General features: G+C 70.3%; 58 protein-coding genes, 2 tRNA genes and 1 other RNA gene (2 of these 61 only partly in view). 31 read left to right on the top strand and 30 right to left on the bottom strand.

The features are described 5' to 3' along the window. Window positions 1-632: the 5' portion of an ornithine cyclodeaminase family protein gene (locus ACQUQF_RS19955; RefSeq protein WP_435180892.1), read on the bottom strand. It extends 478 nt beyond the left edge of the window; 632 of the gene's 1,110 nt are visible here — the first part of the coding sequence; its start codon is at window positions 630-632; its stop codon lies off the left edge, out of view. Window positions 633-893: 261 nt separating this feature from the next. Next, entirely contained in the window at window positions 894-1,631 is a 738-nt protein-coding gene (locus ACQUQF_RS19950) for a creatininase family protein (protein ID WP_435180951.1), read from the bottom strand. A gap of 81 nt (window positions 1,632-1,712) precedes the next feature. On the opposite strand from ACQUQF_RS19950, the gene ACQUQF_RS19945 reads away from it, so the two are divergent. Continuing rightward, entirely contained in the window at window positions 1,713-2,030 is a 318-nt protein-coding gene (locus tag ACQUQF_RS19945) for a DUF5789 family protein (RefSeq protein ID WP_435180891.1), read from the top strand. Window positions 2,031-2,039: 9 nt separating this feature from the next. Here ACQUQF_RS19945 and ACQUQF_RS19940 read toward each other — a convergent pair whose 3' ends face one another. Next, complete coding sequence (locus ACQUQF_RS19940; protein WP_435180890.1) at window positions 2,040-2,543, bottom strand: DUF5790 family protein; 504 nt, start codon at window positions 2,541-2,543, stop codon at window positions 2,040-2,042. A gap of 180 nt (window positions 2,544-2,723) precedes the next feature. Here ACQUQF_RS19940 and ACQUQF_RS19935 point away from each other — a divergent pair, with 180 nt between their 5' ends. Then, on the top strand, window positions 2,724-3,128 hold the full coding sequence (locus ACQUQF_RS19935) for a CBS domain-containing protein (RefSeq protein ID WP_435180889.1): 405 nt from the start codon (window positions 2,724-2,726) through the stop codon (window positions 3,126-3,128). Window positions 3,129-3,199: 71 nt separating this feature from the next. Here the strand turns inward: ACQUQF_RS19935 and ACQUQF_RS19930 are convergent, their stop codons facing one another. Then, window positions 3,200-3,700: a dihydroneopterin aldolase family protein gene (locus ACQUQF_RS19930; RefSeq protein WP_435180888.1), complete on the bottom strand. Its 501-nt coding sequence runs from the start codon at window positions 3,698-3,700 to the stop codon at window positions 3,200-3,202. Window positions 3,701-3,793: 93 nt separating this feature from the next. On the opposite strand from ACQUQF_RS19930, the gene ACQUQF_RS19925 reads away from it, so the two are divergent. Both ACQUQF_RS19925 and ACQUQF_RS19920 read left to right on the top strand, forming a co-directional pair. Further along, window positions 3,794-4,402: a translation initiation factor IF-2 subunit beta gene (locus tag ACQUQF_RS19925; RefSeq protein WP_435180887.1), complete on the top strand. Its 609-nt coding sequence runs from the start codon at window positions 3,794-3,796 to the stop codon at window positions 4,400-4,402. A 181-nt stretch (window positions 4,403-4,583) separates the two neighbouring features. Then, window positions 4,584-4,724 (top strand): hypothetical protein, encoded by a 141-nt coding sequence (locus tag ACQUQF_RS19920; RefSeq protein WP_435180886.1) that lies wholly within the window; start codon window positions 4,584-4,586, stop codon window positions 4,722-4,724. A gap of 194 nt (window positions 4,725-4,918) precedes the next feature. Here the strand turns inward: ACQUQF_RS19920 and ACQUQF_RS19915 are convergent, their stop codons facing one another. After that, complete coding sequence (locus ACQUQF_RS19915; protein WP_435180885.1) at window positions 4,919-5,146, bottom strand: hypothetical protein; 228 nt, start codon at window positions 5,144-5,146, stop codon at window positions 4,919-4,921. A gap of 80 nt (window positions 5,147-5,226) precedes the next feature. Between ACQUQF_RS19915 and ACQUQF_RS19910 the strand changes: the two genes are divergently transcribed. The 3 genes from ACQUQF_RS19910 to ACQUQF_RS19900 all read left to right on the top strand — a co-directional run bounded on the left by ACQUQF_RS19910 (window position 5,227) and on the right by ACQUQF_RS19900 (window position 7,051). Then, a complete protein-coding gene (locus ACQUQF_RS19910; RefSeq protein ID WP_435180884.1) occupies window positions 5,227-5,463 on the top strand; it encodes a hypothetical protein in 237 nt (78 codons plus the stop codon). A 50-nt stretch (window positions 5,464-5,513) separates the two neighbouring features. Further along, the gene (gene azf, locus ACQUQF_RS19905; protein WP_435180883.1) at window positions 5,514-6,284 is read left to right on the top strand and encodes an NAD-dependent glucose-6-phosphate dehydrogenase Azf; all 771 of its coding nucleotides are present in this window, start codon (window positions 5,514-5,516) and stop codon (window positions 6,282-6,284) included. Between the two features lie 410 nt (window positions 6,285-6,694). Further along, a complete protein-coding gene (locus ACQUQF_RS19900; protein ID WP_435180882.1) occupies window positions 6,695-7,051 on the top strand; it encodes a DUF7344 domain-containing protein in 357 nt (118 codons plus the stop codon). Between the two features lie 19 nt (window positions 7,052-7,070). Here ACQUQF_RS19900 and ACQUQF_RS19895 read toward each other — a convergent pair whose 3' ends face one another. Further along, window positions 7,071-7,688, bottom strand: a complete 618-nt coding sequence (locus tag ACQUQF_RS19895) for a DUF309 domain-containing protein (RefSeq protein ID WP_435180881.1) — start codon at window positions 7,686-7,688, stop codon at window positions 7,071-7,073. Between the two features lie 427 nt (window positions 7,689-8,115). Next, a tRNA-Arg gene (locus ACQUQF_RS19890) sits at window positions 8,116-8,188 on the bottom strand. Between the two features lie 129 nt (window positions 8,189-8,317). Here ACQUQF_RS19890 and ACQUQF_RS19885 point away from each other — a divergent pair. Beyond that, window positions 8,318-8,839 carry a hypothetical protein gene (locus ACQUQF_RS19885; protein ID WP_435180880.1) on the top strand — a complete coding sequence of 174 codons (522 nt, stop codon included), beginning with the start codon at window positions 8,318-8,320 and terminating at the stop codon, window positions 8,837-8,839. A 115-nt stretch (window positions 8,840-8,954) separates the two neighbouring features. Next, window positions 8,955-9,110 (top strand): hypothetical protein, encoded by a 156-nt coding sequence (locus ACQUQF_RS19880; RefSeq protein ID WP_435180879.1) that lies wholly within the window; start codon window positions 8,955-8,957, stop codon window positions 9,108-9,110. 64 nt (window positions 9,111-9,174) lie between these two features. Here ACQUQF_RS19880 and ACQUQF_RS19875 read toward each other — a convergent pair whose 3' ends face one another. Then, a complete protein-coding gene (locus ACQUQF_RS19875; protein WP_435180878.1) occupies window positions 9,175-9,480 on the bottom strand; it encodes a HalOD1 output domain-containing protein in 306 nt (101 codons plus the stop codon). A 16-nt stretch (window positions 9,481-9,496) separates the two neighbouring features. Next, window positions 9,497-10,309: a TrmB family transcriptional regulator gene (locus tag ACQUQF_RS19870; protein ID WP_435180877.1), complete on the bottom strand. Its 813-nt coding sequence runs from the start codon at window positions 10,307-10,309 to the stop codon at window positions 9,497-9,499. 509 nt (window positions 10,310-10,818) lie between these two features. Here ACQUQF_RS19870 and ACQUQF_RS19865 point away from each other — a divergent pair. From ACQUQF_RS19865 to ACQUQF_RS19845, 5 genes are all read left to right on the top strand, one after another. Further along, complete coding sequence (locus tag ACQUQF_RS19865; RefSeq protein WP_435180876.1) at window positions 10,819-11,181, top strand: DUF7344 domain-containing protein; 363 nt, start codon at window positions 10,819-10,821, stop codon at window positions 11,179-11,181. Then, window positions 11,169-11,375 carry a hypothetical protein gene (locus ACQUQF_RS19860; RefSeq protein WP_435180875.1) on the top strand — a complete coding sequence of 69 codons (207 nt, stop codon included), beginning with the start codon at window positions 11,169-11,171 and terminating at the stop codon, window positions 11,373-11,375. The genes ACQUQF_RS19865 and ACQUQF_RS19860 overlap by 13 nt, the downstream gene beginning before the upstream one ends. Before the next feature lie 138 nt (window positions 11,376-11,513). After that, window positions 11,514-12,965: a single-stranded DNA binding protein gene (locus tag ACQUQF_RS19855; protein WP_435180874.1), complete on the top strand. Its 1,452-nt coding sequence runs from the start codon at window positions 11,514-11,516 to the stop codon at window positions 12,963-12,965. A gap of 190 nt (window positions 12,966-13,155) precedes the next feature. After that, window positions 13,156-13,587, top strand: a complete 432-nt coding sequence (locus tag ACQUQF_RS19850) for a histone family protein (RefSeq protein WP_435180873.1) — start codon at window positions 13,156-13,158, stop codon at window positions 13,585-13,587. 169 nt (window positions 13,588-13,756) lie between these two features. Continuing rightward, window positions 13,757-14,776, top strand: coding sequence for a histone deacetylase family protein (locus tag ACQUQF_RS19845; RefSeq protein WP_435180872.1), 1,020 nt, complete (start codon window positions 13,757-13,759; stop codon window positions 14,774-14,776). Window positions 14,777-14,780: 4 nt separating this feature from the next. Here the strand turns inward: ACQUQF_RS19845 and ACQUQF_RS19840 are convergent, their stop codons facing one another. The 3 genes from ACQUQF_RS19840 to rnpB form a co-directional block, all read right to left on the bottom strand. Continuing rightward, window positions 14,781-15,158, bottom strand: coding sequence for a hypothetical protein (locus ACQUQF_RS19840; protein WP_435180871.1), 378 nt, complete (start codon window positions 15,156-15,158; stop codon window positions 14,781-14,783). A gap of 48 nt (window positions 15,159-15,206) precedes the next feature. Continuing rightward, window positions 15,207-17,738, bottom strand: coding sequence for a heavy metal translocating P-type ATPase (locus tag ACQUQF_RS19835; RefSeq protein ID WP_435180870.1), 2,532 nt, complete (start codon window positions 17,736-17,738; stop codon window positions 15,207-15,209). A gap of 417 nt (window positions 17,739-18,155) precedes the next feature. After that, an RNA gene (gene rnpB / locus ACQUQF_RS19830) (RNase P RNA component) lies at window positions 18,156-18,568 on the bottom strand. A gap of 218 nt (window positions 18,569-18,786) precedes the next feature. Between rnpB and ACQUQF_RS19825 the strand changes: the two genes are divergently transcribed. After that, window positions 18,787-19,389: a TIGR00296 family protein gene (locus tag ACQUQF_RS19825; protein ID WP_115798671.1), complete on the top strand. Its 603-nt coding sequence runs from the start codon at window positions 18,787-18,789 to the stop codon at window positions 19,387-19,389. Window positions 19,390-19,435: 46 nt separating this feature from the next. Here ACQUQF_RS19825 and ACQUQF_RS19820 read toward each other — a convergent pair whose 3' ends face one another. Further along, window positions 19,436-20,587: a nicotinate phosphoribosyltransferase gene (locus ACQUQF_RS19820; RefSeq protein WP_435180869.1), complete on the bottom strand. Its 1,152-nt coding sequence runs from the start codon at window positions 20,585-20,587 to the stop codon at window positions 19,436-19,438. A 116-nt stretch (window positions 20,588-20,703) separates the two neighbouring features. Next, entirely contained in the window at window positions 20,704-22,170 is a 1,467-nt protein-coding gene (locus ACQUQF_RS19815) for an Hvo_1808 family surface protein (RefSeq protein WP_435180868.1), read from the bottom strand. A 153-nt stretch (window positions 22,171-22,323) separates the two neighbouring features. Here ACQUQF_RS19815 and ACQUQF_RS19810 point away from each other — a divergent pair, with 153 nt between their 5' ends. Together ACQUQF_RS19810 and ACQUQF_RS19805 are read left to right on the top strand one after the other, a co-directional pair. Next, window positions 22,324-22,896 carry a cysteine hydrolase family protein gene (locus ACQUQF_RS19810; RefSeq protein ID WP_435180867.1) on the top strand — a complete coding sequence of 191 codons (573 nt, stop codon included), beginning with the start codon at window positions 22,324-22,326 and terminating at the stop codon, window positions 22,894-22,896. 90 nt (window positions 22,897-22,986) lie between these two features. Beyond that, window positions 22,987-24,264 (top strand): MFS transporter, encoded by a 1,278-nt coding sequence (locus tag ACQUQF_RS19805; protein WP_435180866.1) that lies wholly within the window; start codon window positions 22,987-22,989, stop codon window positions 24,262-24,264. Between the two features lie 3 nt (window positions 24,265-24,267). Here the strand turns inward: ACQUQF_RS19805 and ACQUQF_RS19800 are convergent, their stop codons facing one another. Next, window positions 24,268-25,143 carry a hypothetical protein gene (locus tag ACQUQF_RS19800; RefSeq protein WP_435180865.1) on the bottom strand — a complete coding sequence of 292 codons (876 nt, stop codon included), beginning with the start codon at window positions 25,141-25,143 and terminating at the stop codon, window positions 24,268-24,270. Between the two features lie 55 nt (window positions 25,144-25,198). Between ACQUQF_RS19800 and ACQUQF_RS19795 the strand changes: the two genes are divergently transcribed. Together ACQUQF_RS19795 and ACQUQF_RS19790 are read left to right on the top strand one after the other, a co-directional pair. Beyond that, window positions 25,199-25,903, top strand: a complete 705-nt coding sequence (locus tag ACQUQF_RS19795; RefSeq protein WP_435180864.1) for a lipoate--protein ligase family protein — start codon at window positions 25,199-25,201, stop codon at window positions 25,901-25,903. 446 nt (window positions 25,904-26,349) lie between these two features. Next, window positions 26,350-27,657, top strand: a complete 1,308-nt coding sequence (locus tag ACQUQF_RS19790) for a dihydroorotase (protein ID WP_435180863.1) — start codon at window positions 26,350-26,352, stop codon at window positions 27,655-27,657. A gap of 429 nt (window positions 27,658-28,086) precedes the next feature. Here ACQUQF_RS19790 and ACQUQF_RS19785 read toward each other — a convergent pair whose 3' ends face one another. The 7 genes from ACQUQF_RS19785 to ACQUQF_RS19755 all read right to left on the bottom strand — a co-directional run bounded on the left by ACQUQF_RS19785 (window position 28,087) and on the right by ACQUQF_RS19755 (window position 37,118). Beyond that, window positions 28,087-28,245 (bottom strand): hypothetical protein, encoded by a 159-nt coding sequence (locus ACQUQF_RS19785; protein WP_435180862.1) that lies wholly within the window; start codon window positions 28,243-28,245, stop codon window positions 28,087-28,089. Window positions 28,246-28,345: 100 nt separating this feature from the next. Continuing rightward, window positions 28,346-28,723: a DUF7268 family protein gene (locus ACQUQF_RS19780; protein WP_435180861.1), complete on the bottom strand. Its 378-nt coding sequence runs from the start codon at window positions 28,721-28,723 to the stop codon at window positions 28,346-28,348. Between the two features lie 3 nt (window positions 28,724-28,726). Then, window positions 28,727-29,692: an ABC transporter permease gene (locus tag ACQUQF_RS19775; RefSeq protein ID WP_435180860.1), complete on the bottom strand. Its 966-nt coding sequence runs from the start codon at window positions 29,690-29,692 to the stop codon at window positions 28,727-28,729. A gap of 46 nt (window positions 29,693-29,738) precedes the next feature. Next, window positions 29,739-30,752, bottom strand: a complete 1,014-nt coding sequence (locus ACQUQF_RS19770) for an ABC transporter permease (RefSeq protein ID WP_435180859.1) — start codon at window positions 30,750-30,752, stop codon at window positions 29,739-29,741. A 65-nt stretch (window positions 30,753-30,817) separates the two neighbouring features. Next, a complete protein-coding gene (locus ACQUQF_RS19765; RefSeq protein WP_435180858.1) occupies window positions 30,818-32,533 on the bottom strand; it encodes an ABC transporter substrate-binding protein in 1,716 nt (571 codons plus the stop codon). Between the two features lie 115 nt (window positions 32,534-32,648). Next, complete coding sequence (locus ACQUQF_RS19760) at window positions 32,649-34,439, bottom strand: ABC transporter substrate-binding protein (RefSeq protein WP_435180857.1); 1,791 nt, start codon at window positions 34,437-34,439, stop codon at window positions 32,649-32,651. A gap of 174 nt (window positions 34,440-34,613) precedes the next feature. Further along, on the bottom strand, window positions 34,614-37,118 hold the full coding sequence (locus ACQUQF_RS19755; protein ID WP_435180856.1) for an ABC transporter ATP-binding protein: 2,505 nt from the start codon (window positions 37,116-37,118) through the stop codon (window positions 34,614-34,616). A 258-nt stretch (window positions 37,119-37,376) separates the two neighbouring features. Here ACQUQF_RS19755 and ACQUQF_RS19750 point away from each other — a divergent pair, with 258 nt between their 5' ends. The 3 genes from ACQUQF_RS19750 (at window position 37,377) to ACQUQF_RS19740 (ending at window position 39,933) form a co-directional block, all read left to right on the top strand. Next, window positions 37,377-37,808 (top strand): universal stress protein, encoded by a 432-nt coding sequence (locus ACQUQF_RS19750; protein ID WP_435180855.1) that lies wholly within the window; start codon window positions 37,377-37,379, stop codon window positions 37,806-37,808. Between the two features lie 140 nt (window positions 37,809-37,948). Then, window positions 37,949-39,121 carry a DHH family phosphoesterase gene (locus ACQUQF_RS19745; RefSeq protein WP_435180854.1) on the top strand — a complete coding sequence of 391 codons (1,173 nt, stop codon included), beginning with the start codon at window positions 37,949-37,951 and terminating at the stop codon, window positions 39,119-39,121. Further along, window positions 39,118-39,933, top strand: a complete 816-nt coding sequence (locus ACQUQF_RS19740) for a BtpA/SgcQ family protein (RefSeq protein WP_435180853.1) — start codon at window positions 39,118-39,120, stop codon at window positions 39,931-39,933. Before ACQUQF_RS19745 ends, ACQUQF_RS19740 begins: the two co-directional genes overlap by 4 nt. Before the next feature lie 5 nt (window positions 39,934-39,938). Here the strand turns inward: ACQUQF_RS19740 and ACQUQF_RS19735 are convergent, their stop codons facing one another. The 3 genes from ACQUQF_RS19735 to ACQUQF_RS19725 form a co-directional block, all read right to left on the bottom strand. After that, the gene (locus tag ACQUQF_RS19735; RefSeq protein WP_435180852.1) at window positions 39,939-40,958 is read right to left on the bottom strand and encodes a carbohydrate kinase family protein; all 1,020 of its coding nucleotides are present in this window, start codon (window positions 40,956-40,958) and stop codon (window positions 39,939-39,941) included. 78 nt (window positions 40,959-41,036) lie between these two features. After that, a complete protein-coding gene (locus ACQUQF_RS19730; RefSeq protein WP_435180851.1) occupies window positions 41,037-41,318 on the bottom strand; it encodes a hypothetical protein in 282 nt (93 codons plus the stop codon). Window positions 41,319-41,660: 342 nt separating this feature from the next. Next, entirely contained in the window at window positions 41,661-42,080 is a 420-nt protein-coding gene (locus ACQUQF_RS19725; protein ID WP_435180850.1) for a DUF5807 family protein, read from the bottom strand. Between the two features lie 538 nt (window positions 42,081-42,618). Here ACQUQF_RS19725 and ACQUQF_RS19720 point away from each other — a divergent pair. Continuing rightward, window positions 42,619-43,194: a DUF1684 domain-containing protein gene (locus tag ACQUQF_RS19720; protein ID WP_435180849.1), complete on the top strand. Its 576-nt coding sequence runs from the start codon at window positions 42,619-42,621 to the stop codon at window positions 43,192-43,194. Window positions 43,195-43,237: 43 nt separating this feature from the next. Here ACQUQF_RS19720 and ACQUQF_RS19715 read toward each other — a convergent pair whose 3' ends face one another. Together ACQUQF_RS19715 and ACQUQF_RS19710 are read right to left on the bottom strand one after the other, a co-directional pair. Continuing rightward, a complete protein-coding gene (locus ACQUQF_RS19715; RefSeq protein ID WP_435180848.1) occupies window positions 43,238-44,398 on the bottom strand; it encodes an ATP-binding protein in 1,161 nt (386 codons plus the stop codon). A 97-nt stretch (window positions 44,399-44,495) separates the two neighbouring features. Beyond that, complete coding sequence (locus ACQUQF_RS19710; protein ID WP_435180847.1) at window positions 44,496-45,176, bottom strand: class I SAM-dependent methyltransferase; 681 nt, start codon at window positions 45,174-45,176, stop codon at window positions 44,496-44,498. Between the two features lie 205 nt (window positions 45,177-45,381). Here ACQUQF_RS19710 and ACQUQF_RS19705 point away from each other — a divergent pair, with 205 nt between their 5' ends. Continuing rightward, window positions 45,382-45,822, top strand: coding sequence for a DUF2391 family protein (locus ACQUQF_RS19705; RefSeq protein WP_435180846.1), 441 nt, complete (start codon window positions 45,382-45,384; stop codon window positions 45,820-45,822). 131 nt (window positions 45,823-45,953) lie between these two features. Next, complete coding sequence (locus ACQUQF_RS19700; RefSeq protein ID WP_435180845.1) at window positions 45,954-46,541, top strand: DUF7090 family protein; 588 nt, start codon at window positions 45,954-45,956, stop codon at window positions 46,539-46,541. Window positions 46,542-46,851: 310 nt separating this feature from the next. On the opposite strand, the gene ACQUQF_RS19695 is transcribed toward ACQUQF_RS19700, so the two are convergent. Continuing rightward, window positions 46,852-46,925, bottom strand: a tRNA-Lys gene (locus ACQUQF_RS19695). Window positions 46,926-47,060: 135 nt separating this feature from the next. Between ACQUQF_RS19695 and ACQUQF_RS19690 the strand changes: the two genes are divergently transcribed. Together ACQUQF_RS19690 and ACQUQF_RS19685 are read left to right on the top strand one after the other, a co-directional pair. Next, window positions 47,061-48,380 (top strand): M20/M25/M40 family metallo-hydrolase, encoded by a 1,320-nt coding sequence (locus tag ACQUQF_RS19690; RefSeq protein WP_435180844.1) that lies wholly within the window; start codon window positions 47,061-47,063, stop codon window positions 48,378-48,380. Window positions 48,381-48,539: 159 nt separating this feature from the next. After that, a complete protein-coding gene (locus tag ACQUQF_RS19685; RefSeq protein ID WP_435180843.1) occupies window positions 48,540-48,662 on the top strand; it encodes a hypothetical protein in 123 nt (40 codons plus the stop codon). A 37-nt stretch (window positions 48,663-48,699) separates the two neighbouring features. Here the strand turns inward: ACQUQF_RS19685 and ACQUQF_RS19680 are convergent, their stop codons facing one another. After that, window positions 48,700-49,368, bottom strand: a complete 669-nt coding sequence (locus ACQUQF_RS19680; RefSeq protein WP_435180842.1) for a DUF7119 family protein — start codon at window positions 49,366-49,368, stop codon at window positions 48,700-48,702. Window positions 49,369-49,504: 136 nt separating this feature from the next. On the opposite strand from ACQUQF_RS19680, the gene ACQUQF_RS19675 reads away from it, so the two are divergent. Together ACQUQF_RS19675 and ACQUQF_RS19670 are read left to right on the top strand one after the other, a co-directional pair. Beyond that, window positions 49,505-49,654: a hypothetical protein gene (locus tag ACQUQF_RS19675; RefSeq protein ID WP_435180841.1), complete on the top strand. Its 150-nt coding sequence runs from the start codon at window positions 49,505-49,507 to the stop codon at window positions 49,652-49,654. 114 nt (window positions 49,655-49,768) lie between these two features. Beyond that, on the top strand, window positions 49,769-50,746 hold the full coding sequence (locus ACQUQF_RS19670) for an oxidoreductase (RefSeq protein ID WP_435180840.1): 978 nt from the start codon (window positions 49,769-49,771) through the stop codon (window positions 50,744-50,746). Window positions 50,747-50,800: 54 nt separating this feature from the next. Here ACQUQF_RS19670 and ACQUQF_RS19665 read toward each other — a convergent pair whose 3' ends face one another. Next, on the bottom strand, window positions 50,801-51,040 hold the full coding sequence (locus ACQUQF_RS19665) for a hypothetical protein (protein ID WP_435180839.1): 240 nt from the start codon (window positions 51,038-51,040) through the stop codon (window positions 50,801-50,803). Between the two features lie 150 nt (window positions 51,041-51,190). Here ACQUQF_RS19665 and ACQUQF_RS19660 point away from each other — a divergent pair, with 150 nt between their 5' ends. Both ACQUQF_RS19660 and ACQUQF_RS19655 read left to right on the top strand, forming a co-directional pair. After that, entirely contained in the window at window positions 51,191-52,492 is a 1,302-nt protein-coding gene (locus tag ACQUQF_RS19660) for a 5'-deoxyadenosine deaminase (protein ID WP_435180838.1), read from the top strand. Between the two features lie 312 nt (window positions 52,493-52,804). Next, window positions 52,805-53,037, top strand: partial view of a hypothetical protein gene (locus tag ACQUQF_RS19655; protein ID WP_435180837.1) — the beginning only. 1,051 nt of this gene lie beyond the right edge of the window; only the first 233 of its 1,284 coding nucleotides appear in the window; the start codon lies at window positions 52,805-52,807; its stop codon lies off the right edge, out of view.

Below are 53,037 nucleotides of genomic sequence, written 5' to 3'. Positions count from 1 at the left end.
GAGTCGCTGGGCGAGTAGATCCGGACCGACGCGAGATCGGTCGCGGCCGCGATGGCGCGGGCCTGCCAGCGGGCCTGCGTTCCCGCCCCGAGGAGTGCGAGCGTGAGGCCGGCGTTGTCGTCCGCGCCGGCACTGGGGACGGCGAGTTCGGCCGCCGCCAGGCCGCCGACGCACCCGGTCCGGGCGTTGGTGATTCTGGTGCCGGCGAGGTAGGCGGCTGGGAGGCCGGTGGCGGCCTCGGTGAGCGCGATCTGTGCGTTGACCGTGGGCAGGCCGCGCTCGGCGTTGCCCTCGTGGACCCCGACCAGTTTCGTCGCGTAGTGCTCGGCGCCGTGGACGTACGCGGGCATCACGAGACCGGTGCCGCAGGGTTCGTCGGGGGTGGCGGTGTCCGTGGCGTCGGGGGTGTGGTTCGAATCGGCCGCGGTGTCGGTGGAGTCAGCGGTGTCGGTATCGTGGTCGGAACCGCCGGAGTCGCTGCAATCGAGTCCCGTACCGACCGGGAAGTGGGGCCGGTCGGGGCGCTCGACCTCGCCGCGGCCCTGCTTGCCGAACGCCTCGCGGACGACCCCCAGGAGGTCGTCGAGGTCGAGGCAGTCGGCCACCGCGGCGTCGGAGAGGATACGGACCATGCTCGGGGGTTCGTCGGCCTGTGAGTTATGCGTTCTCGTGGACCATCAGGAGGTCAGCCTTCGCAAAGGACCCGGCGAACGCATCGGAGCTAGCTACTGCCGTCACATCTGTCCCGCAACCGCAACCGCGACCCACACACCTCCCCAGCCGCTTGCGGTCCTCGGCCTACGGCCTGCGGTCCTCAGCCCTCGCGCATGTCGGCGCGACCACTGACGGGTCGCGCCAGCGCACGCCGACCGCACCGTCGTCGGGAAGCCGAGCTACTTGTGCGGCGGCAGTTCCACGTCCCGCGATTCGACGGCCTCCAGCAGTCGGACCAGCGCCTCGGCGGCCAGATCGAGCAGTTCCGCGCCGCGCTCGGCCGAGCCGTCCGCGGGGTCGCCGACCACGCCGTTCTCCGTGAACTCGGCCGAGTCGACCGCGAGGTTGGCGTAGCTGACCCACTCGCCCCAGCCGTCGCTGGCGCCCTCCCGCGCCTCCTCGATCCGGTCCTCCGCCACCAGGTCCGGGGCGACGTGGCGCAACATCGCGGTTTCGAGCGGGCCGCCGTGGCCCATCTCGTCGGCGTGGTCGCCGACCGCCTCGAACCACGTGAACGGGACGGCGTAGGCGTCGTCCTCGCGCACGATGGTCGAGGCGACCTCCCGGAGCGCGCCGACGTTGCCCCCGTGGCCGTTGACGAGGACGACCCGGTCCCAGCCGTGGTGGGCGAGGCTCGCGACCGTCTCCCGGACGTAGTCCCGGAACGTGTCCTCGGAGACCCACAGCGTCCCGGTGAACTGGCGGTGCTCGGCGGCCACGCCGACCGGGATCGCGGGCGCGACGGCGACCTCGCCGTCGTGGGCGTCCGCGCCGGCCTCGGCGACCGCCTCGGCGGTGAGCACGTCGGTGCCCAGCGGCGCGTGGGGCCCGTGCTGTTCGGTGCTGCCGACCGGCAGGAGCGCGAGGTCGGTGTCGACCGCGTCGGCGTCGGTCCACGTCGAGTCGGAGAGGTCCATGTCCGGGTAGAGGGCGAGCGCGGACTTGTAGCCGGGGGTTCGGGCCACACGCCTTATTCGGGTTCGCGGCGTAGCGCCTGTATGAGCGAATCCGGCGACGACGACCGCACGCTCGGGCTCGACTTCGGCGAGGTCGAGGACGACCTCGAGAACGAGGACTACCCGGTCTCGGCGGACGAACTGCTCGAGAAGTACGGCGATCGGGAGATCGGCACGTCCGACGGGTCGGAGTCGTTCAGGGAGGTGCTGGTGACCGGCGGCGACGAGGAGTTCGAGTCGGCCGACGAGGTCAAGCAGACGGTGCTGAACCGGGTCGGCGGCGAGGCCGTGGGTCGGAAGGGGTACACCGACCGCGGCGCGGGCAGCGCCGAGGGCGAGCAGAGCGACGAGTCGTTCTGAGGCGGTCCGTCACTCGGCGGCTTCGACTTCTTCTGCGTCGGCCTCGTCTTCGGGGTCGGCCTCCTCACTTTCCTCTGCGTCGGCCGCGTCCGCTTCGTCTTCGGCGTCCTCGTCTTCGTCCTCGGCGCCGAGTTCCTCCAGCGCGTTCTTGAGGCTCGGGATCGTGCTGGTGAGGTCGCCGACCTGCTCGCGGGCCTCCTCGATGTCCTCGATGGCCTCCCCGACGCGCTGGATCTCGGCCTCGAGGTCCTCGGCGTCGTCGAAGGCGTCGGCGCGCTCGCCCATCGTGTACCACTTCTTGGCGTCCCGCAGGGCGTCCTCGGCGTCGCCCGTGTCGAGCGCCGACCGGAGCGCGTTGAGCGCCCCGAGGGTGTTGTCGGCGTCGACGTTCCAGATGTCGTCGGCGTCGGGCAGCGCCGCGGTGGCCTCGTCGAGGCTGGCCTCCACGTCCTGGCGGACCTCGCTGGCCGCCTCGCCGAACAGCTCGTCCTCGTCGAGTGTCGATTGGCTCATACGTTACCGTTCGGCGCGGTGCCTTTTAAACCCACGCCCGAAACTGAAAGTGAAATCCGGCCACGCGGCCGCCGAGCCCCGGATCGAACCGAAAGGAACGACCCGGATCGGGAACTCCGTCGCCGGCGTCGGAGTATCCCGAAGCGAATACTTTTCAGCGATGGCGCGGAAGGGACCCACATGGAAGACATCTTCGTCGGACGCCTCATGTCCTCGCCCGTCGAGACGGTCGCACCGGACACGGCGGCCCACGTCGCCGCCGAGACGATGATCGACGAGGGCATCGGATCGGTGGTCGTGACGGACGACGACGGCCGGTTGCTGGGCATCCTGACCGCCACGGACTTCGTCCAGATCGCGGCCGAGCAGCGGTGGGCCACCGACGCCACGGTCGAGACCTACATGTCGACCGACGTGACGACCACCACCGTCAACGCGGAGGTCCGGGACGTCGCCGACCTGATGATAGAGGAGGGGTTCCACCACGTGCCCGTGGTCGACGAGGAGGAGGGCGTCGTCGGCATCATCACGACGACCGACATCACGGCCTACATGTCCACGGTCCAGACGCCGAGCCCGGCCTGATCGGACGCGGCGGACGTTTCGGTGCGGGGCGTAGTGCGGACCGGTGAGGACGGTGCGGCGATCGGCGCGGGCTACCGCTCGGTCACGGACTCGACCGTCATCAGCGGGTAGCCGTCCTCCATCTCCATCCGCGTGACGACCTCGACGCCCTCGCGCGCGACGACGATCTCGACCTCCATGAACCGGCCGGTGAGTTCGGTGTAGCCACCGGAGGACGCTTCCTCGCCGTCGGCGAGACTGCCTCCTCCGAGCTCCCCCTCGCTGTCGCTCGCGGGAACGCGGTCGATTTCGGCTTCGAGCTCCTCGGTCAGGATGTCCACCGTCACGGCCTCGCAGAACGGCTGGTTCTCGATGGACTCCTCGATGGCGGTCGCGAGACTGGGCGCGCTCGCCGGGCTGACGGGCGTGCCGGCGAACTGGTGGTAGAGCGCGCCGAACTTGATGCCCGCCTCGAAGCAGGCCGCCTCGCCGTCGGTCGGGGCCGCGTCGGGGTCGGTCGGTCCCGAATCGGGGTCGGTCGAGTCGGCGCCGGAGTCGACCGGATCGCCGGCGTCGGGGTCGCGTTCGTCCATGGCGGACGTGTCGCGGGCGGGAGAGAAAAGCCGCCCGGTCCGTGGGTCGATTCATCACGGAATACCTATCCGTGTCCGACACCTTCCGTCCCCATGGACTACGCATCGAATCTCGACAGAGCGATGGACGCGACCCCCGACTTCGAGGGCCAGGACGAGCGGTTCAGCTACCCCGACGCCGCGACGCAGAAGGACGGGGCGTTCACGCGACTCACCAACCTCAGCGACATCGCCGACGCGCTCGGGCGCGACCCCGAGCACATCCACAGCGCGCTCCAGCGCGAACTCGGCACCAACGGGAAGCTCGAGGACGGCCGGGCGCGCTACAACGGCACCTTCTCCGGGTCGGACTTCGACGCCGCCCTGGAGAGCTACGTCCAGGAGTTCGTGCTCTGTTCGGAGTGCGGCCTGCCCGACACCCGGCTGGTCCGGGAGAACCGCAACCTCATGCTGCGCTGCGACGCGTGCGGGGCGTTCCGCCCGGTCACCAAGCGCTCGACCCAGAGCCAGCAGCAGAACCGCGAGGCGGTCGAGGAGGGCGCCACCTACGAGGTCAAGATCACCGGCACCGGCCGGAAGGGCGACGGCGTCGCCGAGAAGGGCAAGTACACCATCTTCGTCCCCGGCGCCCAGGAGGGCGACGTGGTGCAGATCTACATCAAGAACATCAGCGGCAACCTGGCGTTCGCGCGGCTCGCCTGAGCGTCTCCTTTCTCTCCAGCAGACAGCGGCACAGCCTCCTTATTCGGAAGTACTTGCGAAGCTCACAGCCGGCACAGAGTGTGCCTTTCACGGAGAGTGATCCTCCCGGAAGTAGTTTCGCTCCCGTCGCGACAGACACCGACACCGAAGAGAATTTATAGCCGTATTGACTATTTTCGGTATGGACGATAGCGGCGGTATGGGCGGCGGCCCACCTCCGGTGCCTCAGAACCCGTCGAGCGGCGACGGGAACGCGCTCTGGCTCCTGCTCCCGATTGTCGTCTGTTTTGTCCTGCTCGTCGCGGCGTTCTACGTGTGGTAACCCCCGGGAGCGATTGGAACACCCCGAGCCGTTCTGCCGGGAGCGAGCGGAACTCTGATTCCGGGTCGTCAAACCCCGAGCCGACCGATCCGTTTACACCTCGTACGTGTCGGATCGGCGTTCGGAACTTCGAGACGCCGACTGGAGAGGAGCCATGCGGCCAGCCACTCTTCGCGCTCGATTCTCGCCGCTTCTCACTCGGTCAGCGGCAGGACGATGCCGAAGACGAGGGGGACGAGCAGCGCGCCGAGCGTGCCGACGATCTCCAGGTCGGTGAACAGCGCGTCCTCCCACGCCGGCAGCGAGAGGTGCATCGCCGCGGCGAAGAACTCGCCGCCGGCCCCGACGGCGAAGAGTCCGATGCTCGCGAGGAAGCCGAGTTTCGTGACGCGCGGGTAGTCGATGTCGCCGTATCTGCCCATGTCCGCGAGTCCGCAGTCGGCGGACAAAAGGATTCTCCAATCGCAAAAGCCCTTTACATACCGAGTTCGTCCGTCGTGGCATGTACGATCTCCTGACGGAACTCGGGTCCGAGGCGCTCGGCCTCGTCGCGTACGCGGTCGGCACGCTCGCGCTGTCGGCCGTCGGCCTGGTCGCGGAGTACAACAGCCTCCGGCGGCTGGCCGGCGGCGACGCGCTGCTCGCCGCCTGGTTCGGGCTCATGGGCCTCGTCGCGCTCGCGTTCGCCGCGAACCTCGGCCGCGACGAACTGATTCCGCGGCTCGCGGCCGACGAGTAGTCCGAGCGAATCGCACCTTACTTATCACCCGCTTCCCTCCCTACAGTTGAATGGACGACCCAGTCCTGCTTACGGGCGCGGAGGGCCGCGTCGGGCAGGCCATCCTCTCGGAGCTGTCGGGGGAGTACGAGTGGCGGCTGCTCGACCGGGACCCGCCGACCCGCGACACCGACCACGAGTTCGTCGTCGCCGACATCACCGACGAGGAGGCGGTCCGAGACGCGGTGGCGGGCGTCGGCGCGGTCGTGCACCTCGCGGGCGACCCCCGGCCGGAGGCCCCCTGGAACAGCGTCCTGACCAACAACATCGACGGCACGCGGAACGTGTTCGAGGCGGCGGTCGAGGAGGGCGTCGAGAAGGTCGCGTTCGCCTCGTCGAACCACGCGGTCGGCGCGTACGAGACCGACGAGCGCACGCCGGACATGTACCGGCCAGGCGACGACTTCCGGCTCGACGGCGACGAGTTCCCGCGGCCGGGCAACCTCTACGGCGTCAGCAAGGCGACCGGCGAGCTGCTGGGCCGGTACTACCACGACGAGCACGGCCTCAGTGTCGTCTGCGTCCGCATCGGCAACCTCACTAAGAGCCACCCGCCGCGGGACTACGAGCGGGGCCAGGCGATGTGGCTCTCCCACCGCGACTGCGCCCACCTCTTCGACCGATGCATCCGGGCCGACTACGGCTTCGAGATCGTCTACGGCATCTCCGACAACGACCGGAAGTACTACTCCATCGAGCGCGCCCGCGAGGTGCTGGGCTACGACCCGCAGGACAACTCCGCGGAGTACGCCGACGCCGAGCGCGTCGAGAGCGGCGGCTGACCGAGTCGACCGGAACAGAAAGCATATATCGCGGAGGTGACGAGTTCCCGGCGGCGGCGGTTCGCGCTCCGCTTCCCCTGTTGCGCCCTCTGCCGTCCGTCACCCGCTTTCGATTCTTTCGCAGGAGACGTCGCCTCGATACTCGACCGGGAGCACACTGGCGACCGGTCGATCAGAGGCGCGCCGCGGTTCCGCGACGGACTCGACGTCGACGGTGGTCCCCCGTTCCGGTCCGCTCGGCGGTCACACACTGCTCTCTAAAAATAAATCCCGGACGTTCCCTTATATAACGGGGTCGTGTCGCTCGTTGCATACAGAAGTATTCGAAACATATCGCCATACTTAGGTAGCGGCGTCGTATTATATTACGTAGAGTTGTCTGACGCTTAGTAATCTCGAGGAGAGAAATAATGAAAGGGGGTGACCGAATCCGAGAGGACGGAGGCGTTTCGCGACTCGACCGCTACCTTCGGACGCTGGGCGACGAGCGCCGCCGACACCTGCTGTACTACCTCAGCGACAACCCGTCGGCGACCGTCGACGAGCTCGCCAGGGAAGTGGCCGCGCGCGACACCGACCGCGCGACGTCGGCGGTGTCGGAGGAGGAGTGCGACCGGATGCGGGCGAAGCTCCACCACGAGCACCTGCCGCGGCTGCGCGACTACGGCATCGTCGACTACGACGAGCGGAACCGGGACGTCCGGCTCGTCGACCGCTCGCAGGTGCTGCTGATGCTGCTGCAGGTCTGCCGATTCATCGAGGAGTGACCCCGGAGTCGGGCGGGAGTCAGTCGAACAGGCCGGCCACGTCGTCCTCCTCGTGGTCGCGCTTGCCGACCGCGTCCCGGAGCCGCCGGAACACCAGGTCGCGGTTCGCCCCGTCGCGCGCGAAGTCCATCACGAAGGTGACGAACGGGCTGGTGGCCCGGTCGGCGTCGAGGTCGTCGCGGGCGTACCCGACCGCCCTCTCGACGATCTCCTCGTCGTAGCCGTACTCCTCGGCCATCACCTCGGCCGCGATGGCGGCCGCCTCGAAGCGCAGGTCCTCGGGCCGGAGCGCGACGCCCTCGTGGGTCAGGTCGGGCGGCGCGACCCGCTCGACGTGCTCGGGGTCGGCCGCGACGGCCCGGAGGTAGGTCCGGACCTCGCCGACGTTCACCGCCCGGTAGTCGGCCGGGAGGTCGGCGAGGTACGCCGCACCGCTCTCGGCCAGGCCACGGGCGCCCGGCCAGTTCGCGCCGTGGGCGTGGTGGACCGCGGCGGTGAACTGGATGAGCCCGTGGAGGAACCGCTCGTCGTCGGTGCCCGATTCGAGGTCGAGCCAGCGGTCCTCCCACGCGTCGTGGGCCGCGTGGAACTCGCCGTCGTTGTAGATGGCGATACCGGCCCGGAGGTGGTCGTCCATCAGCGGGCAGTACGGGGTTCGCGGACAAGGGCGTTCGGGAGTCGAGGCGTCGCGATAGGCGGCGAAGTCCGCCGAGTCGCGTACCGCACGGACGACGCCCCGCTCGACGTCGATGCGCTGCGCGAGAACGTCCTGGCGGAGTCCCCGTTCGCGGATTCGCGTCGCGACAGCAACGTCCTGGCCGAGATTTGAACTCGCCGAGACGGACCGGGATGCTCACTACGTTGCGCTTCCGGACTGCGACTCGTCTGCTCGAATCTCCGCGGACGGAGTACGCGCAGCACGGACGACTCGCTCCGCTCGTAGTCGTTGTGCTGCGCGAAAACGTCCTGGCGGAGGTTCACGCGAGCGGAGCGAGCGTGAACCACGCCAGGACGTGAATGACGACGCGACCGCTGAGCGAAGCGAAGCGGTCGCAAGGAATGAACGTCCTGGCGGAGATTTGAACTCCGGTCCCTGGCTCCGCAAGCCAAGAGGATAGTCCACTACCCTACCAGGACTCGACTCTACGTTGGCCGGTTCTACTAATAGGGGTTACGGTATGGCGGCGGGGTGGCACTGGTGCGCAGACTCAAACGGGAATTTTTCCATCCGTGGGTACTTTGAAATAGGAGTCCGTGCGTCGTCACATGGAACGACGCGAACTGCTCGCCCGGTTCGGCGCGGTCCTCGGCGCCCTCGCGGTCGGCGGCTGTCTCGGCGACGGGAACCGGCCCGGCGGGGGCGGCGAGACGACCGCGGACGAGACGACCCACGACGGGACGACGACCGGCGAGACCACGAGCGGAGGAGGGACGGCGCTGACCGACTCCGGACTGGAAGTCACCGACGCGGGCTGCGAGACGCCGAGCAACGACGCAAGTATCGAGTTCGCGTCGGACCGCGGCTCGGTCGTCGTCACCGGAACCGTCCGCGCGCCGGACCCGTGCCACATCGCGGAGCTCGCCGACGCGAGCTACGACCCCGAGACCGGGACGCTCGACGTGACCGTGGCCGCGGTTCGGGCCGACGGGACCGAGGCCTGCGCCGAGTGCGTCGCCGCGGTGTCGTACGAGGCCACGTTCGCGTTCGCGGGCGGACTGCCCGCGACCGTGACGGTCGTCCACGACTCGATGGGCGAGTCGACGACGGTCGCGACCGCGGAGTCCTGACGTAGACGGCGTCGCGACCGGATCGCCGGCGGTCGCCGCGGCGTCCTCGGAGACGGTTCTGTCGTCACCCGGATATGAGTTAAACCTATTAGCACGCGAGGAGATGGTCAGAAACATGGCAGAGCGCCGGGACCGGGAGACGGCGATACGGGAACTCAAGGCCGCGCTGGACACCGACGAGCGCGACGAGAAGAACTTCCACATCCGCCAGGCCCTCCAGTACCTCGAACTCGACGGCGAGGGCGATTCCGGGTCGAGTGTCGAGAGCTGAGACGGAGCGCACTCGCGGCGGCGCCCGCGGTGTCGGTCTGGCGGACGCCCGCCGAGCGTCCGCGTCAGTCTTCGGCCCGGACGAGGAGGCGCCGGTCGCTGAACACGGTCACGGCGTAGCCCTCGTACGAGAACGAGACTCGCCCCGCTCGCCGCGCGGTCCCGGCTCCCCGTCGCCGGAACAGCCCGTCCAGCGCCTCGGGGTCTATCGCCGCGTGGAGGGGGTCGAGCGCCCCCGGTTCCGCGCCCGTGAGCTCTCGTATCGCCGCCGGAACCGCCTCGCTCGGGGGCGTCTCCGGGTCGTAGGCGACGCGGTAGCTGTCCGTCTCGGGATCGCGATCGACGATCTCGATGTCGGCGTCCGAGTTCATCGTGCCGGGGCCGTCGTTACTGACTGGGATCGCGGAACGGGAGCAGTCCGGTCGCCATCAGCCGGCGCGTGATGACGACGAGGCCGTTCTGGAAGCCGCGGCCGAAGATGGCCTTCTCCTCGCCCGAGGTCGTGTCGACGGAACTCAGCAGTATCGTGTCCTCGTCGACCAGCAGCATCCGGCCGATGGCCACCTCGTCCTCGCCGTCGGCGTGGAGCCACTCCAGTTCCGACACGAACACCTCCGCGCCGGGGATTCGCTCACGGAATTCGTCGTGTAGTCCCGCGGTGACAGTGCCGATGATGACGTCGGCGCGGTCGGCGCACTCGGTCAGCGCCTCGACCAGTTCGTCGGTCACCAGCGACTCGTCGCTGATGACGAACACGACTTCGGTCTCGGTGTCGTCGAGCAGCTGGAGCGTCCGACTCGTGATCCCGTCCCGGCCCGAGAGCGACCACACCTCGTGGGTCACCGGTTCGTCGGCGGTGTCGGCCGGTTCGATGGCGTCGAGCGTCTCCTGGAGCTCGTCGATGCGCGACTCGTACTGGCGCCGGAGCGTCTGGGCGGCCTCCTCGAGCGGGACGCCCCGGTACTGGCGGGGGTTGCTGTGCTGGATCTCGACCAGCCCCTGCGCCTCCAGCACGCGGATCGCGTCGTACACCCGCGTCCGGGGGACGTCAGCGATCTCGCTGATCTCTTTGGCCGTCGCCGTCTCCACCTGCGTCAGCGCGACGAAACACTTCGCCTCGTACTCTTTGAGGCCGAGTTGCTGGAGCAGTCCAGCGGCCTCTTTTTTTTTTGTCGGTCTCAGCCATAGTGTCCCAACCACCGGGGCTGACCCGGAGATACCGGAGGTAGTGACTCGCGGCGTTTAGTCGTTGTCTTACTACGGCCCGGGAGACCCGCCGAACGCGAACGCTAGGCAGTCGCTTCGCCGTCGAACGCCTGCAACGTCGGTGGGCGACGATGCACCGGACCGTTAACCCAGTTAATCACACAAACTACATAGGTCGGGCTCTCGAAATCGAGACCGGCGCGCGGCAGGACGTGTCCCAACCACCAATCGCCGCGCGCCCGACCCGCCTCAGGCGGGTTTCAGGCGTCCGAGGAACGGACGTCCGCCGGAACGACGCGCCGTCCGTTCGGCGCGGACGCGCAGTTACGGACAGCCTGCTGTCGCGGTCTTCTCTATTTACATGTGAGTAATCGAGTGAACAGCTCGTACCGAGGGTAGGGAGCCTGTACCCCACAGATCGAATACCGGTGCGTCGGTCGTCATCAATAGTCGCGGTGCGGGATAACGGCAGACAAATGGGAAACGGAGCCTGTACTTACAACGTGCGAAGAACGATGGAGGGCGAGGCCGACCGGCTGGACCGGGACCTGGAGGCGCTCGCCAGTCGGAAGCGCCGGAAGGTGCTCGAACACTTCCTGACCGCCGACACGGAGGTGACGACGCTGGAAGTGTTGAGCTGCAAGCTCGCCCGGCTGAACGTCGGCGACGGCGGCGACGGTCCGCCGCCGACCGAGCGCGCCAGGACGGAGCTCCACCACGTCCACCTCCCGAGGCTGGCGGACCGCGGGCTGGTGGAGTACGACGCCGAGTCGGGGACGGTCCGGTACCGGTCCGACGAGCGCGTGGAGGTGCTCGTGCGGACCCTGGCAGAGTGGGAGACTTGTGACGATACATGCGAGCGGTAAGTACGGTTCAGGCACGGGAGGCCGAGTCCGGTTCGTATCACTTCGCGCCCGACGGCGAGGACCGGAGCCCGTGCGGCGCCGTGAACGCGGAGAGTCCGTTCGCGGCCGACGCACACCGCGTCCTCGGGGCCGAGGTGGCGGAGCGGCTGGGCCACGAGGTCTGCCGGCGGTGCGAGTCCATCGCGGACCCGTAGGGGCCGTCACCGAGAACCGGCGTGACGGCCGATCGCCCGTCGCGAGCGTTTATATCCGAGGGGCGGACCAGAACCGCTCACTGTGGCGTACCGACACAGACATACACCAGCAACCACAACCAGTCTTCGAGAAACACCATGGGCGCGATAGAGGACGTTTACGCCGACCTCGACGCCGACGTCTCGCTGGAGGAGTTCCGCGAGGCGGTCGAGGAGAAGGTCGAGCAGATGGGCGGGCTGGCCGACGAGGAGACGGCCGCGATGCTCATCGCCCACGAGCTGGACGAGGAGGGCGGCGAGGTCGAGAGCGTCGCGGACATCGAGCCGGGCATGGAGGAGGTCAAGTTCGTGGCCAAGGTCGTCGGCGTCGGCGACGTGCGCACGTTCGAGCGCGACGACGAGGACCGGGAGGACGGCCGCGTGCTCAACGTCGAGGTCGCCGACGAGACCGGCTCGGTCCGGATCACGTTCTGGGACAAGCAGGCCGACGCCGGCGAGGACGAACTCGAGGTCGGCGACGTGCTCCGCATCGCGGGCCGCCCCAAGGAGGGGTACAACGGCGTGGAGGTCAACGTCGACCAGGCCGAGCCCGACGACGAGACCGACATCGACGTCCAGGTTCAGGACACCTACCGGGTCGAGGACCTCTCGCTCGGTCTCTCGGACGTGAACCTCCGCGGGAAGGTGCTCGACACCGACTCCGTCCGGACGTTCTCCCGCGACGACGGCTCGGAGGGGAAGGTCGCCAACCTCAAGCTGGGCGACCCCACCGGCCGCATCCGGGTCACGCTCTGGGACGAGCGCACCGAGGCCGCCGAGCGGCTCGACCCCGGCGTCTCGGTCGAGGTGGTCGACGGCTACGTCCGGGAGCGCGACGGCGACCTGGAGCTCCACGTCGGCAACCGCGGCGCGGTCGAGGAGATCGAGGAGGACGTCGAGTACGTGCCCGAGACCGCCGACATCGCCGGCCTCGAGATCGGCGACGTGGTCGACGTCGGCGGCGTGGTGCGCTCCGCGGACCCCAAGCGCACCTTCGACCGCGACGACGGCTCGGAGGGCCAGGTCCGCAACATCCGGGTCCAGGACGAGACCGGCGACCTCCGGGTCGCGCTCTGGGGCGAGAAGGCGGACAAGGAGATCGCGCCCGGCGACGAGGTCCAGCTGGCCGACATCGAGATCCAGGACGGCTGGGAGGACGACATCGAGGGGTCGGCCGGCTGGCAGTCGACCGTGACCGTCCTCGGCGAGGCCGGCCCCGGCGCGGCCGGCGGCGACGCCGGCGACGGGAGCGCGGGCGGGGGCGGCGAGACCGGACTCGACGCCTTCGGCGGCGACGGGGACGCCGACGGCGGCACCGGCGACTCGACCGCCTCGACCTCCGGGTCGGCCGGCGCAGACGGCGACGCCGAAAGCGACGGCGAGTACGTCGAGTTCACGGGGACCGTCGTCCAGGCCGGCGACCCCATCATCCTCGACGACGGCGAGCAGACCGTCAGCGTCGAGTCGAGCGCCGACGTGACCCTGGGCCAGAAGGTGACCGCCCGGGGCGAGCTCAGCGACGGCACCCTCGACGCCGAGGACGTGTTCTAGTTCTCGAAGGGCGCTGTAGCGCGTCTCGTCCGCGTTCTCCCGTTCGCCGGCCGTGGACTCGCGGGGCGGACCGGCGCCGAGGCGGACCCGTCCTCGCGGGCCGGTCGTGAGCGCCGGCAGCGAGACGGCCGCACATCCCTCGAAACGCTCTTTGGAAAGAACTAAGGGAGCGAGATTCCCGGAATCAGGTATGAGCGTCGAGCTGCCGTTCGCTCCGGTCGACACGATCATCAGACGGAACGCGGGGGACCTCCGGGTCAGCGCGGACGCCGCCGAGGAGCTGGCCCGGCGCATCCAGCGGCACGGCGCCGAGCTCGCGGTCGACGCGGCCGAGCGCGCCACGCACGACGGCCGGAAGACGCTGATGAGCCAGGACTTCGGCGTCGAGCAGGTCGTCGACAAGGACGAGCTCGAACTCCCGGTCGCGCCGGTCGACCGCATCGCGCGGCTCGACATCGACGACAGCTACCGGGTCGCGATGGACGCCCGGATCGCGCTGGCCGACATCCTCGAGGACTACGCCGACAACGTCGCCAGGGCGGCCGCCGTGCTCGCGCGCCACGCCGACCGCCGGACGGTCAAGGCCGAGGACATCGAGACGTACTTCGAGCTGTTCGAGTGAGGTCGACCGCGCCGGTCGCGCGAGGGCGCCACCCCAATCACCGAGGGGGCGCGTCCGGGTCGGACGCGGACGGAACGGTCGGAAGGAGCGAAGCGGTTAAATTCCGCTGCGTTCGATTGGAACACGTGCTACCAACTACCGAGTGGTCGGGGACGGCCGACGCCTAACTATGAACTTCGGCTACAGCGAGGACTGTCTCTCACACGACACGGGCGAGCGCCACCCCGAGAACCCCGACCGGCTCCGGGCCATCAGGGAGGGGCTGGCGCGCAAGCACGGCGTCGAGTACGTGAGCGCCGACCCGGCCGACCGGGCCAGCGTGGAGGCGGTCCACGACGCCGACTACGTCGCGGAGTTCCGAGAGTTCTGCGAGTCGGGCGGCGGCAACTGGGACCCCGACACCGTCGCGGTCCGGGCCACCTGGGAGGCCGCGCTCCGGTCGGCCGGGCTGGCCCGGTGGGCTGCCCGGGCCGCGCTCGGCGGCGACGACGGCCGGGACACCCCGTTCGCCATCGGGCGACCGCCGGGCCACCACGCGGTCGAGGACGACGCGATGGGCTTCTGCTTCTTCAACAACGCCGCGGTCGCGGCCCGCCACGTCATCGAGGCCGACGACGTCGACGCCGAGCGCGTCGCCATCTTCGACTGGGACGTCCACCACGGCAACGGGACCCAGGACATCTTCTACGACGCCGGCGACGTCTTCTACGCCTCGTTCCACGAGGACGGCCTCTACCCCGGCACCGGCGAGACCGACGAGACCGGCGACGGCGACGGGGAGGGCACGACCCTCAACGTCCCGCTGCCGGCGGGCGCGGGCGACCCCGAGTACCGCGACGCCTTCGACGACTTGGTCGCCCCGGCGTTGCGCGCGTTCGACCCCGACCTGCTGCTGGTGAGCGCGGGGTTCGACGCCCACCGCCACGACCCCATCTCCCGGATGCGGGTCTCGACCGACGGGTACGGCATGCTGACCGACCGGGTCCGGTCGCTCGCCGACGGGACCGGCGCGGCGCTCTCGTTCGTCCTGGAGGGCGGCTACGGCCTCGATACGCTGGCCGAGAGCGTGGCCGAGGTCCACGAGACGTTCGACGGGAAGCGACCCCTGACGCCCGACGGGGACGCCGACGAGGACGTCCGGGAGCTCATCGAGGAGATCCGGCAGTCCCACCCGGCGGTAGAGGGGTGAGGACTCAGTCGAAGCGGTCGCGTATCGCGTAGAGGTAGCCGACGAACAGTATCGAGAGCGCGAACGGGACGTCTTTCTCGGCGAGAGTCGCCACTCCGACTGCGACCTGGACCACGGAGAGCAGAGCCGAGACGACGTGAAGGACGACGAGAGTCGCCCACGCCCAGCGCTTCAGTCGCCAGAGGTGGTACACGACGTAGAGCGCGACGACGGGGACGGGAACGAGGAGCCACACGAGCAGCCCGAGTCCGAGGGCCGGGAGGAGGACCAACACGAGAGTCCACGCGACCGCGTAGAGCCCGACGTAGAGCGTGAGACCCAGGGGACGGTCCTCCTCGGCGGACTCCGTCCCACGCCGCTGAACGGGGGCCGACTCGTCCACGAGTGCGGACACGACAGCACCCGGGAAAACTCTTGTTCCCTCTCCGACCTATTCTTCGGGCTCGACGCGCGCCAGCCGCATCGCGTTGCTCGTCACGCCGAGGCTCATCCCCATGTCGCCGACGACGATGGCCACCGCGACCGACACCAGGCCGAGGGGCGCGCCCACTGCCAGCACCGCCTTGACCGCGAGGCTGGCCCAGATGTTCTGGCGGATGACCGCGTTGGCCTTCCGCGAGAGCCGGTAGAGGTACGGCACCTTCGAGAGGTCGTCGCCCAGCAGCGCGATGTCGGCGGTCTCGATGGCGGTGTCGGTGCCGGCCGCGCCCATCGCCACGCCGACCGTGGCGGCCGCCAGCGCGGGCGCGTCGTTGACGCCGTCGCCGACCATCGCGACCGAGCCGTGGCGGTCGGCCAGTTCCTCGACCGCCGCGACCTTGTCCTCGGGGAGGAGCTCGGCCCGGAACTCGTCGACGCCGACCTCCTCGGCGACCGCGCGGGCGGTGCCCTCGTTGTCGCCCGTGAGCATCACCGTCTCCAGCCCGAACTCCCGCAGGCGGGCGACCGTCCGCTTCGCGTCGGGCCGGACCTCGTCGGCGATGGCGATGACGCCCTCGAGTTCGTCCTCGGTGCCGACCAGCACCACCGTCTTGCCCTCGCGCTGGAACCGCGGCACCACGTCGGCGAGCAGGTCGAGGCAGTCCTCGCGTCCCTCGCACCGGCTGTCGGCGGCGTCGGCCAGGGTCGCGCCACCACCGTCCGTCACCCGCTCGCCCCCGTCGGTCGAGAGGTGGACGTGGTCCAGATCGAAGCCCAGCTCCTCGAACAGCGCGGGCTTGCCGGCGTAGTGAGTCACGCCGTCGAGGTCCGCCCGGACCCCCTTGCCGGTCAGGCTCTCGAAGTTCTCGATGGGCCGGTCGTCGTGGTCGCTGTCGTCGTCGTGGGCCGCGCCCGTCTCGTGGGCGTGCTCGACGATGGCCTCCGCGATGGGGTGCTCGCTCCGGCGTTCGAGGTCGTGGGCGCACCGCAGCAGGTCGGCCTCGTCGGTCCCGTTGAGCGGGACCGCGTCGGTCACCGCGAGCTCGCCCGCGGTCAGCGTCCCGGTCTTGTCGAACGCCACGGCCGCGACCCCGCCCATCGACTCGAGGTGCGGGCCGCCCTTCACGAGCACGCCGTTGCGGGCCGCGCTCGTCACGCCCGAGACCACCGAGACGGGCGTCGAGATGACGAACGCGCAGGGGCAGGCCACCACCAGCAGCGTCAGCCCGCGGACGAACCACTCGCGGAACGGCGCGTCGAGCAGCAGGGGCGGCCCGAAGGCGGTCAGCAGCGCCCCGACCACGATGACCGGGGTGTAGTACGACGCGAACGTCTCGATGAACTGCTCGCTGTCGGTCCGGTCGCGCTGGGCGTCGCCGACGAGTTCGACCACCTGCGAGAGGGTGGTCTCGTCGGCCTCTGCGGTCGCCTCAACCTCCAGATACCCCTCCTCGTTGACGGTGCCGGCGTACACCTCGTCGCCGGCCGACTTGTCGACGGGGACGCTCTCGCCGGTGATGGGCGCCTGGTTCACCGCGCTGGTCCCCGTCAGCACCTCGCCGTCGACCGGGATCTTCTCGCCGGGACGGACCGCGACCGTCTCGCCGACCGCGACCGCCTCGACCGGGACGGTCTCCTCGTCGCCCCCGCGCTTGACCGTCGCGGTGTCGGGCGAGAGGTCCATCAGCTCCCGGACCGAGTCGCGGGCCCGGTCCATCGAGAACCGCTCGAGCAGCTCCGCGACGCTGTACAGCACCGCGAGGGTCGCGGCCTCGAAGTAGAGGCCGACCGCCACCGCGGCGACGACCCCCGCGCCCATCAGCAGGTCGATGTCGAGGCTCAGGTTCTTCGCCGAGTAGTAGCCGTTCCGGATGATCTCCTGGCCGGCGACCCCTGCCGCCAGCAGGAGCAGCACCGACGAGGCGTGGAACGCCCGGCCCAGCGCCGAGAACAGCAGGGGGTCGGCGCTCGGCAGCAGGAACTCAAGCACCAGTCCGACGACCATGAGCGCGCCGCCGGTCCAAGTCTTGAGTGCACGCGGGCTCGTCCAGACCTCGCTCGACTCGGCCACGCCCGGTCCGCCGTCGTCGGTCGCGTCGCCGCCGGCGTCCGCGACCTCGTAGCCCGCGCCCTCGACGGCCGCCGCGACGCGCTCACCGTCGGCGTCGCCGGTCACCACCACCTCCCCGGTCGCGGGCCGGGTCTCGATCGACTCGACGCCCTCGACGCCGTCGAGCGCCTTCTCGACCTTCCCCGCGCACGACGGGCAGTCCATCTCGGGCACCGAGAGCCGGCGCTCGGCGCCGCCGCTCGCGCCGTCTTCGACCGCGTAGCCGGCGGCCTCCACGCGCTCGCGGACGGCCGCGTCGTCGGCCGCTCGCTCGTCGTAGGTGACGGTGAGCGTGCCGGTTGTCGGTGCCGGGTCGACGTCGCGAACGCCGTCGAGCCGCTCGACGCTCGCGGTCACCTTCCCGGCGCAGGAGGGACAGTCCATCTCGGGTACCGAGAGGCGGACGGTCCGCTCGCGCTCCTCGCTCGTCATTGGTCGTCAGTAGTCGCCGAGGAGTTATTAATCGCACTGTCAAAGGGCCGGGCCGGAGTAGGATTCCTTAACAACTCGAACGAACGCGGTTAACAACGATCGTGGTAATCTCCCGTTCAGTTCCGTTTAAGCGCACATTTACGCCAGCACGGAACAGTTCACGAGCGTTCATTGCGTTACGGACCGGTCGCAAGCGCGAACAATGACGAACTGTGTGTCCGACTTATTGTGAAAGACCCCCAAGTAGCAGTCGATGAGCGCCATCGAAATGGGGACGGGGATGAGCACCCTGAAGATCGGGGCCGCGGTCACGGTCCTCGCCGCGGAAGTGCTCGCCGCACTCGCGCTGCTGGTCGTCGCGTTGGGGTAGCGCACGGAGAACCAGAAGCGACACGCGCCGCTGATCGAGCTGAGAGCGGCTGAGGGGAGTAAGCCCCCTTCTGTTCGTCCGAGTATTCGGCTGAGCGTCCGCGCCGTCGTCCGGGCTACCTTGACGGCCCGGAGCGCCACCGCGGCGCCCCGGACCGCGGCGCGGACTTGCACCGGCGAGGTTTCGCCGTTCCATCCGTTCTCTCCCGTCGAGTCGCGTCCCAGCGGGGCTGGAACGCATCCCTCGGTGGGTTAGCTCCCCGTTCCTTTGCTCGGCGTGAGCCTTCTTGGGTCCGGGTTCGCGCACCTCATCGGTCGGGGAGAGGGGTCTCGTTTCTGTTCCAGAGCCAGCGGTCTCCCGCTCCGGACTTGCGTCCGGTCGCCCGCCCGGACGGTGGGGGGACTTTCCTCACGCGGACGCCGGCGAGCGGCGTCCCCGCGGGAACTCGGCTCCCTCTGCCGCTCGGAGGTAGTGGCCGCCGCGGTTTAAGGAGTTCGGTGACGCGAGCCCCAGCACCCGCGGAAAGGCGGCGTTACCGCGGTTCGAGGCCGGGATTACCCCGACTGAAGGACGACGTTACCCCGTGGCAAGCCGGCCCACATGAAACGTAGCGGGACGTTTCTACGTTTAGTATTGAAGGGAAGACTTGAAGGTGCTACCCGCCCAAGGGGTTGCTGTATGGCACAGGCTCAGGCAGTAACTCTCTCCTACGAGGACGGCACGCGGGCCGTCGAGCTCGCACGCGAGTCCGTCGAATCCTACGTCATCAACGGGCAGCGCGAACAGCCCGGCAGCATGCGCGAGGCGTTCTACAACCGGACCGGCGTGTTCGTCCGGCTCTCGTCGACGCGCGGCCGCGGCCGCCTCCGGGGATGTGACGGTGCCTACGAGGGCACCGACCAGCTCGGTCACCTCATCGTCGACTCGGCGATCACCGCCGCCAGCGACACCTCCTGCGGCTCCGAGGTCGAGGAGGCCGAGCTCCCGAACCTGAAGATCTCGGTCTGCGTCGTGCGAGACACCCAGTTCTCGGAGGACCCCGTGGAGGACATCGAGCTGGGGACCCACGGCGTCGCCATCGAGGGCCGGGGCTCGCACGCGTGGATGTACCCGACACTCCCCATCGAGAACGAGTGGAGCGTCTTCGAGTACCTCGACCGGACCTGCCGGAAGGCCGGCCTCCCGAAGGGCGCCTGGGAGGACGACGACGTGATGGTGACGCTGTTCGACGGCCAGGTCTTCTGCGAGCGCGAACCCGAGGGCACCGTCGAGGAGCTCTAGAGCGGGTACTTCTCCGCAGTTTCGACCCGGTACGTCGTTCCGCCGGCTATCCGTCTTCTCTGAACCCGACCAGCACTGCGTCTTCGAGCGCGCGCTCGGCGGCGTCGTCGACGTCGAACTCCCGGACGATCTCCCCGTCCCGGAGCAGCGGCTCCAGCAGCGGCTCGCCGTCCTCGGGGGCCGCGCGGTCCGCGAGCCCGACGTGGTGGCCGCCGTCGGGCGTCCGGAACGCCTGCTTGACCCCCGAGAGCTTGCCGCGCTTGGCGACCAGATCGCCGTCCAGCTCCACGATGTCGAGCGCGAAGTCCAGCGGGTCGGCGTTGCTGACGTGGCCGCCGACGCCGAAGCCGTCGGCGACGTCCCGCAGCTCCCGGAGGTCGTCGGGGCCGAGCCCGCCGGAGACGAAGATGTCGACGTCCTCGTACCCGCGGGCGTCGAGCTCCCACCGGACCTCCCGGACGATGTGGCGGAAGTCGCCGCGGCGCGAGCTGGTGGTGTCGAGCCGGACCCCGTCGAGGGCGTCGCCCAGCGCCTCGGCGGCCCGGATGCTCTCGTCCTTCTCGTCGGAGTAGGTGTCGCAGATGGCGATGCGCGGGACGTCGGGGTCGACCGCGTCGTCGAACGCCTCCCACGCGGTCTCCTGGTCGCCGAACGCGATGACCAGCGCGTGGGGCATCGTGCCGCTGGCCTCCCGGCCCAGCACCTCGCCCGCCGCGACGTGCGAGAAGCCGTCGAGGCCCGCGACCAGCGCGCCGCGCTCGACGACGGGCGCGATGGCGGGGTGGACGTGGCGCGCGCCGAAGCTGAGGACCGAGGAATCGGGGGCGGCCCGCCGGGCCTCCAGCGCCGCGGTGGCGATGCCGCTCTGGTGGGAGAGGAACCCGAGCAGCGAGGTCTCGTACCGCGCGAAGTCGAGGTAGTCGCCCTCGATGCGCATCACGGGCCCGCCGTCGAACAGCCGGCCCTCGCGCATCGCGTCGACGTCGACCGGCAGCCCCTCCAGCAGGCGGGCGGCGTCCTTCACGCCCGCCAGCAGGTCGAACTCGCCGGTCGGGAACTGGTCGCGGGTCACCTCGGCCACGACGCGGGGGTTGCGGTCGGCGGCCTCCAGCGTCTCCTCGGTCCGCAGGAAGTAGGCGTCGGTCGCGGTGCCGTCGCGGACGGCCTCCTCGGACACCACGTCGAACCGGTCGCTCACCGCCACCACCTCTGGACGTTCATGGCCGGACGTTCCGTCGCGCGGGCGAAAAAGGTCCCGCTTGGCGGTCATCCGCGGCGGCCGCCCCTGCGGCGGCCGCTCGCAGCCGCGCCGGGTCAGTTGGTGGGCGCCGCGCCCGCCCGGACGTTCGAGAGCGCCGCGACCGTCGGCGCGTTCACGACGACGACCGTGTCGCCGCGCTGCTGGACGTAGAAGGCGTCTGCGAACCCGTTGCCCCGGATGCGCCAGGTGTTCGCGCGGCCGTCGACCTCGGTCGCGTTGTTGTACCGGAGCAGCTGGCGGTAGCCGCCGGCGAACTCCCGGGCGTCCTTCCGCGAGTCCCAGACGGTCTTCCAGACGTAGCCGGTCTCGTTGGCGCCGGCCGACTCGCTGGCGTAGACCGCGAGCTTGTCACCGTCCCACCCGGCCGAGTAGGTGCTGTTGTAGTTCAGCGGGTCGAAGCTCCGCAGCTGGTTCGACCCCTGCTTCCGGTTGAAGAACCGCTCGGCCGGGATTATCTGGGTCCGGCCCTGGCTGTCGTAGTAGGGGTACATGAACATCGCGAAGATGCCGGCCTCGCCGACGCTGCCGTAGTTCGGGCGGCCCTCCGGCTTCAGCCGGCTCCAGCCCTCACTGGTCCGGTCGCGGACGCGGAACTCGGCGGGCGCGTCCTCGCCGTACTTCTCGGGGTGGATGACCTGCTCGGTGCTGGCCGGCGGGTTCGCGTACACGTCGTTGACGCCGGCCCAGCCGCTCCGGTTGCGAACGCTCCGGACGAACGGCGGCCCGTCGCTGTAGGGCTGGTACTTGATGAGGTACGGGCCGATGTTGGCCAGCCCGCCGCCGGCTCCGGAGCCGCCTCCGGGGGTCTGGCACGTCCCGTTCCAGGCGGCCCGGCACCGCTTCGAGTAGCGGTGCTGGACGTAGTTGGCGTCGCCCTCGATGAGACCGTCCTTCGCGTTGTGGAGTTCGCGGGTCGACTGGTTGAGGTCGCCGAGCCCGAACCGCTGGTCCTGGACGGCGTGGACGAGCTCGTGGGCCAGCGTCAGCTCGTCGAGTCGCGGCGCGCTGGCGTTGCCGGCGTCCGCGACGACCACGATGGAGTCCTTCCCCGGGCTGTAGAAGCCGCCGATCGAGGAGCCCGAGTTGCTGCTCTGGACGCCGACGGAGTCGGTCGACTCGTCGATCATGAACAGCGCCTCGTACTTCGCGTTGTCGAACGTCCGGCGGGTCTGGGTCATCGACCGGCTGCTCCGGTTGCGCCGGAACTCCTCGCGGGTCACGATCTCGACCGGGACCCGGGTCTCGAACTCGAGCCTCCGGATCCGCTCGACGCGGGCCATCGACCGCGAGACGGTCGCGTTGAGCTCGGTCGCGTTCAGGCCGTCGTCGGGGGTCACCGCGACGGTCTCGTTGTACCAGTAGCCCGCCTCCCAGCCGAGGCGGTCGGACGGGGGATCGGGGGGCTCGACGACCGATCCGCCGGCGTCCGCCGTACCGGTCGTCGTTCCCGTGCCGGGGGCCTGCGAGCAGCCCGCGACGACGAGCATCAGCACGACCGCGATAGCGATAGTCGTACGCATTTACTGTGACCCGTACGTGGGACCACAGGGCCAAAAACTTCCTGATGAGCCGGTGAAAACATCCCGGAGTCGGAGGCGCGGCGGCGCCCGCGGGACCCCACCGGCCCCGCGGACCCGGAAAACGTTTTCGGCCGCGAGCCCGTAGGTCCGGACATGAGCTTCGACCCGGAATCGACGGCGGTCGTGGTCGTGGACATGCAGAACGGCTTCTGCCACCCCGACGGCAGCCTCTACGCCCCCGCGAGCGAGGAGGCCATCGACGACGTGACCGACGTCGTCGCGACGGCCCGCGAGGCGGGCGCGTCGGTCGTCTACACCCGCGACGTCCACCCGCCCGAACAGTTCGAGGACGCCCACTACTACGACGAGTTCGAGCGCTGGGGCGAGCACGTCCTCGAGGGCTCGTGGGACGCCGAACTGGTCGACGACCTCGACGTGCGCGACGAGGACCACGTGGTCGTGAAGCACACCTACGACGCCTTCTACCGGACCGACCTGGAGGGGCACCTCGACACCCACGGCATCGACGACCTGCTGCTCTGCGGGACCCTGGCCAACGTCTGCGTCCTCCACACCGCGGGGAGCGCGGGCCTCCGGGACTACCGGCCGGTCGTGGTGGAGGACGCGCTGGGCTACATCGAGGAGGACCACCGCGACTACGCGGTCGAGCACTCGGATTTCCTGTTCGGCGAACTCACGACGAAGGACGAGATCGCGTTCGAGTGAGCGGAGCGCCGTCCCGTTTCTCGCCGCGAGTCGCGGCGTGCAGTCGACCGGTACTGCCTACTTGCCGGCCGTGCTCGGTTCCGGCGGCCCATGTTCGGCGGCCTCCGGCGGCGAGCGGCCCGACGCGTCCCCCACTACGGGTGGGTGGTCGTCGCGGCCTGCTTCGCGATCACCCTCGTCGTCTTCGGCCTCTCGTACTCGTTCGGCGTCTTCTTCGAGCGCATCCTCGCGACCTTCGGGGCGTCGCGCGCGAGCACGTCGGCGGTCTTCGCGGTCCAGACGTTCGTCGTCTACGTCGGGGCCGCGGCGGTCGGCGGCGTCGTCGACCGGGTCGGGCCGCGGGTCCCGACCGCGATCGGCGCCGGCCTCCTCACCGTCGGCCTGCTCGCCACGGCGCGGGCCGACTCGCTGCTCGGGGTCGTCCTGGCCTACGGCGTGGTCGCGGGGCTCGGCCTGAGCGCGCTCTACGTGGTGGCCTACGCCACGGTCCCGCGGTGGTTCGACCGGCGGCGCGGGCTCGCGGTCGGGGTCACCACCTCGGGGCTCGGTATCGGCATGCTGGTCGTCGCGCCGCTGGCGGCCGCGTCCATCCGGCGGGTCGGCTGGCGGGCGACCTACCTCGCGCTGGTGGCCGGGTTCGTCGCCCTGCTCGCGGTCGCCGCCGCCTTCGTCGCCCGCGACCCGACCGACGCCGGGATCGAGACGGACGCCGGCGGGGAGGTCCGGGCGGAGGTCGCTGACGGCGGCCCGGGTCCGGACTCCGACCCGGGCCCGTGGCGCGAGCAGGCCGGCGCGGTCGCCGACGTCGCCCGGACCCCGGCGTTCGGCCTGCTGTTCGCCGGCTGGGTCTGCACCTACGCCGCGCTCTACGTCCTGTTGACGCACGGCGTCGCGTTCCTCGGCGCCAGCGGCTTTCCGCGCTGGGTCGGCGCGTGGACCATCGGCACGGTCGGCGGAGTGACGAGCCTCGCGCGCCTCGGCGTCGGCTACCTCTCGGACCGCCTCGGCCGGGCCCGGGTGTTCGTCGCCTGCTCGGCGACGATGGGCGTCGCCACGCTCGGGCTGACGGTCGCACCCACGCCGGCGCTCGTCCTCGGGTCGGCGGCGCTCTTCGGCGTCGGCTACGGCGGCAACGGCGCGCTGCTCTCGCCGCTGACCGCCGACCTGTTCGGCACAGAGAATCTCAACGCTGTGTTCGGCCTGATGTCGGCGGCGTTCGCTGTCGCGGGGCTGGTCGCGCCCACCGCCGCGGGCTACGTCGCCGACACGCAGGGCACCTACGCGCCGGCGTTCGTCGCGAGTGGGCTACTGGCGCTCGTCGGCGCGGGGCTGGTGGCGGGGGCGGCCCGGGTGGCGCCGGAGGTGTGAGTCCTATCGCTCGGACTCCACGGCGACTTCCACGCGCTCGCCCACCTCGAACGCCGCGTCCGGACAGACCAGCTTCGCGCCCAGCGCCTCGCGCGCGAAGAACAGTGAGAGGCCGGTGATCGGCGTCCCGTTCGCCCGTACGGTCACGTCGCCCCACGTCACGGTCCGACCGTCGGCGGCGCCGACCCGCCGACCAACGAGCGAGACCGCGGTCGTTCCCTCAGCTCCACCGAAGAGGCCACCGCCGTCGTAGTGAGGCACGCCGCCGTCCAGAATCCCGGCGCCACTGTCCGCAGCGATGCCGGCGAAGCGATCGCCCGGCGCGGGGTGGTCGGGCGCGTCGAGGACGGCGTAGGTGTCGCCGGTCGCGACGACCGTCCCCCGACCGTCCCACGCGACGCCGGCGAGGTCGAGCGCCGGGTCGAGTTCGACGGGGAGCGACCCCGAGGCCCGGTAGGGGTCGGCGTCGCGCGACCGGAAGCCCAGGTGGATGTGGTTGTCGACCCACGGCGCGAAGAAGCCCGAGCGCACCAGCTCGCCGAGCGAGTCGCCGACCGCCACCTCGTCGCCGGGGTCGACCGCGGGGTCGACGTGGAGGATCCGCGCGAGATGGTCGCCGGTGTCGACGACGACGAGGTGGTCGTGCTCGACGGCGTAGTCCTTCGGCGGCGCCGAGACGGTCCGGGTGGCGACGACCTCACCGGCGACGGGGCTCGGCGCGGCGGTCTCGCGGTCCTCGTCGCCGTCGCCGGATTTGCGCCAGTCTCCCCGATGCGGATACAGGTCGATCGCACACCCCTCGTCGTGGGCGGCGTACGGCGAGTTGTACAGCGAGAACCGGGGGAAGCGTTCCAGCAGCGCCGGGCCGACGGTGACCATCGTCCGCGTCTCGGAGACGCGAGGGTTTAGGTACTCCGGATGCGAAGGCCCCGCCATGCGCGTACTCCGGGGCCGGGCGGCGAGTCGGGCGGCCGACCGCGACGTCGTCGCCGGGATGCTCGAGCGGGCGGCCGACGACGGCGAGGCGGCGGTCCGGGCGTGGCGGCCCCACCGCCAGCTCGCGTTCGGGCGGCGGGACTCGCGGGCCGACGACTTCGACGTGGCGAAGAAGGTCGCCGCCGCCTGCGACTTCCCGCCGGTCGAGCGGTCGGTCGGCGGCCGGGCGGTCGCCTACACCGGCAACACGGTCGCGTTCGCGAAGGTGGTTCCCCTGGACGACATGCGGGTCGGGATGGACGAGCGCTACGAGTCGGTGACCCGGGCGGTCCAGCGCGCCCTCTGGCGGCTGGGCGTGCCGGCCTCCCGGGGCGAGCCCGAGGCGAGCTTCTGCCCGGGCGACTACTCGCTGCGCCACGGGGGCAAGCTGGTCGGGGTCGCCCAGCGCGTCCGGAAGAACGCGGCGCTGGTCTCGGGCGTGGTCGTCGTGCGCGACCACGAGGAGATCGCGGACGTCCTCGACCCGGTGTACACCGCGCTCGAACTCCCCTTCGACCCGGCGTCGGTCGGGAGCCTCGCCGCGGCCGGCGGCGAGACCGACCCCGAGGCGGTCGCCCGCGGGATCGAGGCGCTGCTCGTCGGCGACGCCGACCCGGAGGTCGTCTCGGTACCGGACCTCGCCGACGCCGAAGCGGCCGACTGACGGACTCTCGGCGGCGGCTGCCGGCTGCGGTCCAGGTCATCTCGCTCGATGACGTAATCCACAGATAGCGCCCGGTGACACAGACCACCGGAACGCGCCAGGCCCCGCAGCCACCGTCGGGCGGGACTGAAAGGGGCCGGTCGCTCGACTGGCCCCCGGCGACGCAAGCACCGGAGCGAGGGAGCGAAGCGACCGAGCGAGGAGCGCAGCGAGTGCTCCGCGAACGGAGTGAGCGGAACTCGGCGAGACGAGCGCAGCGAGTCCCGCCAGACGCGGGTCGTCGAGCGACCGGGGGCTTTCGAGGAAGGGTCAGCCGTTGCTGTCCCGTACCCAGAGCACCGGTTGCCCACGACCGCACTCGTCCCGAGACCACCACAGACTACAGAATCCCCTAGTCGGCGAATCGGGACCCTTAGGACGCCCACCCCCGAACCCTCCGACCACGAATGCTCACCATCCAGAACGCGACGCTGGCCGACGGCCGCGAGGTCGACGTGCGCGTCGACACCGACGCGGGCCGCATCTCGGGGGTCGGGTCGACGCTGACCCGCTCGGGCGACACCATCGACGCCGACGGCAAGCTGCTGCTGCCGGGGATGATCGACGCCCACGTCCACTTCCGCCAGCCCGGCTTCGACCACAAGGAGACCTGGGAGACCGGCAGCCGGTCGGCCGCGGCGGGCGGCGTGACGACGGTCGTCGACCAGCCCAACACCGAGCCGCCGACCGTCGACGGCGAGGCGTTCGACCGGAAGGCCGAGCTGGCGGCCGACTCCTACGTCGACTACGGCATCAACGGCGGCGTGACCGCGGACTGGGACCCCGACGGGCTGTTCGACCGGCCCGTGCTGGCGCTCGGCGAGGTGTTCCTCGCGGACTCGACCGGCGACATGGGCATCGAGGAGGCGCTGTTCCGCGAGGCGGTCGAGCGCGCGACCGACGCCTACCGGGTCGTGACCGTCCACGCCGAGGACGCCGACCTGTTCTCCGAGGAGGCCCGCGAGCGACCGGGCGACGATTACGACGCCTGGAGCGCCTACCGCACCCCCGAGGCGGAGGTCGCCGCGGTCGAGCGCGCGGTCGAGATCGGCGAGGCGGCGGGCGCCCGACTCCACGTCGCCCACACCAGCACGCCCGAGGGTGTCGACGCGGCCAAAGACGGCGGCGCGACCTGCGAGGTGACGCCCCACCACATCTTCCTCTCGCGGGAGGACTACGACGACCTGGGCACCTTCGGTCGGATGAACCCGCCGCTCCGGAGCGAGGAGCGCCGGGCGGCGCTCTTCGAGCGCGTCGCCGACGGGACCGTCGACCTGGTCGCGACCGACCACGCGCCCCACACCCGCGAGGAGAAGGACGCGGGCATCTGGGACGCCCCGAGCGGCGTGCCGGGCGTCGAGACGGCCCTCCCGCTGCTGCTCGAGGAGGCCCGGAAGGGCGACCTGAGCTACGAGCGCGTCCGGGACCTGACCGCGGCCAACCCCGCCGACGTCTTCGGCCTGACCCGGCGCGGCCGGGTCGAGGAGGGGCTGATGGCCGACCTCGTGCTCGTCGACCCCGACGACTCCCGGGAGATCCGCGGCGAGGAGCTCCACTCGAAGTGCGGGTGGACCCCGTTCGAGGGGATGCGGGGCGTCTTCCCCGAGCTGACGATGGTGCGTGGCAACGTGGTCTGGGAACGGGGCGGCTCGGACGACGGCGACGTCGCGGACGCCGAGTTCGGCGACCCGGTCGGGACGAACGTCCGGGAGTGAGGACGACCGAGGGCGCGCGGCGGAAGCCGACGAACGACAACCGCCGGGCGATAGCCGGCGCAATAATTCGAAGTATCTCCACATCCCGCGGCCATCGAACGACGTTCGTCTTGTTTTGCGACCGGGAATGGAAATAGTTGCCCCGAAGGGTGTCGTTATGTGTACAACCACCGTAGCAAGTCGTGTCGGCGAACCCCCGCCGACTGACGCACCGCCACTCGAACGACTACCAACCAGAAGGGTACTCGTCCGCCAACGGAACCTTCGACGGGGACGCTTGCTCGGCCTCTCCCGTCGTCACTTTTGACCGCCGACCTGCGGGACCGCACCGGCGCGAGACGGAATGCGTCCGGCGAGCGCGCAGTCGTTCGCGGTGAAGTACACGCCGCTGACCGACGGCGCGACCACCGGAGTCGATACGCCGGAGGATCAGGCGACGCCGTCGCGGATCACCGGCGCGAACGCGTACCAGAGCGCGCTGACCGCCAGCAGCGCCGCGAACACCCGACCGGTCTCCTGGAGCGTCTGCCAGACGATGATCGCCGCGCCGATCGCGAGGGCGACGGCCTGGCGCGTGAACTCGTTCATAGCTGACAGTACGGCGACCGACAGTTAAATCCAACCGAATCGCCCGGCCGGGCGCGGCGTCGAGCGGCCCGGCGATACCGGGTCCGCGCCGGCGCTCGGGTCACGCCACGCTGCCGACGACCACCGTCGCCAGGCTCGCGCCGGCCATCCCGCCGACGCCGACGCCGCCCAGGACCGCCATCGCCTGCCGGGAGTCGGCCGCCGACCAGTCCGACCGGCCGCCGAGGTGGCGTTGAAAGCTCTCGATGCCGCGGCCGGCGAACACGGTCCCCGACCACCCCAGCAGCGAGAAGCCGAAGACCAGCGCCCCGACCGCGAACACCGTCTCGCTGGCGAGGTCGACCGGTTCGCCGGCGGCGACGAGCGCCACCAGGCCCAGGGCGCCGAGGCCGGCGCCCAGCAGCGTCGCGCGACCGACCTCGCGGGCGCGCTGGCGGAGGACCGAGCCGTCGCCGGCCGTCGAGTCGGACGGGGCCATCGGTCAGTCGACGGTCTCGCGCATCCGGGGGTCGAGCGCGTCGCGCATCCCGTCGCCGAGCAGGTTGAACCCCAGGACCGTGATGGCCAGGAACAGGCCGGGGAAGAACGACCACCACCAGTCGCCGGTGAGCAGCCCCTGCTTCACGCCGTTCGACAGCATCAGCCCCCAGGACGGCGTCCCGGCCTCGGCGCCGAAGCCGAGGAAGGAGAGGGCCGCCAGGTCGATGATGGCCAGCCCGAAGTTGAGCGTCGACTGGACCGTGATGGGCGCCAGGCAGTTCGGCAGGATGTGCCGGACGATGACCCGGGGGTCCTTGGCGCCCAGCGCCTCGGTGGCCTCGATGTACTCGTCCTCGAGCACCTTCAGCGCGGCGCCCCGGACGACGCGGGCGAACCGCGGGGTGTACACCAGCGTCAGCGCGATGACAGCCTTCCAGAGCCCGGCGCCGAAGATGGCGACCAGCGCCAGCGCCAGCAGCAGGCTGGGGAACGCCAGCAGCACGTCCATCGTGCGCATGATGACGTTGTCGGTGAGGTCGCCGTAGTACGCCGCGAGGATGCCCAGTCCCACGCCCAGCACCGTCGAGGCGGCGACCGTGATGGTGCCGTACTTCAGCGCGAGCCAGGCGCCGTACAGCACCCGGCTGAAGATGTCCCGCGACTGGATGTCGGTGCCGAACGGGTAGGCCCACGCGCCGTAGTCGGTGATCATCTGGGTCGGCTTCGTGCCGAGCCAGCTCGGCGGCGCGAGGTTGGGGTTGGTGCCGATCTGGCTCTGGCTGACCGACGCGAGGTCGATGAACAGTCTGGCGTAGAGGGCGATCGCCACCATCCCGAAGATGATGGCCAGGCCCGCGACGGCGAGGCGGTTCGACAGCAGTTCGGAGAGGAACGGGGACGCGCGGAGCCGCTCGACGACGCCGCGCTGGCCCACGTCCTCGGTTTCGACGTCTGTCTGGGTACTCATGCGGATCGCTCCCGGGAGGTCGTGGTCGGGTGTGGTTGGCGTGCGCTCATTGTTCGATCCTCGGGTCGAGGTACGAGTAGGTCACGTCGACGAGCAGGTTCACGAACGTGAACAGGAACGCGAACGTCAGCACGGTGCCCTGAACGACGGGGTAGTCGCCGACCCGGATGGCCTTCACGAGCAGGGTGCCGATGCCGCCGATGCCGAACACCGTCTCGGTCAGCACCGCACCGCCGAGCAGGCTGCCGAACTGGATGCCGATGACCGTCACCACCGGGATGAGCGCGTTCCGGAGGCCGTGTTTCAGCACCGTGATCTTCGAGCCCTGGCCCTTCGCGCGGGCGGTCCGCATGTAGTCCTGGCGGATGGTCTCGAGCATCGAGGACCGCATCATCCGAGAGATGAGCGCCATCGAGTAGATGCCGATGACGAGCGACGGCAGGAACAGGTGCATCACCGCCGACTGGAACGCCGCGAAGTTGCCGTGCAGCAGCGTGTCGATGGTCAGCACGCCCGTGATCGACTCGACGCTGTACCGGGTCCCGATCCGGCCGCTCGCGGGGAAGACGTTCAGCACCTGGGCGAACAGCAGGATGAGCAGCGGCCCGCTCCAGTAGATGGGGACGCTGATGCCCGACAGCGCGCCGATCCGGGTGAGGTGGTCGCTGACGGAGTCCTGCCGGATGGCGCCCAGCAGACCGACCGGGATGCCGAACAGGATGCCCAGCAGCTGGCCGTAGATGGCCATCTCCAGCGTGACCGGGAGCCGGGCGGCCAGCACCTGCTTGATCGGGGTGCCCCGCTGGATCTGGTAGGACTCGCCGAAGTCCAGCCGGACGGCCTCGAGCAGGAACCGGCCGTACTGCACCCAGATGGGGTCGTTCAGCCCGAGCTCGGCCCGGACCTGCCTGACGAACTCCTCGGACGCCCGCTGGCCGGCGATGACCCGTGCGGGGTCGCCCGGCGCCAGGTGGAGGATGGCGAACACGAACGTCGCCACCCCGAACAGCACCGGGACCAGCAGCAGGAGTCGTTTGATAACGAACCGCTTGGAGATCATTCACCCGGAGAGAAAACCGCGGACGTGAAAAAAGACTCGTTACCGCCGCCGCCGGACGGCGCCGGTCACTCGACCGAGACCAGGTTGAGGAACGGGCCGCTGATGGGCGCGACCGTGTAGTTCTTGACCCGGTTGTGGACGCCGCGCAGCACCTCGGTGTGGGTCATGAACACCCAGGGCGCCTCGTCGTGGGTGAGCTTGCTGGCCTTCTTGTAGACCTCCTTGCGCCGGGCCTTGTCGTAGGTCGACTGGCCCTCGTTGACCAGCTTCATGAACTCGGTGTTGGCCCACCGGGCGCGGTTGCCGGTGTTGAAGTTCTCGCTGACGTCCGCGCTGACCCAGTCCTGGCCCTCCGGGACCTTCTCGACCGGGATGCCCGGGTGGAGCAGCGGCGAGAAGAAGTTGTCCGGGTCGGCGTTGTCCGAGATCCAGCCCAGGAAGCAGGCGTCGTGCTTGCCGTCGGCGGTGTACGTGAGGTAGGAGTTCCACGACTGCTTGTTGATCGAGACCTCGATGCCGACCTCCGAGAGGTTCGACTTGACCGTCTGGGCCGTCTGGACCGGGGAGGCGAAGTACGGCCGGGGGTTCGTCATGGTGGCGAGCTCGAACGAGAACCCGTCGCCGTAGCCGGCCTCCTCGAGCAGCTGTTTGGCCTTCTTGGGGTCGTGCTCGTAGGGGCTGACCTGTTCGTTGTGGCCCATCACGTTCGGCGGGAGCGGCTGGGTCGCGTTGACCGCCTGACCGCGGTAGATGTTCTCGACGATGGCCTTCGTGTTGATGGCGTGGCTGATGGCCCGCCGGACCTTCCGGTTGCGGAACGCCTCGACCCGGGCCATGTTGAACGCCATGTACCCGATGGTCATGCCGGGCTTCTTCTTGAGCTTGGCCGAGCTCGACCCCTTGACGACGCTGGCGGCCTGCGCGCCGATGCCGTCGATGATGTCGACCTCGCCGGTGTCGAGCGACTGGGCCCGAGTGGTGTTCTGGCCGATGGCGGTGAACACGACCTCGTCGACGTGGGGGCCCTCGCCCCAGTACTCGCCGTTGGCCTTCAGCCGGATGGTCTGGTTGCCGTTGTTCCAGTTGTCGAACGAGAACGGCCCGGTGCCGACCGGGTTCTTCGAGAGGTCCCGGTCGCCCTCGATGGCCGACTTCGGCATGACCGCGAGCGCGAACACCGCGAGGTTCGCGATGAACGGCGCGTACTTCTTCGAGAGCGTGAACTTCAGCTCGTAGTCGCCGGTCGCCTCGACGTTCTCGACGTTGCCGAGGAGGTACGGGCCGTAGATCGACTGGTTCGAGTCGCCGACGAAGTGCTCGTACTCCGAGTCGACGAACCGCCGGTACGTCGCGATGAAGTCGTCGGCGGTGAACTCCTCGCCGTTGTGGAACGTGGCGCCCTGCCGGAGCGTGAGCGTCGCGGTCTTGCCGCTCTGGTTCCACTCCTTCGCGAGGCCCGCGACCAGCGAGGAGCCGCCGGGCTTGAAGCCGACCAGCCGGTCGTACACCTGGTTGAGGACCTTCGCGTCCTCGCCGGTGGTGGTCGCCTGGGGGTCGAGCGTCGTCGACCCCGAACCCCGGCCGTACGTGAGCAGGGTGTTCTGGCCGTCGTCGCTCGACTCGGTCGTCGTGTCGGTGCTGCCGCCGTCCGAGCTATCGTCGGACGTGGTCGTCGACTGACCTTCGCCACCGCCGGTGCACCCGGCCAGCGTGGCCGCGGCCGTCGCACCGCCGGCCGCCTTCAGGAAACTGCGCCGCTTCAGACTGTCATCTGACGCCATAGCGCATCATGTTTCCAGACTGCACATAAGTATACCGGAGTTGAAACGGGAACGTTTATCACACTTATCGCGTATAACGATCGCCTACGACCACCGCAAAAAAAGAGCCGGCCGACTACTGCTGGAGTTTGACCCGGTTCAGCAGCGGCCCGCTGATCGGTGCGATCTGGAAGTCCTGGACCCGGTTGGCGACGCCCCGGAGCTCCTTGGCGTGGTCGATGAACACCCACGGCGCCTCGTCGTGGGCGATCTGGCCGGCCTGCTTGTACAGTTCGGCGCGCTTGCTCCGCTGCAGCGTCGACTGGGCCTGCTCGGTGAGCTTCATGAACTCCCGGTTGGCCCACGCCGCCACGTCGAGCGTGTTGAAGCCCTCGGTGTCCCAGCTGACCCAGTCCTGGCCCTGCGTGAGCTTGTCCTCCGAGACCTGCGGGTGCAGCAGCGCGTAGTAGAAGTTGTCCGGGTCGGCGTTGTCGGTCATCCAGCCCAGGAAGCAGGCGTCGTGCTTGCCCTGCTCGGTGTAGGTGAGGAAGGGGTTGAACGGCATCTGGTTGATGTTGACCGTGATGCCGACCTCGCTGAGATTCGACTTGACGGTCTGGGCCGCCTGGATGGGCGAGGGGTTGTACGTCCGCGGGTTCTGGAAGGTCGCCAGCTCGAACTCGAACCCGTTGCCGTAGCCGGCCTCGTCGAGCAGCTGTTTGGCCTTCTCGGGGTCGTGGGGGTACGGGTCGATGTTCTCGTTGTAGCCGAGCACCTTCTCCGGGATCGGCTGGCTCGCCTGGGTGGCGATGCCCTGGAAGATGGTGTTGACGATGGCCTCGGTGTTCACCGCGTAGCTGATGGCCCGGCGCACCCGCCGGTCGCGGAACGGCTCGAACGTCGCCATGTTCATCGCCAGGTAGCCGATGTTGATGCCCTGGGTCTCGACCAGTTCGGCGGCGCTCGCGTTCCGGACGATCTGGGACGACTGCGCGCCGATGCCGTCGATGATGTCGGCGCCGCCCGAGATGAGCGTCTGGGCGCGGGTGTTGTTCGACCCGATGGCGGTGAACACCACCTCGTCGACGTACGGGCCCTCGCCCCAGTAGTCGGGGTTGCGGCTCAGCCGGATGCGCTGGTTGCCGGTGTCCCAGTTCTCGAACCGGAACGCCCCGGTCCCCACCGGGTTCGTGCTGAGCGAGAAGTTGTCGTCCTGGACGTGTCGTCGGATGGCGGTCCGGGACAGCACGCTCGACGCGAACATCGCCAGGTTCCGGAGGAACGGCGCGTACGTCTCCTTGAGTTCGATGGTGAGGGTGTAGCTCCCCTGGCCGCCACCGCCGCCCTGCGCGGTCGCGGTGCCCTGACCGCCCTCGGCCGTCGCGGTGCCCTGGCCGCCGTCCGTGGTGGTCTGGTCCTGCATCGCGGCGGACCCGCCGCCGGTGCTGACGCTCTCGACCCAGTTACCCAGCGTAAAGGGACCGTACGCCGAGACGTACGAGTCGCCCGGATAGTACTGGTAGTCGGGGTCGGTGAACCGCCGGTAGGTCGCCACGAAGTCCTCGGCGGTGAACTCCTCGCCGTTGTGGAACGTCACGCCCTCCCGGAGCGTGAGGTTCACCGTGGTCCCGTCCATCGAGTACTGGGTCGCCAGTCCCTCCCGGAGGCTTGTCTGGTTGGGCTTGAACTCGATGAGCGTGTCGTAGAGCTGGTTGGTGACCTTCACGTCCTCGCCGCTGGTCGTGTTCTGCGGGTCGAGCGTGCCCGAGTCGTTCCCCCGGGCGTAGGTGACCGACCCGCCCCCCTGCTGTCGGGTCGCGTCCGCGCTCCCGGTGTCGACGTATCCCGCGACCGAGGCCGAGGCCGCCGCTCCGCCGGCCGCTTTCAGTACGCTCCGCCTCGAGACCGATGTGTCGTTTGAGGACATACACCGATACCAATCAATCATTCACGATATAAGGATACGGGAGCGCATTGAACCCCGGTCTCGTTGGTTCAATTTCCGAACGGGTGCAACATTCGGCCGGTCGGCTGACAGGTCGCGGTCGGGTCGGTGGGCCGGGGAGAATCGGAGGTCGGCGCGGGAATCGAGCGGCGAGAACTACTCGGGCCGGTCGTAGAGGTGGCAGGCCGCGGGGTGGGCCTCGTCCTGGAGCACCGGGTTCGACCGCTCGCAGACGCTCTCGAAGTGCTCGCCCAGTAGCGACGCCGCGGCGTCCCAGTCGCCGTCGGCGAGGTGGTCGAACGACTCCTCGACGATCTCGCGGGGGCGGCCGGTCGGTTCCGCGTCGAACAGCTGCTCCCAGAGGACGGACTTGAACGCCGACGCGGACGCGGCGGTCGCGGCGTCCGGCCGGCCCCCGTCGGCAGCCGTGGCGGTCTCGGCCTCCGCGCTCGCGCCGCCGGCCTCCTCCCACGCGGCGTCGAGGTCGATGGTCCGGTCCTCGACGCGCTCGCGGTAGTCCATCACCTCGCGGTAGGCCGCCTGCTCGATGTCGAGGTCCTCGGGCGGGATGACCTGCGGACACCGGGTCCGGAAGTGGCACCCCGACGGCGGGTCGATCGGCGAGGGGACGTCGCCCTCGAGGATGACGCGGTCGTCGGTGTCGGCCCGCGGGTCGGGCTCGGGGATGGCCGACAGCAGCGCCTGCGTGTAGGGGTGCTTGGGGTCGGCGAACAGCTCGTCGGTGTCGGCCACCTCGACGATCTCGCCGAGGTACATCACCGCGATGCGGTCGGAGATGTGCCGGACGACGCTGAGGTCGTGGGCGATGAACAGGTAGGTCAGTCCGAACTCGTCCTGGAGGTCCTCCAGCAGGTTCAGGATCTGGGCCTGGACCGAGACGTCCAGCGCCGACACCGGCTCGTCGGCCACGATGAAGTCGGGGTCGACCGCCAGCGCCCGGGCGATGCCGACCCGCTGGCGCTGGCCGCCGGAGATCTCGTGGGGGTAGCGGTCGAACTGGCCGGGTTCGAGCCCGACCGCCTCCATCAGCTCGACGACCCGGTTGCGGCGCTGCTGCTTGCGGGAGGTGCCATCCGGCGGGGCCTCCTCGGGCAGGTCGTGGATCTTCAGGGGTTCGGCGATGATCTGGCCCACCGTCATCCGGGGGTCGAGGCTCGACAGCGGGTCCTGGAAGATCATCTGCATGTCCTTGCGCTTCTCGCGGAGCTCCTCGCGGTCGAGCTCCGAGAGGTCGGTGCCCTGGAACACGATCCGGCCCTCGGTCGGCTCCTCGAGGCGGAGCAGCGTCCGGCCCGCGGTCGACTTGCCGCAGCCCGACTCGCCGACCAGCCCGACCGTCTCGCCCTCGTAGATGTCGAAGCTCACGCCGTCGACCGCCTTGACGCTCTCTATCTCGTCGGCGAGCAGTTCGTCGAGGAGGCCGTCGGCCCGCGAGAAGTGCTTCTTCATCCCGTCGACCGACAGGAGCCGGTCGCCGACCTCGTGGTCGCGGGCGGTGATGCCCTCGCGGTCCTCCCCGTACTGGCCCTCGTCGAACTCCTCGAGGACGCACTTGGCGCGGTGGTCGACGTCGGCCGGGCCGTGCTGGAGGTTCGGGATCTCGCCGCCGGTGCACTCGGGCTGGGCCCAGGGACAGCGCGACGCGAAGTGACACCCCTCGGGCATGTCGATGAGGTCGGGGACGTTGCCCTCGATGGGGGTGAGCCGCTCCTTGTCCTCGCGGGGGATGGACTCGAGCAGCGCGTAGGTGTAGGGGTGGCTCGGGTTGTGGAAGATCTCGTCGACCGGGCCGACCTCCACGATGTCGCCGGCGTACATCACCGCGACGCGGTCGCAGGTCTCGGCGACCACGCCGAGGTCGTGGGTGATGAACAGGACCGACATGCCGAGTTCGTCCTGGAGGTCGTTGACGAGGTCGAGGATCTGGGCCTGGATGGTGACGTCGAGCGCGGTGGTCGGCTCGTCGGCCACGAGCAGCTTCGGCTGGCAGGCTAGCGCGATGGCGATGAGCACGCGCTGGCGCATCCCGCCCGAGAACTCGTGGGGGTACTCCTCGACCCGCTCGGTGGGCTCGGGGATGCCGACCTCCTCGAGCATGTCGACGGTGTCCTCCAGCACCGCCTCGTCGATGTCCTTCCCGCCGAGGCTGGGCGCGATCTCCCGGACCGCGTTCCACCACGAGTCCTTCTTGCGGCCGCCGTACTGGTGGAGCCGGAGGCTCTCGGCGACCTGCTCGCCCACGGTCAGCGCGGGGTTGAGCGAGGTCATGGGGTCCTGGAAGATCATGCTGACCTCGCCGCCCCGGATCTCGCGCATCGCGTTCTCGGGCGCCGCGAGCAGGTCGACGTACCCCTCGTCGGGGAAGACGAAGTCGCCGACGCCGCCGGGGTAGCGCTCGGCGAACTCGGCGGTCAGCTCCTCGTGGCGGAACGCCGCCTCGCCGTCGACGATCTCGCCGGGGTCGTCGACGAGCTGGAGCAGCGAGAGGGCGCTGACGCTCTTGCCGGAGCCGGACTCGCCCACGAGCCCGACCGTCTCGCCCTCCCGGATCGTCAGGTCGAAGTCGTCGACCGCCTCGACGACACCGCGCTCGGTGTTGAACTGCGTCCGCAGATCCGAGATTGACAGTAAGTCACTCACAATTAGTCGGAAGTGGAATGTCCGCGGTCAAATACCCTTCGACTTTTCCACCGAAATCGGGGCCCGTGAGACGCCACGTCGCCGTTCTCGCTGCCGAAAGAAACCCGACGGGACGGGCCCGCGGTCGGGACGACCGCTCGCAGGTATTACCGGATTCCGTACAGCAAACTGGACTCGCAGGGGGTCGGCTCGCCCGCACCGGGCGGCCGCCCGGTCGACCCACGGAAGTTTAAGAGGCGTCCACCGGTAGACCAACACATGATAGATACGGTCGTCATCGCCACGGACGGGTCCGAGAGCGTCTCCCGCGCCGTCCGGGTCGCGCTCGACCTCGCCGCGCGGTTCGACGCCGCGGTCCACGCCCTCTACGTCGTGGACACCGGCGAGGTCGAGTCCTCGCCCGCGGAGCTCCGCGGGCAGCTCCGCGACGCGCTGGAGTCCCAGGGCGAGGAGGCGCTCGACGCCGTGCGCGATCGCGCCGACCGCGAGGTGGTGACCGCGGTCCGGGAGGGCCGACCCGAGTCCGAGATCCCCGAGTACGCCCGCGACTGCGGCGCCGACGTGGTGGCGACCGGGACCCGGGGCCGCCACGGCGAGAACCGGTTCCTCATCGGCAGCGTGGCCGAGCGCGTCGTCCGGTCGTGTCCCGTGCCGGTGCTGACCGTCCGCCAGCTCGCCAGCGACGAGTGACGTGGGGCCGCGGTCGGCCTGCGAGGCGGCCGTCCGAGAGCTAACACGCCGTCCGGCAATCAGGTGAACGCCGTGCGCCAACCAGGTGACCACCGTGCGCCAACCGGGTGATTCTTTCGTGTCCGCCCGAAACGGGGCGTATGAAGGACTGGGTCATCGACGACGACAACCTCTCGCTCGAACGGAAGTCCATCCTGCCCGGCGAGGGCTTCTTCGTCCCGGACTCGATCGAGGAGGCCCGAGAGGAGGCCGAGGCCGAGGAGACGCTGACCGGCGCGGACGTGGCGGTCGTGGCCGACCCCGACGCCGACGGCCTCGCCTGCACCGCGCTCGTCCGGGAGGCCTACGGGGAAGGCGCGCTCATCGACGCCGGTCCCCACGACCTCGAGGACGCCCTCGAACGCGTCGCCGACTACAGCGAGCCCGGCGCGCGGATCTTCGTCTGCGACCTCTGTCCCGACAGCTACGACGAGGTGGGCGAGGCACTGGAGGCGCTGGTCGAGCAGGCGGGGTCGGTCCGGTGGTTCGACCACCACCAGTGGACCGACGAGGTGGCCGCGGCGGTCCGGGAGGCCGGCGTCGACCTGGTGGTCGGCGACAGCGAGGAGGAGTGCACCGCCGACGTGGCGGTCCGGGCCGTCGACCACGACTTCCCGGACTACCTCGTCGAGCTCGCGGCGGTCACCCGCGACCACGACCTCTGGATCCGCGACGACCCCCGGAGCGACGACCTCGCGGACTTCTCCTACTGGGCCGAGCCCGAGGAGTACATCGAGGCGGTCGCCGAGCACGGCGCCGACCTCCCCGAGGACGTCCTGGAGTTCCTGGCCGAGATGCGGGTCGAGAAGGACGCGCTCATCGAGAAGGCGGTCGCCCGGGCCGAGGTCGAGGAGATCGGCCCGTGGTCGGTCGGCGTGACCTACGGCCGGTGCTCGCAGAACGAGGTCGCCGAGGAGCTCCGCCAGCAGGGGACCGACGCCGCCGTGATCGTCAAGCCCTCGGGCAGCGCCTCGATCCGCGGCAGCGATACCTTCGAGCGCGCCCACGAGGTCGCCCGCCAGGTCAACGGCGGCGGCCACCCCAAGGCCGCGGGGTGCAAGCCCCGCATCTACGACGACATGCTCGACTACGCCCACCACTGGACGACCCGCGGCGCCGTGGCCAAGCAGGTCATCGTCGAGGCGTTCTGGCACGTCGCCCGGGACGTGGAGGCCGAGACCGCGGCCGCCGAGGGCGAACCGGGCGAGGGCGACGGGTCCGGGCGGGACGAGAGCGACGACGGGGTCGAAGTCGCCGGGGACGCCGACGAATGACCTCGGTCCCCGCGATCGACGCCGAGAGGCCCGTCGTCGGGATGGTCCACCTCGGGCCGCTGCCGGGCGCGCCCAAGTACGACGGCGACTTCGCGGCGGTCCGGGAGGCCGCGCTCCGGGACGCCAGGCGACTCGCGGCCGGCGGCGTCGACGCGATACTCGTCGAGAACTTCGGCGACGCGCCGTTCTACCCCGACGACGTGCCCGACCACGTGGTCGCGTCGATGACCCGGGTCGCCGCCGACCTCCGGGACGAGGTCGACCTCCCGATGGGGATCAACGTCCTCCGGAACGACGCCGCGGCCGCGCTGTCGATCGCGGCCGCGGTCGACGCCGCCTTCGTGCGCGTGAACGTCCACGTGGGGGCTCGCGTGACCGACCAGGGCGTCGTGGAGGGCCGGGCCCACGAGACGGTCCGCCTCCGGGAGCGACTCGGCGCCGACGTCAGCATCTTCGCGGACCTCGACGTGAAACACTCCGCCGCGCTCGCCGAACGCCCCCTCGACGCCGAGGCGGTCGCCGAACCGGTCGAGCGCGGGCTGGCCGAGGGGATCGTCGTCTCTGGCGCCGGCACCGGCCACGAAGTCGCGGCCGACCACCTCGGAGCCGCGGCGGCGGCCCGCGACGAGGCCGGTCTGGACGCGCCGATTCTCGTCGGAAGCGGTACCACGACCGAGAACGTCGCCGACCTGCTCGACGCGGCCGACGGCGTCATCGTCGGCACCGCGCTCAAGGAGGGCGGCGAGACGACGAATCCCGTTTCGGCGGAGCGCGTCGAGCGACTGGTCGCGGCCGCCGACGAGGCGCGCTGAGCGGGCTACCGTTCGTCGAGGAACTTCCGTACTTCTCCGTCGGTCGGCAGCCCGCCCCGCGCGTTCGCCGCGGTGCAGTTGAGCGCCGCGGTCGCGGCCGCGAACCGGCCGGCAGTCTCGGGCGACTCCCCGCCGAGCAGCCACGTGTGGATCAGCCCGGCGGTGAACGCGTCGCCCGCGCCGGTGGTGTCGACGGTCTCGACCTCGAACGCCGGAATTTCGACGACGTCCCCGTTCTCGGCGAGCAGGAGCGCGCCGTCGGTCCCGCGAGTGACCGCGGCCCGCCGGACGCCCCGGTCGCGGAGGGTTTCGACGGCCGTCCGGGGGTTTGTGCCGAGATACGACCGGGCCGACACCTCGTTGGCGACGAAGCAGTCGCAGACCGGCAGGAGCGCGTCGAGCGTCTCCGGGCGGGTCGCCCGGTCTTCGAGTTCCGACAGCGGACCGGCGAGGTCGAAGACCAGCGGGGGGAAGTCCCCGTCGCTGTCATCCGCTTCCTCGCCGTCGCCGGCGGCCGCCGCCAGGTCGGACACGACGGGGTCGGGGGCGTAGGCGCTGGTGAACGCGACGTCGGCCCGCCGGACGTACTCGCGGTCGGCGTCGGCCAGCCGGAGGTTCGGCACGCTCTCGCCGCCCGCGACGATCATGCGCTCGCCCTCCGGGTCGCGCAGAATCAGCGAGTAGGAGGTCCGCTCGCCATCCGCGCCGCGGCGGACGCGCCGGGCGTCGACGCCCCGCTCGCGGAGGTCGGCCAGAATCCGGTCGGCGGCCTCGTCGTCGCCGACCCGCGAGACGACGCCGGTCTCGCGGCCGAGGCGAGTCAGGGCGGCCGCGACGTTCGCGGCGACCCCGCCGACCGCGGTGGCCTCGTCGCGGACGAACGCGCCGCCGTCGGGTTCGGGGAGGTTGGTCAGCGCGTAGACCCGGTCCTCGACCGCGCTGCCCACCGCTACCGCGTCGAGGGCGGGCGGGGCCGATCGCGTTCCGGAGCGCGGCGAGTCCGCTTCCGCGTCGGGGTCGCTCATCGACCCGACCGAGGGACCGCGGGACGAAACCGTTTACGACGCCACCGCGCGACCGGGGTGACGGGAGCCACGTCCGGACTACCGCGGCTTCCGGAACTTGTAGGAGACGTCGCCGGCCTCGACCCGGACGGCGCCGCGGTCGTGGTCGAAGTACAGCGCGTCGACGTCACCTGCCTCGAACTCGTGGAGCGGCATCTCGGCCCGGACGCGGCCGTCCCTGGCGACGAGGAAGGTCGAGTCCCCGACCGCGATCTCGATGCCCTCGCCGCTCTCCGAGGCCTCGCCCTCGGCCGCGAACGCCCGGAGGTGGTCGGCGACGGCGCTCCACGGTTCGAGGGGGACTCGCTCGTACTCGCTCATGGCGACCCTCCGGGCGACAGCGGGAAAACGACTTGGGCCGGCGACGGTCGGTGGTTCGAGGTTCGTCAGCAAAGTGACACCAACAGCTGGCGCTCGGTGAGACAGTCAACCGGGAAGCGCCCAGTGCCACCAACTACGGTCTGGGTGGACTGAAAGGGGCCGGGCGCTCGACCGGCCCCCGGCGACGCAAGCACTGGACCGAGCGACCGGAGGGAGCGAGGGAAGCGCGCAGCGAGCCGCGGGTCGTCGAGCGCCCGGGGGCTTTCGAAGCGACTATCGCGTCTTCGATGACCGGCGAGCCACCGACTGCCACAACCGCGGCAGGGAAAACAGGAACAGAACCTACCCTTCGTCGGCGACCCACTTGTCCGAGTAGGCCGTCCCGCAGTCGCAGTAGGCGTAGGCGTGGACGACGTCGCCCTCGGCGTAGAGGTCGCCGACCTCCTCGTTCTGCTCCTCGGCGAAGGCGAAGACGAACTCGACCGCCCCGTCGCACTCGGGGCAGGCGCCGCCCGAGAGGTCCCGCGCGACGTCGCCCTCGGTGCCCATCGCCCGCTTCGCGAACCCCATCGCGTCCATCCCGGTCGCGGTCTTGAACACGCTCCGGCCCTGGTCGCCCTCGACGACCAGCACCACGCCGTCCTCGACCTCTTCGCCGTGCTTCGCCAGGCCGTCGCCCTCGCCCTCGACGAACGAGTCCGAGAGGAACAGCGCCACGTCCTCGGGGCGCTCGCCCGCGAGGAACTGCTCTCGCTTGCTCATACCCGCGATAGGGAGGGCGACGGGAAAAGGACCGCGTTCTCGTCGGGGAAGGTCGGGATGGGGCGTGTTCCGAATCGGGATGCAGTCGGCGCGTGGTAGCGTGGCACGAAGCCGCGCCAGGCGCCCGAGTGACGAGGAGCGCAGGCCTCCGGCCGAGCACGCAGGAGGCTGGGGAGGTATGAGGTTCGCAGTTCGGGGCTGGGCGGTACAGCGGCGACGGGAGTAGCTAGCTTGAACGTATTCGACGAGGAGTCCAGCAAGGTCATCGAATGGGGACGGAGTCAGCTTCGAAAGCCCCCGCCCGGTCGCGGTCGTCGTCCGAGAGAGCTCCGCTCTCTCGTGATCACGAAAATCGGAGATTTTCGAACGACTCTGCGGGATATTCGCGGCTCTCCGCACCGCCCGCCGCGAACAGTTGCCCGCAGAGGCGACTTAACTGCACGCGACCGGCCGGCCCCTTTCAGTCCCACCCGAGTCCCTTCACTCGGCTTCCGCAGCGATGAGAAGCGTTACCCGGCGCGACCGCCAAGGACCGGCCATGAGCGACACTGCGACCGACGACGCGACGGCCGAGGAGTTCGACGTCGAGGCGTGGCGCGAGGAACTCGAGTCCCACCGCGCCGAGAAGGACGAGTTCTTCGCCGAGCACCCCCAGTCGCCGATCCCGCCCGAGGAGCGCGACGACTTCGAGGGACTCGACTACTTCGATCCCGACCCCGACTACCGGGTGACCGCGACCGTCGAGGTCCACGACCGGCCCGACCCCGTCGAGATGGAGGTGAGCGCCGGCCCGCCCCAGCGGTACCTCCGGGTCGCCACGCTGCACTTCGAGCTCGACGGCGAGGCCCACGAGCTCGCGGGCTACCGACAGGAGGCCGACGAGGACGGCCTGTTCGTCCCGTTCCGCGACAAGACGACCGGCCAGCAGACCTACCGCGACGGCCGGTACATGGAGTTCGAGACCGAGGGCGACCTCGAGGACGGCTCCGAGATGGTTCTTGACTTCAACCTGGCGTACTCGCCGTTCTGCGCGTACAGCGAGACGTTCGCCTGCCCGCTCCCGCCCGAGGAGAACTGGCTCGACGTCGAGATCCGGGCGGGCGAGAAGGCGTGACGGTGCGGTAGTCCGAGGAACCGCAGTCCCATCGAGAGCGGGGTCAGGCCGCTCGCTGCGCGGCCGGGACCGTGTCGACGTTCGTGAACTCGAAGCGCGCCCCGCCGGCCTCGCCCTCGGTGATCGCACAGTCCCAGCCGTAGGCGTCGACGAGCTGGGAGACGAAGGTGAGTCCGAGACCGATGCCGTCCTCGTCGGTGGTGTGGCCGGCCTCGAACACCGCCTCGCGCTCGTCCTCGGGGATGCCGGGCCCGTCGTCCTCGACGTAGAACCCGCCGGGCAGCGAGCCGACCCGGACCGTCACGCCGGACTCCGGCGCGTCGGGGTCGCGGGGCCGGCGGTCGCCGGAGCCGTCTTCCGCGTCCGCGCCGGCTCGCGAGCGAGGGTCCGTCGAACCGTGCTCGACGGCGTTCTTGAACAGGTTCTCCAGCAGGTGCCGGACGTGGATCGGGTCCGCCAGGACCGTCCGGTCGGTCTCGACGACGAGGTCGGCGCGGCCGAAGTCGAGGGTCGCCCACGCCTCGGTCGCGACGTCGGCGATCGAGACGGGCTCGGCGTCGATGCTGGCGTCGCTCCCGCGGGCGGTGACCAGCACGACCTCGATCATCTCCTCGATGCGGTCGAGCGCCCGCTCGACCTCGGCCGCCGCGTCGGCGTCGCCCTCGGCGGTCCGGTCCAGATAGATCTTCGCGATGGTCAGCGGGCTCCGGAGCTCGTGGGCGACCATCCGGGCGAAGCTCTCCAGCCGACCGTTCTGACGCTCCAGCTCTCGGTTGCGTCGCTCGACCTGCTTCGCCCGGGTGACCGCGCGGGCGTCGTTCACGCCGATGCCGAAGCCGGCGGCGGTGCCGACCGCCGCGCCGAGCGTGAACGACCACCGCGGGTAGGCGATGGTGACGCCGGGTTCGAGGTAGAGCAGTTCGATGACGCCGAGCGTCGCGACGAACCCGGCGACGCACCACGCCGCGACGCGGGGGTACGTCTCCGGGTCGAGGTCCGAACCCGGGAGTCGGAGGCCGCCGTACAGCAGGATGGCGCCCGGACCGCCGACCAGCAGGAAGTCGACGACCGCGGCGAGCGTCGGTCTGCCGGTGGCGACGACGAACCCCGCCCGCGCCGTGGCCAAAAACACGTACAGTCCGCCCCAGACGGCGACGAGTCGGTCCCCACCGAGCGTCGAGACGAGACGCGACCAGTGTCCCATTACACTGGCTCTGGTGACCCGCTGAGATAGGCGTTTCGCCTGTGATGAGGCAACAATCCGGCTGCTTCCGGCGGTTCCGTCGCGCGCCGGCGCCGCCTCAGGGCGCGACGCCGACCGTCAGCAGGGTGCCGAACTCCCGGTAGCGCTCGACCATCGCCTCGCGGCTCTCCCAGTCGTCGGTCGGGAACGCGCTCTCGTCGGGGATCTCGGTGTCGCGGTCGGGGACGTTGTCCTGCTCGGCGACGGACAGCCCCGCCTCACGGAACGCCTCGCGGTACTCGGCCGCGGACCAGCGGGTCATCTCCACGTCGATGTTGTCCTGCCACTCGTGGGAGTGGACGTTCTCCTCGTAGTAGTTCACGGCGCAGTAGAAGGTGCCGCCGGGCCGGAGGACCCGGGCGACCTCCCGGAGGGCCTCGCGGGGGTCGTTGGCGTAGTAGAACGCCTCCATCGTGAACACGTGGTCGACGCTGTCGTCGGCGAACGGCAGGTGGTCGAAGTCGCCGACGAGGAAGCCGACCCGCGGGTCGTCGGTGTACCCCCGGGCGTTGCGGGCCATCTCGGGCGAGCCGTCGAGCCCGTAGGCCCGGCCGGCGCGCTGGGTGTCCCGGAGCGCCCGGACCGCGTAGCCGCTGCCGGTGCCCAGGTCCAGCACCGTGTCGCCCTCCTCGACCGGCATCCGGGCGAGCACGTACTTGGCGGTGTGCCAGTGGCGGTCCTCCATTCCCCTGTCGCGGCCGTCGGCCGCCCACTCGTCGAACTCCTCGCGGACGCTCATGCCGGGAGCGAGACGTGCCACGGACAAAACGGGTTCGGAACGGCCTCCCGGCCCGCTCACTCGCGTCGTCTTCGTGAGCCAAGCGAACGAACGCTCATGAGAGCAAAGCTCTCACGGCGCTCGTTCGCGATACAAGTGCTTGTAACTGGAAGTGAAACGACGCTCAGGCAGGAGCCTTTTATCTACGCGGCGTATCACGTCGCGTATGGTCGGCTCGAAGAAGCGCTACGCGCTGGCGGACTCCGCCCAGCAGATCGTCGGGGGGTTCCTGCTGGCGGGACCGTTCGTGGTCACCGAGGAGGTGTGGAGCCTGGCGCGTGACATGACGTGGTTCCAGGCGGTCGCCACGGTGCTCATCGTGTTCCTCATCGGGTACGGGGCGCTCTACAAGGCCGACGACGACCGCGACCCCGACCGGGAGTCGGAGGTGGCCGGGATCCCGACCCGGTTCGTCTCGCTGATGCTGGTGTCGTACGGGTCGGTCGCCATCCTCTCGCTGTCGTTCGGCGCCCCAGACACCTTCCTCGAGGGGACGTACAACGGCGGCGGGCCCTCGGTCGTGACCGTGGCGACGACGCTCAAGGCCATCAGTATCGGCGCGGTGTTCAGCGTGGTCGGCGCCGCCACGGCCGACAGCGTGTTCTGACTGCCCGCCCGGCGGACCCGGGTCGGCCGTCCCGGGCCGCGTCCGGTCGGCGTGCGCTCGCCGGGTCGACTCGTCCGCGCCGGGTCGGTTCACCCGCAGTCTTAAGTCCCAGCCACGTAATACCAGACCGTATGGATTATCGACTCGCCATCGAGAACACGCCGGACGCGATTCCCGGTGGGACCGGCGTCCTCCTCCTGCATCCGAGCACGGGCGAGACCGACCGCATCGACACCGACTTCCTCAAGACCGACACCGACCGCTTCCTCGTCATCTCGACCAGAACGACCGCCCGCGAGGTCAAGCAGAAGCTCGACCACTACGACGTCGACGAGAGCAGGGCCGAGATCCTCGACACCCTGAGCATCGAGCGGGGCTACTCCCGCCGGAGCACCGACAACGTCCACTACGTCTCCTCGCCCGACGACCTCGAGGGCGTGCTGGAGGTCACCCGGCGGTTCCTGGAGAACACGGAGGGCAAGCGCCGCATCAGCCTCGACTCCATCACCGAGATGGCCTACTACGCCGACGAGTCGCGGGTCCGCGACGTGGTCCGCCAGATCCTGGGCCTGCTTCGCGAACACGACGCGGTGGGGCTGTTCCACCTGTCGAAGGGCGTCCACGACGAGGAGCACGTCGAGAAGTTCATGGGGCTGTTCGACGCCATCATCGACCTCGACCGCGACGGCAACGTGACCAGCGACTTCGAGAAGGTCTGAGGGCCGGGACTCGCTCCTTGGCAGAGCGGGGAGCAGGGGCATTTTCGCGTGAACCCCACGTTATATTCGGCGCGTGGTGGCGCGGCTTCATGCCGCGCCGAGCGCGCGAGGGACGAGCGAACCTAGTGAGCGAGGAGGCCGGGGAGGCGTGAGGCCTGCGGTCGCGGTTGCGGGACAGCGGTGACGGCAGTAGCTCGCGGCGCTGACGAGACGGCGTTGTCGTTATCCAGCCAATAACTATTGGCCTCGCTCATTGCAGAAGTTGAGTAAAAGGGGAGTCACTAGCGGAGTGACTCGCGGAAAGGAAACACGGGCTGGAAGGGATTTGAACCCCTGACCGTCTGGTTAAAAGCCAGACGCTCTGCCTAACTGAGCTACCAGCCCTCAGTCGGTGTTGCGTCCGGCGGGGTTAAACATTTACCATTCACTGGGGACGTCGCGGACGTCGGGCGGGACAGCCACACGAAGACCGGAATACGCGTCGGAACCTTTACCCCGACCTCCTCGCTCGACACCAGTATGAACGACTTCGCCCGCGAGCGCGACGCCGACCTCCGGAAGTTCGCGACCTCCCTCCTCCGATACGACACCACCGGCGGGAACGAGGCGCCCGCCCAGGCGTTCGTCCGGGAGCGGCTCGACAGCCTGGGGTTCGACACCTACGAGTGGACCGCCGACGCCGCCGAACTGGCCGACCACCCGTCGTTCCCGGACGACCCCGGCGAGATTCCCGCCGAGGGGCGCCCCAGCGTCGGCGGGGTGCTCGAACTCGGCGACCCCGACGCCGGGCCGACGCTCGTGCTGAACGGCCACGTCGACGTCGTCCCGGCCGCCCGCGAGTCGTGGTCGAGCGACCCCTTCGAGCCGACGTGGCGCGAAGGCGACGGCGAGGGAGAGGACGACGGCGAGCAGTTGACCGCCCGCGGCGCGGTCGACATGAAGTGCGGCCTCGCGGCCTGCGTCTTCGCGGCGAAGCACCTCCACGAGACCGTCGAGGGCGGCGGGACCGACGGCGACGATTCGGTCCCGGACCTCGACGGTCGCCTCGTCGTCGAGAGCGTGGCCGGCGAGGAGGAGGGCGGCGTCGGCGCCGCCGCGGCCGCGCTGTCGAACCCCTACCCCTTCGAGCGCGACGCCGCGATCATCGCCGAGCCGACCTCCCTCCGACCGGTCGTCGCCTCCGAGGGGAGCCTGATGAAGCGCCTCCGCATCGAGGGCCGGTCTGCCCACGCCGCGACCCGGTGGCGCGGGGTCGACGTGCTCCCGTACTTCGAGCAGATCCGCCGGGCCCTCCGCGACCTCGAAGCCGAGCGCGGCGAGACCGTCACCCACCCGCTCTACGAGGCGTTCCCCGTGTCGTGGCCCGTGGTAATCGGCCGCGTCGAGGCCGGCGACTGGGCGTCGTCGGTCCCGGCCGAGCTCACCGCCGAGCTCCGCATCGGGGTCGCGCCGGGCGAGACCGTCGCCGAGGTCGAGGCGGTCTTCGAGGACCGGCTGGCCGAACTCGTCGCCGCGGACGACTGGCTGGCCGACCACCCGCCCGAGTTCGAGCGCTTCTCGGTCCAGTTCGAGCCCTCCGAGATCGACCCCGACGAACCCGTGGTCGGAGCCGTCCAGCGCGCGATGGCGGCCAGCGACCTCGACGACGCCGAGCCCCGGGGAGCGACCTACGGCGCGGACGCCCGGTGGTACATCGAGGCCGGCGTCCCGACCGTGATGTTCGGGCCGGGAGACATCGAGCAGGCCCACTTCCCCGACGAGACGGTGGCGTGGTCGGAGGTGCTGACCGCGGGCCAGGTGCTCGCGGACGCCGCGGCGGAGTTCCTGCGCGCGCGGTGAGTTCCCGCGGGGTTAGGTTCCAAATTAGACCGTCCGTACGCGGCTGTCGGGCGGAGTAACGTCCGGATACCCGCGATTCGCGACCGTTCATTTCCGTCAACACCGTTCTGTACGTTCGACGAACGAGGCCATTAACTGCGCCTGCGTCGTCGCTCGGGTATGGGCGAACCACCGTCGGCGGAGCGCGTGGTCGAACACCTGGAAGTGGCGCTGGCCGCCGAGGACGCGGAGACGAAGAACTACCACATCCGACAGGCCCTGCAGCTGCTCGGCATCGAGTGATCCGTCGGGGCGCCGACCGAGCGCCGGCCGGTCGCGCTCACCGGAGCGACTCGTCCAGCGCCTCCGCGACGACCTCGTCCGGCTCCTTGCCCTCCATGGCCGCGGTCCGGCGGAGCTCCCGGTAGGTGTCGGTCGGCAGCCGGAGCGCGATCTCGCCCGGCGTGACGCCGTGCTCCGAGAGCGCCTGCTCGACCGGCGTGCCGCCGTTGACCGCGCTGGCGACCGACCTGACCTCCCGGACGGTCAGGTCGCCGTCGAGCACGGCCCACGCCAGCTGGAACCGGTCCTCGCCGCCGACCCGGGCGATGTGCTTGGCCGCGGTCGGCGCGATGTGGCCCATGGCGACGTACCGCCGGATGGACTGGGGCAGGTCGTGGACCCGGGCCCACTTCCGGATGAACGCGACGGTGACCTCGCCGCCGGCGCGCTCGGCCGCGGCCTTGTACGAGCCCTCGCCCCGGACCAGCGCGGCGCAGGCGGCCGCGCCACGGAGCATGTAGACGTTGTCCTCGCCGCCGGCAGTGTTCTCGGCGAACTTGCGGACGGTCTCGGCCGCCTGCGCGACGCTCTCGGGGTCGGAGGGGTCGAACGCCTTGGCCCGCTCGGCGTCGCGCCCGGTGACGGTCTCGTCGCCGCGGACGACCGGCTGGCCGACCGGCGACTCGCGGTCGGTCGGCGGCCCCTCGTCGCCCTGCTCTTCGCTCATCGGTCTGACGGTGGGCCTCGGCGGGCAAAAATCCGCGGTTCGGAACAATGGTCGCCTCGGGTCCCGGAACCGGCAGCGGGCCGACAGGTCAGCCGCGGTCGAAAACCCCTTTCTCCGTCGGTCGCGTCAACCCATTGTGAGAATTTTCAGTCGACTCGCGCAGCGGCGGCGACGCGGCGACGGGGGAGAGTACGTCTGCACGCTCTGCGGCGCGACGTTCGAGGAGCGGTCGGTCGTGGTGTGCCCGCTGTGCCGCGGGTTCGTGGTGGCGCGGGGCGACGGGTAGGTGCGGTCGGAGGGGCGACCGAGAGGTGCAATCGGGGGCAGACGGATCGGCGGGCCGCGGTCCGCGCGGGCCATCGGCGATGGGTTTCAGTGCCTCGCCCCCGTACGCCGGGACATGGCTCTCACCCGGCGCGGCGAGTGGACCGCCGACCAGATGCCGGCGATGGACGACCGGACCGTCGTCGTCACGGGCGCGAACACCGGCCTCGGCTACGAGGCGACCCGCGCGTTCGTCCGGAAGGGCGCCCACGTCGTCATGGCCTGCCGGAGCGAGGACCGGGGCGAGGACGCCAAGCGGCGCATCCGGCGCGAGGACCAGCGGGGCGGCCAGCGCGGGTCGCTCGAGATCGCGCACCTCGACCTCGCGGACCTCTCGTCGGTCCGGTCGTTCGCCGACGGGTTCCGCGACGCCCACGACGAACTCCACGTCCTCTGCAACAACGCGGGGGTGATGGCGATCCCCCGCCGGGAGACCGAGGACGGCTTCGAGACGCAGTTCGGCGTCAACCACCTCGGCCACTTCGCGCTGACCGGCCTGCTGCTCGACCGGCTGCGGGCGACCCCCGGCGAGACCCGGGTGGTCACACAGAGCAGCGGCGTCCACGAGAGCGGCGAGATCGACTTCGAGGACCTCCAGCACGAGGAGTCCTACGACGAGTGGGACGCCTACGCCCAGAGCAAGCTTGCGAACGTGCTGTTCGCCTACGAGCTCCAGCGCCGGCTCGACGACGCCGGCGCCGACGTGGTCAGCGCGGCGTGCCACCCGGGCTACGCCGCCACCGACCTCCAGCGCCGCGGCCCCGAGATGCGGGGGTCGACGCTCCGGCTCTGGGCGATGAAGGCCGCGAACGCCGTCCTCGCCCAGTCGGCCGAGCGAGGGGCGCTCCCGATGCTGTACGCCGCCACCGCGCCGGATATCGAGGGCGGGGAGTACGTCGGGCCGGGCGGGTTCGTGAACATCCGGGGCAGGCCCGCGGTCCAGCAGTCGAGCGACGCCTCCTACGACCGCCGCCGGGCCGAGCGCCTCTGGGCGGTCTCCGAGGAGCTGACCGGCGTGACCTACGACCTGCGTCGGACGGCGACCGCGGACTGACGGACCGGACGACGGCGGCGGGCCTCGCGGGCGAGGTCCCGGGGGCGCGGGGACTCAGAGCTCCCTGACCGGGACGGCGACGCTCGACGGTCGGTGTACCGACGCGTAGTAGTGGAACGCGCTGATGGCCGCGTAGAGGCCGACGACGCCGACCGCGACGAGTCGGGAGGGCGGCGTGGACCCGGGGAACGCGCTGTGCAGCCCGACGACGAGGCCGAGGCAGAGCGCCGTGACGGTCAGGTACACGAAGGGCCATCCCGCCGCCGGGACGGCCCCGGGTTTGCTGTCACTCATAACCTCACACACAACGTCTCACCGGTGGCCCAAAGCGATTGTGGCCTCCCGCGCGATTCCGCGCCGCCGACTGGAACGTCGCCGGCGCCGGCGGCGCGACGCTCCCGAAACCGATGGGTATTTTCCGGACTCCCCCATAGTCGGGCCGGGATGTTACTTCAGGGAACGGTCGTCGCCGACGCCGACACGGTGGTTGAGGACGGCGCGGTCGTCGTGGAGGGCGACGAGATAGTCGCGGTCGGCGACCGCGAGGAGCTGGTCGAGACCTACCCCGACCGCGAGCGCCGCGAGTACGACCTGCTCGCGCCGGGCGTGGTCGGCGGGCACGTCCACTCGGTCCAGTCGCTGGGCCGGGGCATCGCCGACGACACGGCGCTGCTGGACTGGCTGTTCGACTACGTGCTGCCGATGGAGGCCGGCCTCGACGCCGAGGGGATGCGCATCGCGGCCGAACTGGGCTACCTCGAACTGCTGGAGTCGGGCGTGACGACCGCCATCGACCACCTGTCGGTCCGCCACGCCGACGAGGCGTTCGAGGCCGCGGGCGACCTCGGCATCCGGGCCCGGATGGGCAAGGTGCTGATGGACACCGAGTCGCCCGACGGGCTGCTGGAGGACACGCAGGAGGGCCTCGACGAGACCGAGCGCCTGATCCGGCGGTACCACGACGGCCACGGCGGCCGCATCCGGTACGCCGTGACGCCCCGGTTCGCGGTGAGTTGCACCGAGGAGTGCCTGCGGGGCGCCCGCGAACTGGCCGACGAGTACGACGGGGTCCGCATCCACACCCACGCCAGCGAGAACCGCGACGAGGTCGCGACCGTCGAGGAGCGGACCGGCCGGCGCAACGTCCACTGGCTCGACGAGGTGGGCCTGACCGGCGAGGACGTGGTGCTGGCCCACTGCGTCTGGACCGACGACTCCGAGCGCGAGGTGCTTGCCGAGACCGGCACTCACGTCACCTACTGCCCGTCCTCGAACATGAAGCTCGCCTCGGGCATCGCGCCGATCCCGGACTACGTCGACCGGGGCATCAACGTCGCGCTGGGCAACGACGGCCCGCCCTGCAACAACACGCTCGACCCGTTCACCGAGATGCGCCAGGCCAGCCTGCTCCAGAAGGTCGAGCACCTCGACCCGACGACCACCCCGGCCGAGCTCGTCTTCCGGATGGCCACCGAGAACGGCGCGAAAGCCGCCGGCTTCGAGAACGTCGGCAGGCTGCGCGAGGGGTGGACGGCCGACGTCGTCGGGCTGACCACCGACGTCACGCGGGCCACGCCGCTGCACGACGTCTACTCCCATCTGGTCTTCTCGGCCCACGGCGACGACGTGGCGTTCACGATGGTCGACGGCGAGGTCGTCTACGAGGACGGCGAGCTGCGGACCGGCGACGCCGACGCCATCCGCCGCCGGGCGCGGGAGTACGACCTGCCGGTCGAGGCCGAGTAGCGCGGGACCGAGTCCGCGACGTGTCGAGAATCGGTAACAGACGGAATGGCGTGTCCGGCCGTTCCACGTCCTGTCGGCGGGAATCACGTCGAAATCCTAAGATTCTTAACTGTAGCATCGAGAGTGAAAGTCGAGACACATGTCTTTAATCGACGATGAACGGAGCGGTGCCGCAACCGACCGGCCGGCGGCGGTTCGCGCGGCCGGGTCGGTCGGCGCCCGTTCCGGGTCCCCCGCCGGAGATCCGACCCCCGCCGCAGCCGAGCCCCCGAACGCGCGCGACCGTCGCGCGGAACGCCGGAGGGCGGCGCGATGAACGGTGCACGACTGCTCTGCGGTCTCCTCGTCGTCCTCTCGGCCGCGACCGCCGGTGCGGTCCCCGCGGCGGTGGGCGCAGCCCCGACCGCCGACGCCGCGACCGTCGATCTGGCGGACGACGCCGCGAGCGCCGGCCAGGCCGTCGACGCTGCCGTCGTCGACGGAGCGACCGCGCGCGCGGCGTCGGTCCCGACGCTGGTGTCGATCCGCACCGAGCTCAACGAGAC

The sequence above is a fragment of the Halorussus sp. AFM4 genome (assembly GCF_051194995.1).
Classification (GTDB): Archaea; Halobacteriota; Halobacteria; order Halobacteriales; family Haladaptataceae; genus Halorussus.
This window is presented reverse-complemented; position numbering and strand designations above follow the sequence as displayed.

What these genes read in the sequence shown, in the direction of transcription:
- ACQUQF_RS19950 (WP_435180951.1), bottom strand. Translation starts at nt 1,631, where the DNA reads ATGGACCTCTCCGACTCGACGTGGACCGACGCCGACGCGGTCGACACC.
- ACQUQF_RS19945 (WP_435180891.1), top strand. Translation starts at nt 1,713, where the DNA reads ATGAGCGAATCCGGCGACGACGACCGCACGCTCGGGCTCGACTTCGGC.
- ACQUQF_RS19940 (WP_435180890.1), bottom strand. Translation starts at nt 2,543, where the DNA reads ATGAGCCAATCGACACTCGACGAGGACGAGCTGTTCGGCGAGGCGGCC.
- ACQUQF_RS19935 (WP_435180889.1), top strand. Translation starts at nt 2,724, where the DNA reads ATGGAAGACATCTTCGTCGGACGCCTCATGTCCTCGCCCGTCGAGACG.
- ACQUQF_RS19930 (WP_435180888.1), bottom strand. Translation starts at nt 3,700, where the DNA reads ATGGACGAACGCGACCCCGACGCCGGCGATCCGGTCGACTCCGGCGCC.
- ACQUQF_RS19925 (WP_435180887.1), top strand. Translation starts at nt 3,794, where the DNA reads ATGGACTACGCATCGAATCTCGACAGAGCGATGGACGCGACCCCCGAC.
- ACQUQF_RS19920 (WP_435180886.1), top strand. Translation starts at nt 4,584, where the DNA reads ATGGACGATAGCGGCGGTATGGGCGGCGGCCCACCTCCGGTGCCTCAG.
- ACQUQF_RS19915 (WP_435180885.1), bottom strand. Translation starts at nt 5,146, where the DNA reads ATGGGCAGATACGGCGACATCGACTACCCGCGCGTCACGAAACTCGGC.
- ACQUQF_RS19910 (WP_435180884.1), top strand. Translation starts at nt 5,227, where the DNA reads ATGTACGATCTCCTGACGGAACTCGGGTCCGAGGCGCTCGGCCTCGTC.
- azf (WP_435180883.1), top strand. Translation starts at nt 5,514, where the DNA reads ATGGACGACCCAGTCCTGCTTACGGGCGCGGAGGGCCGCGTCGGGCAG.
- ACQUQF_RS19900 (WP_435180882.1), top strand. Translation starts at nt 6,695, where the DNA reads ATGAAAGGGGGTGACCGAATCCGAGAGGACGGAGGCGTTTCGCGACTC.
- ACQUQF_RS19895 (WP_435180881.1), bottom strand. Translation starts at nt 7,688, where the DNA reads ATGGACGACCACCTCCGGGCCGGTATCGCCATCTACAACGACGGCGAG.
- ACQUQF_RS19885 (WP_435180880.1), top strand. Translation starts at nt 8,318, where the DNA reads ATGGAACGACGCGAACTGCTCGCCCGGTTCGGCGCGGTCCTCGGCGCC.
- ACQUQF_RS19880 (WP_435180879.1), top strand. Translation starts at nt 8,955, where the DNA reads ATGGCAGAGCGCCGGGACCGGGAGACGGCGATACGGGAACTCAAGGCC.
- ACQUQF_RS19875 (WP_435180878.1), bottom strand. Translation starts at nt 9,480, where the DNA reads ATGAACTCGGACGCCGACATCGAGATCGTCGATCGCGATCCCGAGACG.
- ACQUQF_RS19860 (WP_435180875.1), top strand. Translation starts at nt 11,169, where the DNA reads ATGCGAGCGGTAAGTACGGTTCAGGCACGGGAGGCCGAGTCCGGTTCG.
- ACQUQF_RS19855 (WP_435180874.1), top strand. Translation starts at nt 11,514, where the DNA reads ATGGGCGCGATAGAGGACGTTTACGCCGACCTCGACGCCGACGTCTCG.
- ACQUQF_RS19850 (WP_435180873.1), top strand. Translation starts at nt 13,156, where the DNA reads ATGAGCGTCGAGCTGCCGTTCGCTCCGGTCGACACGATCATCAGACGG.
- ACQUQF_RS19845 (WP_435180872.1), top strand. Translation starts at nt 13,757, where the DNA reads ATGAACTTCGGCTACAGCGAGGACTGTCTCTCACACGACACGGGCGAG.
- ACQUQF_RS19835 (WP_435180870.1), bottom strand. Translation starts at nt 17,738, where the DNA reads ATGACGAGCGAGGAGCGCGAGCGGACCGTCCGCCTCTCGGTACCCGAG.
- ACQUQF_RS19825 (WP_115798671.1), top strand. Translation starts at nt 18,787, where the DNA reads ATGGCACAGGCTCAGGCAGTAACTCTCTCCTACGAGGACGGCACGCGG.
- ACQUQF_RS19815 (WP_435180868.1), bottom strand. Translation starts at nt 22,170, where the DNA reads ATGCGTACGACTATCGCTATCGCGGTCGTGCTGATGCTCGTCGTCGCG.
- ACQUQF_RS19810 (WP_435180867.1), top strand. Translation starts at nt 22,324, where the DNA reads ATGAGCTTCGACCCGGAATCGACGGCGGTCGTGGTCGTGGACATGCAG.
- ACQUQF_RS19805 (WP_435180866.1), top strand. Translation starts at nt 22,987, where the DNA reads ATGTTCGGCGGCCTCCGGCGGCGAGCGGCCCGACGCGTCCCCCACTAC.
- ACQUQF_RS19800 (WP_435180865.1), bottom strand. Translation starts at nt 25,143, where the DNA reads ATGGTCACCGTCGGCCCGGCGCTGCTGGAACGCTTCCCCCGGTTCTCG.
- ACQUQF_RS19795 (WP_435180864.1), top strand. Translation starts at nt 25,199, where the DNA reads ATGCGCGTACTCCGGGGCCGGGCGGCGAGTCGGGCGGCCGACCGCGAC.
- ACQUQF_RS19790 (WP_435180863.1), top strand. Translation starts at nt 26,350, where the DNA reads ATGCTCACCATCCAGAACGCGACGCTGGCCGACGGCCGCGAGGTCGAC.
- ACQUQF_RS19785 (WP_435180862.1), bottom strand. Translation starts at nt 28,245, where the DNA reads ATGAACGAGTTCACGCGCCAGGCCGTCGCCCTCGCGATCGGCGCGGCG.
- ACQUQF_RS19780 (WP_435180861.1), bottom strand. Translation starts at nt 28,723, where the DNA reads ATGGCCCCGTCCGACTCGACGGCCGGCGACGGCTCGGTCCTCCGCCAG.
- ACQUQF_RS19775 (WP_435180860.1), bottom strand. Translation starts at nt 29,692, where the DNA reads ATGAGTACCCAGACAGACGTCGAAACCGAGGACGTGGGCCAGCGCGGC.
- ACQUQF_RS19770 (WP_435180859.1), bottom strand. Translation starts at nt 30,752, where the DNA reads ATGATCTCCAAGCGGTTCGTTATCAAACGACTCCTGCTGCTGGTCCCG.
- ACQUQF_RS19765 (WP_435180858.1), bottom strand. Translation starts at nt 32,533, where the DNA reads ATGGCGTCAGATGACAGTCTGAAGCGGCGCAGTTTCCTGAAGGCGGCC.
- ACQUQF_RS19760 (WP_435180857.1), bottom strand. Translation starts at nt 34,439, where the DNA reads ATGTCCTCAAACGACACATCGGTCTCGAGGCGGAGCGTACTGAAAGCG.
- ACQUQF_RS19750 (WP_435180855.1), top strand. Translation starts at nt 37,377, where the DNA reads ATGATAGATACGGTCGTCATCGCCACGGACGGGTCCGAGAGCGTCTCC.
- ACQUQF_RS19745 (WP_435180854.1), top strand. Translation starts at nt 37,949, where the DNA reads ATGAAGGACTGGGTCATCGACGACGACAACCTCTCGCTCGAACGGAAG.
- ACQUQF_RS19740 (WP_435180853.1), top strand. Translation starts at nt 39,118, where the DNA reads ATGACCTCGGTCCCCGCGATCGACGCCGAGAGGCCCGTCGTCGGGATG.
- ACQUQF_RS19735 (WP_435180852.1), bottom strand. Translation starts at nt 40,958, where the DNA reads ATGAGCGACCCCGACGCGGAAGCGGACTCGCCGCGCTCCGGAACGCGA.
- ACQUQF_RS19730 (WP_435180851.1), bottom strand. Translation starts at nt 41,318, where the DNA reads ATGAGCGAGTACGAGCGAGTCCCCCTCGAACCGTGGAGCGCCGTCGCC.
- ACQUQF_RS19725 (WP_435180850.1), bottom strand. Translation starts at nt 42,080, where the DNA reads ATGAGCAAGCGAGAGCAGTTCCTCGCGGGCGAGCGCCCCGAGGACGTG.
- ACQUQF_RS19720 (WP_435180849.1), top strand. Translation starts at nt 42,619, where the DNA reads ATGAGCGACACTGCGACCGACGACGCGACGGCCGAGGAGTTCGACGTC.
- ACQUQF_RS19715 (WP_435180848.1), bottom strand. Translation starts at nt 44,398, where the DNA reads ATGGGACACTGGTCGCGTCTCGTCTCGACGCTCGGTGGGGACCGACTC.
- ACQUQF_RS19710 (WP_435180847.1), bottom strand. Translation starts at nt 45,176, where the DNA reads ATGAGCGTCCGCGAGGAGTTCGACGAGTGGGCGGCCGACGGCCGCGAC.
- ACQUQF_RS19705 (WP_435180846.1), top strand. Translation starts at nt 45,382, where the DNA reads ATGGTCGGCTCGAAGAAGCGCTACGCGCTGGCGGACTCCGCCCAGCAG.
- ACQUQF_RS19700 (WP_435180845.1), top strand. Translation starts at nt 45,954, where the DNA reads ATGGATTATCGACTCGCCATCGAGAACACGCCGGACGCGATTCCCGGT.
- ACQUQF_RS19690 (WP_435180844.1), top strand. Translation starts at nt 47,061, where the DNA reads ATGAACGACTTCGCCCGCGAGCGCGACGCCGACCTCCGGAAGTTCGCG.
- ACQUQF_RS19685 (WP_435180843.1), top strand. Translation starts at nt 48,540, where the DNA reads ATGGGCGAACCACCGTCGGCGGAGCGCGTGGTCGAACACCTGGAAGTG.
- ACQUQF_RS19680 (WP_435180842.1), bottom strand. Translation starts at nt 49,368, where the DNA reads ATGAGCGAAGAGCAGGGCGACGAGGGGCCGCCGACCGACCGCGAGTCG.
- ACQUQF_RS19670 (WP_435180840.1), top strand. Translation starts at nt 49,769, where the DNA reads ATGGCTCTCACCCGGCGCGGCGAGTGGACCGCCGACCAGATGCCGGCG.
- ACQUQF_RS19665 (WP_435180839.1), bottom strand. Translation starts at nt 51,040, where the DNA reads ATGAGTGACAGCAAACCCGGGGCCGTCCCGGCGGCGGGATGGCCCTTC.
- ACQUQF_RS19660 (WP_435180838.1), top strand. Translation starts at nt 51,191, where the DNA reads ATGTTACTTCAGGGAACGGTCGTCGCCGACGCCGACACGGTGGTTGAG.